The sequence below is a fragment of the Gordonia soli NBRC 108243 genome, from assembly GCF_000334455.1.
GTDB classification, from domain to species: Bacteria; Actinomycetota; Actinomycetes; order Mycobacteriales; family Mycobacteriaceae; genus Gordonia; species Gordonia soli.
Genome location: NZ_BANX01000041.1, coordinates 1 through 55,275 on the forward strand (window position 1 = coordinate 1; position 55,275 = coordinate 55,275).

Sequence of the window (55,275 nt, forward strand, 5' to 3'; positions counted from 1 at the left end):
CGGCCTCCGCGCGCGGGGACGCGCGGCGCTCGCGTCCGCGACGGCGCCGTCAGCGGCCGGCCGGGGCCGTTTCTTCCGGGTCGGTTCGTCGGCGGCGGTTCGGTCGCCGGCGGTGCGCCCAGAACCGGCTCGATCCTCGGCAGGTCGTCGGCGTGGTCCCCGCGCCGGTCCGTCGGGGTCGCGGATCGGCCGCTGTCCCGGTGCGGGTGCGTCGGCAGGACGACGACGGCGTGCGGCTCGGGGCGCGTCCCCATGGTCGCTGCCGCGACGGTTCCCTTCGGGGTCGCTGCCGCGACGGGGCTCTTCGGTGGCGCTGCCGCGACGGGTCTCGTCGATGTCGCTGCCGCGACGGCGCTGACCGGGGGCGGGTCGGGGGCGCCGGAGTTCCTCACGTGCGGGCTCGCGTGGTCCCGACCGACGTCGTTGTCCCTCGCGACCGGAGCCGTCGCGTCCCAGTCCCTCGCGTCCTAGCCCCTCGCGTCCCAGTCCTTCGTGTCCCAGTCCCTCGCGTTCGGTGTCGGCGCGGTCGGAGCCCGGGCGCGGTCGTCGCGGTGGGGCCGGTCGTCGCGAGGTCGCGTCACCGGCGTGGGGACGTCCGCCCGGACGTCGGCGCGCGCCTTCGGATCGCGGGTCCACGGTTCGGGGCCTTCGCCTTTCACTCGATCTGCCTCTGTCCACCGGTTCCGGGCGCGACGGGTCGATGAGCGTGCCGCGGTATTGAAGTGATGAATGAGGTTGTACTGACAACACGTTACTGGTGTGAACAGAGTTTCCGGCCGCGCAACGCCGAGCCGTCCGACCGAGCTGTGCCGTCGAACAGGATGGCGGGCGCCGGGCAAGATGGGTGCCATGTCCACCTCGGATCGCCCCGCATCGCCCACCGCCGACCTCGGCACGACGACCGTCGTGATCATCGGTGCCGCCGGTCAACTGGGGCGAGCGCTCGGTGCCACCGCGCCCGGTGGCGTCGTCATGCGCGGCGCCGACGCCCCTGCGTCTGCCCCACCCGACTCGGTGTCGGTATCGAAGGTCCGCGTGGTGCCTCTCACATCGGCGGACATCGACATCACCGATCAGGCGTCGGTGGACCGGGCCTTGGAGTCGCTGGCTCCCGGCGACGTCGTGATCAACTGTGCTGCCTACACCGACGTCGACGGCGCGGAAGAGCACGCCGACGACGCGGCCGCGGTGAACTCGACCGGTCCGGCGCATCTCGCGCGCACCGTGGCCACCGCGCAGGCCTGGCTGATCCATGTGTCCACCGACTATGTCTTCGCCGGGGCCGCCGCGGGCGATCACAGCGGCTCACCTGCCGGCGACCGGGCGGGATACGAACCCGACGACATCTCCTCGGCGACCCCACCGGCGACCGTCTACGGCGCGACCAAGCTCGCGGGTGAGCGCGCGGCACTCGAGGCCGACCCCTCCGCGACGGTGGTCCGGACGGCGTGGGTGTACACCGGGGGCGCCGACGATCGCGACTTCGTCGGCACGATGCGACGCCTCGAGCGGCAGCGCGACGAGATCTCGGTCGTCGACGATCAGATCGGGTCGCCGACCTACGCCCCGGATCTTGCACGCGGCCTCTGGGAGCTCGCTCTGGACACCGATCGCGCACAGGTGTCCGGCCGCATCCTGCATGCCACGAACAACGGTCGTGCCACCTGGTTCGAGGTGGCACGCGCGGTGTTCGCCGAGGTCGGGGCCGATGCCGAGCGTGTCCGCCCGTGTACGACCGCCGAGTTCCCGCGCCCGGCTCCGCGCCCGGCGTTCTCGGTGCTGTCGGGTGCGTCCTGGGCCGCGGCCGGGCTCACCCCGCTGCGCGAGTGGCGCACCGCCCTGCACGCCGCGGTGGCGGCGACACCGGGCAGTGACTGAGCGAGTACCCCGCCGGGCAGGTCGAACAGGCCGTGTCCCCATCGTCAGCTGATCCGCCGGGCCTGCGGGCAGTCGGGTTGTCGGCGACGTGCAGGCGGTTGGATACCCTGACCCCCGTGACAGCTCCCCTCGCCGTCGTGACGGTCACGTACTCGTCGGGCGCCTACCTCGAGACCTTCCTGCGCAGCCTGGCCGATGCGTCGGCGACCCTCCCGCCGGTGGTCATCGCCGACAACGGTTCGGACGACGGCGCCCCCGAGGCCGCCGAGGAGCGCTACGACAACGTCACGCTGGTCCGCACCGGCGGCAACATCGGTTACGGCGGCGCGATGAACCGGGGGGTGGCCGAACTGGACCCCGAGATCGAGTTCGTGGCCATCGCCAACCCGGATGTCGAGTGGCGGCCCGGTTCGCTGGACGCTTTGCTCGCAGCGGCACAGCGTTGGCCCGATGCCGGTGCACTCGGTCCGCTGATCTGGGAGCCCGACGGTTCGATCTACCCATCGGCGCGTCGGGTGCCCGACCTCGTGTCGGGGACCGGGCACGCCCTCCTGGGGTCGGTCTGGCCGTCCAACCCGTGGACCGCGGCCTACCGCGAGGACGACGCGGAGCCGTCCGAGCGCGTGGTCGGCTGGTTGTCCGGCTCGTGTCTGCTGGTGCGGCGCAGCGCCTTCGACGCCGTCGGGGGATTCGACGCCCGGTACTTCATGTACATGGAGGACGTCGACCTCGGTGATCGGCTGGGCCGTGCCGGGTGGCAGAACGTCTATGTCCCGCACGCGGAGATCGTGCACACGAAGGGACACGCCGCAGGGCGCAACCCGGAGAAGATGCTGCCCGCGCACCATCAGAGCGCATACCGTTTCCAGGCAGACCGGAATCCGGGTCCGTGGCGGGCGCCGATCAGACTCGCGCTGCGCGTCGGCCTCGCCGTACGTTCCCGGGTGGCGGTCCGCGCGGCACGACGCGCACTCGATCGCGATCACCGGTCCTGATGACCCGGACCGGTGCGGGGGGACGCTTTCGGCTCCGACGATCACGACCTCCGGCACCCGCCGGAGTCCAGGAAGGAATCAGCAGTGGCCTCTGAAGAACGCACCGCCGACGCGCCCCGAACCGAGGGTGCCGCGCCGAAGGTCCAGGCTGTCGTCCTGGTCGGCGGCAAGGGCACACGACTGCGCCCGTTGACGCTGTCGGCGCCCAAGCCGATGCTGCCGACCGCCGGTCTGCCGTTCCTCACCCATCTGTTGTCGCGGATCCGTGCCGCGGGGATCACCGACGTCGTCCTGGGCACCTCGTTCCAGGCGCAGGTGTTCGCCGATCATTACGGTGACGGCGCCGACCTCGGCATCTCGCTGCGTTATGTCACCGAGGAGGAGCCCCTCGGCACCGGCGGCGGTATCCGCAACGTCCTCGACCACCTCACCGCCGACACCATCGTCGTGTTCAACGGCGACGTCCTCAGCGGCGCCGACGTCGGTGACGTCGTGAACACCCACCACACCTCGGGTGCCGACGTCACCATGCACCTGGTGCGCGTCGGTGACCCCCGCGCCTTCGGCTGCGTCCCCACCGACGACGCCGGTCGGGTCACCGCGTTCCTGGAGAAGACGCAGGACCCGCCCACCGACCAGATCAACGCCGGCACGTATGTCTTCCGCCGTGAGGTCATCGAGGAGATCCCGGCGGGACGCGCGGTGTCGGTGGAGCGCGAGGTGTTCCCGCAGTTGCTCACCGACGGGCGGCACATCCAGGGCCACGTCGACTACTCCTACTGGCGTGACATGGGTACCCCCGAGGACTTCGTCCGTGGCTCGGCCGACCTCGTGCGTGGCATCGCACCCTCGCCCGCACTCACGACCACGCACGGTGAGTCGTTGGTGCACGACGGTGCCGGAGTGGCGCCCGGAGCGGTACTGGTCGGCGGTACCGTCGTCGGCCGCGGCGCGGAGATCGGTCCGCGCGCACGCCTGGACGGCGCGGTGATCTTCGACGGCGCCGTGATCGAGGCAGGTGCTGTCGTCGAGCGCAGCATCGTCGGGTTCGGCGCGCGACTCGGGCCTCGTGCGCTGGTGCGCGACACGGTCATCGGCGACGGAGCCGAGATCGGCGCGCGGTGTGAATTGTTGCGCGGCGCCCGCGTGTGGCCCGGCGTCCAGATCCCCGACAACGGGGTGCGGTTCTCCACCGACGTGTGATCCCGGCTCTCGGGGTGCGCGGAGGCCGTCCCGGCGACGGGTCGTCCTTGCGACGACCGCGCGTCCGATCGGTGGTCGACCCGTCCGGTTCTCGCGGTGTCCGGTCAGCGCGCCTTGGCGGCCGCGAGTACACCGGGGCCCAGTGGGATCACCACGGGCAGCAACCGATCGTCGTCGGCGATGGTGATGGCCGCCTCGCGGGCCGCGGTGGTCAGTGTGTCGGTGCGCGACGGGTCGCCGACGGCACCGTCGGCGGTGGCGTTGTGCACGATCAGCACGCCGCCGGCCCGGAGCAGTCGGACGGCCTCGGTGACGTGTCGCGGATGATCGATGACCGGGCCGTCGACGAACACGATGTCGTAGGCGTCGTCGGCGAGCCGGGGGAGCACCTCACGGGGGGCGCCGTTGATCAAGCGGGTCCGGCCGGCCGCGATGTCGGCAGCCGCGAACGACGCCCGCGCGGCGCGATGGTGTTCGGGTTCAGGATCGATTGTCGTGAGCACGCCGTCGGCGGCCATACCGTTCAACAGCCACAGGCCGCTCACGCCGGCACCGGTCCCGATCTCCACCACCGCGCGCGCGTCGCAGGCTCGTGCGAGCAGCGCCAGCAGGGCACCGACCGCCGGGCTGACCGTGCCCGCACCCAGCTCCTCGGCCCGTGCTCGCGCCTCCAGGACGGCGTCGTCCTCGACGATCGCGGACTCCGCATAGTCGATCAGGGAGGCCGGGCTCGATCGGTCGGGAGAGTCACTCACCCCACGAGATTAGGCCGAACGGGGTACCAACCGGTGCACGGCACGCCCGACCAGCGCACACTGTGCTCGACGGCAGGCACGAAACCTCTCCGCGGGGGTCGGCGCCGACATCCTCAGCGAAACCTCAGCACTCTCATACGGCGACCACACTCCGGTGGGAGAGGGTGATCACCAGGACGGGGTCGCAGGGACCACGAACAGCGGAATACCGTGGCGACGTCCGATGTTTACCACCGTGAACATGAGTCAACCCGACGACATGGGTTCGGCGTGGAGCGAAAGGGAATCGGCCACCGACGATGAGTGATCCGCATGGGTCTGTGAACGGCGTCTCGACCGATACCGAGTCGAAGGGTGCCGTGGTCGATACAGACGCGACCGACGCAGGCGTTCCCGAGGGCACCGCGGGCTTCGACGCCACCGGCAACGAGCTGTTGATGCCGAGCTGGGACGAGCTGGTCCGCGAGCACGCCGACCGGGTCTACCGTCTCGCCTACCGTCTGTCGGGCAATCAACATGACGCCGAGGACCTCACCCAGGAGACGTTCATCCGGGTGTTCCGCTCGCTGTCGAACTACCGGCCCGGGACCTTCGAGGGCTGGCTGCACCGCATCACCACCAACCTCTTCCTGGACATGGTGCGTCGCCGCGCCAAGATCCGTATGGAGGCGCTGCCCGAGGAGTACGACCGGGTGCCCTCCGACACCCCGGATCCCCAGCAGATCTTCGACAACGCCAACCTCGACCCGGATCTGCAACGGGCGCTCGACGCCCTTCCCCCGGAATTTCGTGCCGCGGTCGTCCTGTGTGACATCGAGGGTCTTTCCTACGAGGAGATCGCAACCACCCTCGGTGTGAAGCTCGGCACCGTCCGGAGCCGCATCCACCGCGGCCGGCAGAGCATCCGCGACCACCTCGCGGCCGCCGGACACACCGACGCCCGCTCGGTCGCAGTCGGGGCCCACCAGTCCTGATCGGCCCGCGGGGCCTGCCCGGCGCGAGCGTTGCGGACGCCTCGTCGCCGACTCTCTCGCCCCCGATCGCCGTCGAGGCGTTCGAGTACTGTCGGGAACCGCCGCGTCCCGAGCTTCGTTATTCAGTTCGGATAGGCTGGGTGGCCGACGGCAGCACGGCAGTTGCGGCACGTCGGTTGCGCAGCGATGACGCAGACGAGAGGGGTGAGGTGATGATGGAGGGCAGCGGAGGTCGACCCGCGCCAGGGGAGCACATCGGCGGCCCGCTCGACGGCCACAATCTGCGCCGTCGTCGCTCGGCTTGGAACCCGGCATCCTGGAGCGCCGGATCGTGGAGTCCCACGTCCTGGTCTCCCGCGTCGGCGTCACTGGCCCCCAACCGCGGATATCGCGCTCCGGGAACTCCCGGTGGTCGCCGGTTCGCACCCACCGAACATCTCGCACCAGAAGCAGTCGCGGCTTTCGTCGACGGCGAACTCGGCATGACCGCCCACGCGCGCGCAGCCGACCACCTCGCGATCTGCACCGAATGCATCGCCGCTGTCGACGCGCAGGTCGCCGCCAGGGCTCGTCTGCGCACCTCCGGCGGCATCTCGATGCCCGCCGGACTGCTCGGCGCGCTGAGTCAGATCCCCACGCGAGAGATCGACATCTCGGGTTCCACCGCAGCGGAGACCGACCGCATCCCGGAGCGTCGTTCGGGCCGGGGATTCCCGGTCGTCCGACCGTCCGCACCGGATCAGTCGGCACCGAACTTCTCTTCCACCCGTGACCGGATGAATCGCTGGCGAGGCCGCTGACACCGTGGAGCCGGACAACACGAACCCGCCCGAGGCCGAGCGGTGGGGGAAACCCGATGCCGGAACCCCGGAAGCCGGCGGATCGCCTGCCGCCGACGTGACGCCGACGTCGGCTCGTCACTCTCCGGTCTCTCCATCGACCGCCCAGGTGTTCGGTCGCCCCTCCGGCGTGCGCGGGTCGTTCGCGCCCACCGACCGACAGTCGTCGGATCAGCCCGCTCCTCAGGTCGGTCCGCCCGACCCGGTGCTGGCCGAGGCATTCGGGCGGCCCGCCGGTGAGTCGGAGACGTTGCAGCGCGATCCGCTGGCCCGCTACGGCGAGGAGACCGACGAACCGGCACCTGCCGATCCATGGCGGGACCCGGAGAGCATCGCTGCGCTCGACCGCCCCGCGCTGGGTACGCCCGAGGTCGCCGAACCGACCACTCCCGGACCGAAACTCGGGATTCGGCAGGTTCTGCTCGGCAACACCGTCACGTGGCACGCACTGGCCACCCTCGCCGTCATCGCGCTGCTGATCGGCGTCTTCGGCGGCCTGGTCGGACGATGGACGGCCGAGGTGGTCTCGCCGCTCAACTCCGACTCGGTGCAACTGTCCACCGGCGACGAGGGCGGCACCGCGCCGCGCTCGTCTGTGGCACGCGTCGCCCAGGCGGTGGAGAAGTCGGTGGTCGCCATCGACGTCCGCACCGGCAGCGCATTCGGCACCGGATCGGGCTTCGTCATCAACGACGACGGCTACATCGTCACCAACAACCACGTGATCGCGATGGCGGCCAACGACCGCAGCGCAAAACTCGAGGTCGTGTTCTCCGACCGCACGCGCGTGCCCGCCCGCATCGCCGGGCGCGACACCAAGACCGACATCGCGGTCGTGAAGGTCGACAACGTCGACAACCTGACGGTCTCGAACCTCGGTACGTCGGCCGACCTGCAGATCGGTGAGGAGGTCATCGCCTTCGGATCGCCGCTGGGCCTCGACCGGACCGTCACCAGCGGCATCGTCAGTGCGCTGAACCGTCCGGTGCCGCTGCGGCCCGACGCCGAGTCCGACACCGATGCGGTGATCGACGCCATCCAGACCGACGCGGCGATCAACCCGGGCAACTCCGGCGGCCCCCTGGTCAACGACGACGCGAAGGTCGTCGGGATCAACACCGCGGGTCTCGTCCCCGGTGGCGGCTCCATCGGACTGGGTTTCGCGATCCCGATCGATCAGGTCGTGCCCATCGCGCAGGCATTGATCCGCGACGGCCGGGTGAACCACCCGCAGATCGGGCTCAACGCCAGCTCCGTCCGCAACGATCGCGTCCTCGGCGCCCAGGTCCGTAACGTCGTCGCCGGTGGTCCGGCCGAAAGAGCAGGCGTGCGTGAGAACGATGTGGTCACCTCGTTCAACGGACGTGCCATCGAGAGCGCCGACGAATTGACGGTCGCGGTCCGAACGGCGAAGATCGACGGCGCGGTGAAGTTCAAGTACTGGCGTGACGGTCGGACCTTCGACGGTACGATCACGCCGACCAGCGACTGACGGTCGACAGCGAGCAGGGACGGCGAGATGTTCAGCAACATCGGATGGGGCGAACTGCTCATCCTGCTGGCCGCGGGCCTGATAATCCTCGGCCCGGAACGCCTCCCGGGTGCGGTCTCGTGGTCGATGAAGTCGCTGCGACAGGTTCGCGACTACGCCACCGGCGCCAGCAGCCAGCTCCGCGACGAGCTCGGTCCGGAGTTCGACGAACTGCGCAAACCGCTGTCGGAACTGAACGAGTTGCGGGGGATGACGCCGCGCGCGATGGTGACCAAACACCTTCTGGACGGCGACAACTCGCTGTTCGACACCTTCGGCTCGTCACCGACCGTCGACCGCTCGAGTGTCGATGCGCCGAACATCAAGCCGGTGTCCAAGCCGCTGCCGGTCGAGTCACTGCCGGTCGATGCGCCGAATCCGACCTCGACGTCGGCCGCTGCCGAGAAGGGCGGGCCGACCGAGCGTTCGCGGCACGACATCACCGACTGGGACGCGACCTAGCCGACCGGCTCCCGGTCGCTGCTGCGGCGGCGATCGAACCAGGTTGACCGCCCCGGCCAATCAGCCGTGGCGTGTGGTGTCCAGCCCCAGACTCATGCCCGCCAGCCCGCGCCGACGGACGGCGAGCTTCTCGGCGATGGCGCGCAGCGCCGACCCGGACGCCGACTCCGGGTCGGAGAGCACGACGGGCACCCCCGAATCGCCGCCCTCGCGCAGGGTCGTCTCCAGCGGCACCTGCCCGAGCAGTTCGACGTTCGAACCGACCGCCCGAGTCAGTCGCTCGGCGACCATCTCGCCACCACCGGAACCGAACGGTTCCATCCGCGTCCCGTCGGGCAGTTCCATCCACGACATGTTCTCGACGACGCCCAGGATCTTCTGACGGGTCTGCAACGCGATCGCACCGGCGCGTTCGGCAACCTCTGCCGCGGCTTGCTGTGGTGTGGTGACCACCAAGATCTCGGCGCCGGGGATGAGCTGGGCGATCGAGATCGCCACGTCACCGGTACCGGGCGGCAGGTCGAGCAGCAGGATGTCGAGGTCGCCCCAGTAGACGTCGGCGAGGAACTGCTGCAGCGCGCGGTGCAACATCGGTCCGCGCCAGGTCACCGGGGTGTTCCCGTCGGTGAACTGACCGATGGAGATGAATCGGATGTCGTGGCTGATCGGCGGCATGATCATCTTCTCGACCTGCGTCGGCTTGGCGTCGCTGCCGAGCATGCGCGGGACGGAGTGACCGTAGATGTCGGCGTCGAGCACACCGACGCTGAGGCCGCGGGCGGCGAGCGCAGCGGCGAGGTTCACCGTCACGCTGGACTTGCCGACGCCGCCCTTGCCGGAGGCGACCGCGTACACGCGGGTCAGCGAGCCCGGCTGGGCGAACGGGATGGTCGGCTCGGCGCGATCACCGCGCAGCTTCTTGCGCAGTTCGGTGCGCTGCTCGTCGGTCATGACGTCGAGTTCGACGCGGACGGTGCCGACACCGGGCACGTCCGCGGCGGCCTGCTCGACCCGATCCACGATCTGGGTGCGCATCGGACAACCGGAGGTGGTCAGGTAGACGCCGATGTCGGCGCTGGCATCGTCGTTGACGGCGATCGACTTGACCATGCCGAGGTCGGTGATGGGTTTGCCGATCTCGGGATCGTTCACCTTGCTCAGCGCGGCGCGGATCGCGGATTCGGTTGGCACAACTCCGGTAGTCATCATCGCCAGCTTACGCTGGCGCGATCAGCCCCCCTGATCAGCGGGCCATGCCCGGGGCCTGCGCCGACGGTACGGCGCGTGCCGGTGGCGCGGACGGGCCGGGAGTCGCCTTCGGCGGGACCCCGACCCGCGGCTGGGGCTGCGGTTTCGGCTGCAGCTGCGGCGGCAGCGGTGGCAGGCAGATGACGAAGCAGTTCCGTGCATCGGGCGATTGCGTGGTGGATTCGGTCGACGATGGAGCCGACGACGAGGACCCGGGTTCCGGACGGGGCTTGGAACTGGTGCTCGACGACGACGTCGCGGGCTTCTTCGGCTCACGGATGCCGTCGGTGGGCAGCACTCCGGTCGCATACGCGCCGGCCCAGCCGAGCACATTCGACACGTACTCCATCGAGCGGTTGTACCGCAGCACGGCCGACACCTTGGTCCGGTCGTTCATGATGTCGGTGATACCCGCACACAGGTAGCGGCCGGCCGAGTACGTGGCGTCGAAGACGTTGTTGGGATCGGACTTGCCGTCCCCGTTGGCATCCGATCCCCAGGCCGCCCAGGTGCTCGGGATGAACTGCATCGGACCCATCGCGCGGTCGTGGGCGGGATCGCCGTCGATCCGACCACCGTCGGTGTCCTTGATGACGGCGTTGCCTGCGAGCGACCCGTCCAGGACGGGGCCTGCGATGGGATTGATCGTGGTGCCGAACTGGTCGACCGAGCCGTTGCCCGCGTGGTTCGACTCGATACGGCCGATGCCGGCGAGCAGAAACCACGGCAGCTTGCACTGCGGACTCTCGGCACCGACCCGGTTCGCGGCCAGTTTGTACGCCTGGAGCACGATGCCGGGGATGCCAAGTGGTCCGCTGGGCAGGCCCGCGGCGATCCGGAACTGCGGAGTGGCCACCGGGGCTTGGGGTTCGGTGGGCATCGGTGGCGGCGCGAAACCCAGCAGCATCGCGGGAGAGGCAGGCAGGACCTCGGCGACCGGCAGTGCGACATCACTGGTCTGCGCGGTCGGGATTCCGCCCTGAGCGCTCGATGCGGCTCCGCCGAGCACCAACGCCGCCACCAACACACCACCGGCACCGACGGCCGCGGCGCGACGCGGGAACCGCCCGCGGCGCGGTCCATGGGCACGCCGGAAGATGCCACGACCCGCCGTCGACGTCCTCGTCACACATCCACCTCTGCTGAAACCGACCACCCCGCAGCCCGTTCACGAGCCGAGTTGTGACCCACACTACATATGGGTCGCGTGTCCCAGTGTCGGAATCGTTCAGTTCCGTGGTATGTGCAGATCGCCCGGTGAATCCGGACCAGAACTCCCGTCGCGGTCGGCATCGCCGTAGAACGGGTCGGCGTCGTCGGTGTCGCCGGCGCGTTCCACGATCCGTTCGGTGAGTTCGGTGAGCAGATCGTCGAGTTCTTTGCGCAGATAGTCGCGGGTCACCGTGTCGCCGACCGCCAGTCGTACCGCGGCCAGCTCGCGGGCCAGGAACTCGGTGTCCGCCTTGGTCTGCGCGGCCCGGATCCGGTCCTCCTCGAGGGCCACCTTGTCGCGATTCTCCTGCCGGTTCTGGGCCAACAGGATCAACGGCGCCGCATACGCCGCCTGGGTCGAGAAGGCGAGGTTGAGCAGGATGAACGGATAGGGATCCCACCGGATGGATACGGCGACCAGGTTGAGTGCGATCCAGACGAGGACGATGACCGTCTGGATCGCCAGATAGCGTCCGGTGCCCAGGAATCGGGCGACGCGCTCGCTGTAGACGCCGATGATGTCGGAGTCGAGGTTGAAGGAGAAGCCGCGCCGGGCGCGCGGGGTGTCGAGGCGGCGCCCGGGCTGTTCGCTCATCGACGATCTCCCAGTCGGCGGCCGCCGCCGGTCGGCGTGAGGCCGTCGACGATCGGGATCTCGCCGGTGTCCTCAGGTTCGGTCTCGCGCCAGTCGCGGGGCAGGAGCTCGTCGAGGAGGTCGTCGACGCTCACCGCACCGAGCAGATGCCCTTCGTCATCGACGACGGGACCGCAGACCAGGTTGTAGGTCGCGAAGTACCGGGTCATCGTCTCCAGTGAGTCCTCGGGATGGAGGTGGGCGAGGTCGGTGTCCAGGATTCCGCCGACGATGTTCGCGGGGGGCTCGCGCAGCAGGGCCTGCAGGTGCACGCATCCGAGGTACTTGCCCGTCGGCGTCGCCGTCGGCGGCCGCACGACGAACGCCAGGCTCGCCGCGGCGGGTGTGATGTCCGGGTCGCGCACGCGGGCGAGTGTCTCGGCGACGGTGGTCGACGCCGTGACGATGATCGGCTCGGAGGTCATCAGACCGCCGGCGGTGTCCGGGGAGTGCGTCAACAGCCGTCGGACCGGTTCGGATTCCAGCGGATCCATCCGCTCCAGCAGGGACTCGGCCTCGGTGTCGGGCAGTTCGCCGAGGAGGTCGGCCGCGTCGTCGGGGTCCATGGCCTCCAGCACGTCGACCGCGCGGTCCCGCGGCAGGTTCGACAGGAGGTCCTTCTGGTCGTCGGGCGGCAACTCCTGCAGCACGTCCGCCAGCCGCTCGTCGTCGAGCGCGGCGGCGATCTCGTCCCGACGTTTGGTCGGCAACTCCCGGAGTGCGTGCGCGACGTCCGCGGCGCGCATCCCTTCGAACTGTGAGAGTGCCTGTGCCACACCCTGACCGGGGAGGTTGAGTGCGGTCTGGGTCAGGCCGTGCACGCGTGCCCACTCCACCACATGTGTCTCGCCGCGGCGCCGCAGACCCTTGCGACCGGAGCGGACCGCCACCCGGGAGACCACCCAGTCGCGTGTGCGGGTGCGCTCGATGCCGAGATCGACCACGGTGACGTCCTGGTCGGCGAGATCGGCGAGATCGGGATCGTCGACACGGACCCGGCTGTCGAGCACCTGACCCACAGCCAGGGCCTCGCCTGGCCGGATGTGCAGTCGCCGCAGGCTCACCGTTCCGGTGTTGAGCGTCACCGCGTGTGACTCGACGCTCGTCACCCGCAGCATCGGCACGAAGATCCGTCGGCGCGTGGTGAGTTCGACCGCGAGGCCGAGGGCGCGTGGCTGCTGTGTCGTGATCCGGACCGAGATCACGACGTCGCGGACCCGGCCGATCGACTCGCCGTCGGGACCGAGAACGGCGAGGCCGACTAACCTGGCCACGAAGACCTTGCTCACCGACGACATGGGGACCAGCGTAGTTCCACCAGTGCCACGGACCCGGAGAGGACACGAGATGACCAACCCGTTGCGCCCAGGTCGGGAGACCCCGGGGTTGCCGACACCACCGAAAGGGTGGCCGATCGGCTCGTACGGCACCTATGCCGAGGCGCAGAAGGCCGTCGACCACCTGTCCGACCAGCAGTTCCCGGTCGAGGACGTCACCATCGTCGGGGTCGACCTGATGCAGGTCGAGCGCGTCATCGGTCGACTCACCTGGGGAAAGGTGATCGGAGGCGGGGTCGTGTCCGGTGCGTGGCTCGGCCTCTTCTTCGGCCTCCTGGTCACGCTCGTGGTCAACCAGCCCCTTGCGCTCATCTTTGGTCTGGTCGGCGGCATCATCTTCGGTGTGATCTCCACGACCATCCCGTACGCGGCCACGCGCGGACAGCGGGACTTCGCGTCCACGATGCAGTTGGTGGCCGGGCGATACGACGTGCTGTGTGATCCGCGGAGTGCGGAAAAGGCCCGCGACCTGCTGGCGAAACTGACGATCTGACCGATCTGAAAGCCGCAATCCACCCTGGCACACATCACGATCGCGTGCGGTTTGGCACGTCCATGCCGATTGTGTTGCACGTCACGAAGCGCGACATATAACGTACCCTCCAGGCTCACCGGTGCACCTCGACGTCGCTGCACCGCGTCCGACATCGAGGAGGCTGCGTGCGGAGCAAGGCTGGCGGTGCTGTCCCGGGTCATCGATCATCAAGGGGGAGAGATACTTCGATTCGGGGGTTCCGGCGAAAGCTGATCGTGGCCGCAGCCGCGATCGGTGTCGCGATCCCGCTGGTCAGTGCGTGCGGGTCGGGGTACACCCCACGGACCCTCAACATCTACCCGCCGGCCGACGGCGCATCGTTCATCGACAAGGTCGGCAAGCAGTGCACCGCCGACTCCAACGGTGAGTACAAGATCGTCACCACCCCGCTGCCCAAGGCGGCCGACGACCAGCGTCTGCAACTGGCCCGACGCCTCGCCGGCAACGACCCGGGTCTCGACCTGATGGGCATGGATGTCGTGTGGACCGCCGAGTTCGCCGATGCCGGCTGGATTCAGCCGGTCCCGGAAGCGTTGGCCGCCAAGGTCGCCGCGACCAGTCTCGGTGGTCCGCGAGAGACCGCGATGTGGAAGACGGCCGACGACACGGAGAAGCGCCTCTACGCGATCCCGACGTGGACCAACACGCAATTGCTCTGGTACCGACCGGATCTCCAGCGCAAGTACCTCAACACCAGCAAGGCGCCGACCACCTGGGACGAGCTGCTGGCGCAGACCCAGGAGATCCGCGCCAAGGGTGGCCCCAGCTACATCATGGTGCAGGGCAAGCAGTACGAGGGCCTGATGGTCTGGTTCAACTCGGTCCTTGCCAGTGCGGGCGGTTCGGTCGTCGGTGCCGACGACCCGAACCGGGTGACCCTGAACGACACCCCTGAGCATCGCGCGGCGACCGTCAAGGCGTTGCAGATCCTCAAGGCCGTCGCCACCGCGCCCGGACACGATCCCTCGTTGACGAACTCCGACGAGTCCTCCGCCCGCCTGGGCATGGAGAACGGCAGCGCGGCCTTCGAGGTGAACTGGCCCTTCGTCTTCTCGTCGATGCGGTCCAACGCAGCCGCCGGAGACGTTCCGTTCTTCCCGGAGATGCAGCAGTTCGCCGGGCTCCTCGCCGAGGATTCCGAGAACCCGCCGACCGATGCCCAACTCGGGCCCGTGAACAAGGTGGTGCGCACCAAGTTCAACTTCGCGCGGTACCCGGGCGTCAACCGCAGCCTCCCCGCGAAGACCACCCTCGGTGGTATCAACATCGCGGTCGCGAGTACGTCCAAGCAGAAGGATCTCGCCTTCAAGGCCGCCGACTGTCTGACCAACGAGGCCGCGCAGAAGGTCTACTCCGTGGAAGGCGGTACCCCGCCGACCATCGAGGCGATCTACGACGACCCCGATTTCCGAGCCGCCTACCCGATGGGCCAGGACATCCGTGCCCAGCTGGAGACGGAGAGTTCGGCCCTGCGTCCGGCTTCGCCGGTCTACCAGGCGATCTCGACGCTGCTGACCGCCAAGCTGAGCCCGGTCGGCGCCTGGGATCCGGAGACGCTGGTCGACCAGCTCGCCGATCAGGTCCGTAAGGCCATCGACGGGGAGGGACTGATCCCATGACAAGCGGTGACAACGGCGAGAACAGTTCGCGCCCGGGTCGGCACAGCCTGCCCGACGACGACACCCCACCGCGGGAGCCGTCCGTCCGTCCGCCGTCGACCGGTGACACCGGCGCCTTGCCGGTGTACTCCGACGAGTGGACACCGCCTCCCGGCGATTCTGCGCCGGTGACCTCAGGTGCAAGCACCGCTGCCGCACCCGCTTCCGGCGGGCTCGGTACAGCTGTTCGTCCCGATGCGTCGGCAGCACCGGCCGGTGGGCGCAAGAACAAGAAGCTGAGCGAGGGCAAGGCGGCCGAGCGTCGCCTGGCGTTCTGGTTGGTGGCCCCGGCCGCCATCATGATGGCGCTCGTCACCGGTTACCCGATCGTCTACGCGTTCTGGCTCTCGCTGAACAAGTCGAGTCTGTCGGCACCGGGGGAGCGCAGCTTCGTCTGGTTCGAGAACTACTCCACAGTCCTCACCGACAACTACTGGTGGACTGCCTTCTCGGTCACCCTCGGCATCACGGTGGTGTCGGTGGTCATCGAGTTGGTGCTGGGCATGGCGATCGCACTCGTCATGCATCGCACCATCTTCGGCAAGGGCACCATCCGTACCGTGGTCCTGATCCCCTACGGCATCGTCACGGTCGCAGCGGCCTTCTCCTGGTATTACGCGTGGACGCCGGAGACCGGTTACCTCGCGAACCTGCTGCCCGACGGCAGTGCGCCGTTGACGCAGCAATGGCCGTCGCTGGCGATCATCGTGTTGGCCGAGGTCTGGAAGACCACCCCGTTCATGGCGCTGCTGCTGCTCGCCGGACTTGCCCTGGTCCCCGACGATCTCCTCAAGGCCGCCCAGGTCGACGGCGCAGGTGCGTGGACTCGCCTGTGGCGCATCATCATCCCGCTGATGAAGCCGGCCATCCTGGTCGCCTTGCTGTTCCGCACACTCGACGCGTTCCGGGTGTTCGACAACATATACGTGCTCACACGTGGCTCCAACGACACGTACTCGGTGTCGATGTTGGGGTACGACAACCTGTTCAAGGCGTTCAACCTGGGCGTGGGATCGGCGATCAGCATCTTGATCTTCTTGTGCGTCGCCATCATCGCGTTCATCTTCATCAAGGGCTTCGGCACCGCGGCGCCCGGTTCCGAGAACGAGGGGAGGTAAGCCGCGATGAGATCCGGAGTCGGCAGCAAGGCCTGGTGGTCGATCGCCAACATCCTGGTGATCCTGTACGCCATCATCCCGCTGTTGTGGATCCTGAGCCTGTCCTTCAAGCCCCCGGGCAGCGTCAAGGACGGCAGCTTCATCCCCAAGGAGTGGACGCTCGACAACTACGCCGGGATCTTCGATTCCGGTGCGTTCACCAGCGCCTTGCGCAACTCGATCGGAATCGGCCTCATCACCACCCTCATCGCGGTGATCCTGGGCACGATGGCCGCATACGCGGTTGCGCGCCTTGATTTCCCAGGCAAGAAGCTGCTGATCGGTGCAGCTCTGCTCATCGCGATGTTCCCGCAGATCTCGCTGGTGACACCGCTGTTCAACATCGAGCGCACGCTCGGACTGTTCGACACCTGGCCCGGCCTGATCCTGCCCTACATCACCTTCGCGTTGCCGCTGGCGATCTACACACTGTCGGCGTTCTTCCGCGAGATCCCGTGGGAGCTGGAGAAAGCCGCGAAGATGGACGGCGCCACACCGTGGCAGGCGTTCCGCAAGGTCATCGCACCGCTGGCCGCGCCCGGTGTGGTGACCGCAGCGATCCTGGTCTTCATCTTCGCGTGGAACGACCTGCTGCTCGCCTTGTCGCTGACCTCGACCGAACGCGCCATCACCGCACCGGTGGCGATCGCCAACTTCACCGGCGACAGTCAGTTCGAGGAGCCGACGGGCTCGATCGCCGCGGCCGCGGTGGTCATCACCATTCCGATCATCATCTTCGTGTTGTTCTTCCAACGTCGAATCGTGGCCGGCTTGACCTCCGGCGCCGTGAAGGGATAACCCATGGCCGAGATCATCCTGGACAAAGTCAGCAAGCAGTACCCCGACGGTTCGACCGCCGTCCACGAGGTCGACGTGCACATCGCCGACGGCGAGTTCATCATCCTGGTGGGGCCGTCGGGTTGCGGTAAGTCGACCACGCTCAACATGATCGCGGGCCTTGAGGACATCACCTCGGGCGAGCTGCGGATCGACGGGCAGCGGGTCAACGAGCGTGCCCCCAAGGACCGTGACATCGCGATGGTGTTCCAGAGCTACGCGCTGTATCCGCACATGTCGGTGCGCGACAACATCGCGTTCCCGTTGACCCTCGCCAAGCTCTCCAAGTCGGAGATCGCGCAGAAGGTCGACGAGGCCGCCAAGATCCTCGACCTCGGTGCATATCTCGACCGCAAACCGGCCAACCTCTCGGGCGGCCAGCGGCAGCGTGTCGCGATGGGTCGCGCGATCGTCCGGCAGCCCAAGGCATTCCTGATGGACGAGCCGCTGTCGAACCTCGACGCCAAGCTGCGTGTGCAGATGCGTACCGAGATCGCGCGTCTGCAGAGCCGGCTGAACACCACCACCGTGTACGTGACCCACGACCAGACCGAGGCCATGACCCTCGGCGACCGGGTCGTCGTGCTCCGTGGTGGATACGTCCAGCAGATCGGTACCCCGCAGGAGCTCTACAACCACCCGACGAATCTGTTCGTGGCCGGCTTCATCGGGTCACCCGCGATGAACTTCCTCCCGGGCCGGCTCACCGGTGACGCCATCGAGACGCCGATCGGACGCATCGTGCTGCCCGATCACCAGCAGGTCGTGGCCAAGGCCCAGCAGACCCGCAGCAGCGGTGAGGTGCTGGTGGGCATCCGTCCCGAGCACCTCGAGGACGCGGCGCTCATCGATCCGCTCGCGCGGTCGAAGGGCGCCACCTTCTCGGCGTCGATCGAGGTCCTCGAGTCGATGGGGTCGGACAACTACGCGTACTTCAGCATCGATGCCCCCAAGGCCGCCAGCGACGCGCTCGCCGAGCTGTCGGCGGATGCGGGCGCGGAGATCGGGGGCGGGCAGATGATCGCGCGCCTGTCGCCGGAATCCCGTGTGGTGAAGGGTGCCAGCGCAGAGTTGTACTACGAGACCGCCAAAGTGTCGGTGTTCGACCAGTCGACGGGCGTCAACCTCCGCTCCTGACAGCCGGTTTCGTGGCAGTTTCGCCAGGATTGCGGGAGTTTCTGATCCGAGAACGACTTCTACGCAGATTGCGGGGTGTCGGGCATGGGTGGCCGGGCGTAGGTGTCGGCGTAGCGCTGACCCGAGGCCACGGCGATCTTGTTCATCAGGGCGTCGGTCGCCTCGCGGATGGCCGTCGGATCGTCGGTCGGTGTCGCCGACAGATCCATCGGCGGCAGAAATGTCACCTCCACCCGGTTCCACCGGGCGGTCTCGTCGCGCCGGGTGCCCCTGATCGCCACCGGTACGACCGGCGCGCCGGTGCCTGCGGCGACCCTGATGACCCCGGTGTGGCCACGATGCAGGTCGCCGTCCGGTGATCGTGTCCCCTCGGGGTGGATACCCCACGCATCGCCGCGCGCGAGGATCGCCGACGCCGCGTCCAGTGCGGCGCGGGCCGAATCGCCGCCACGACGGTCCACGGCGATCTGCCCGAGCCCGGCGAAGAAGCGCCGCGTCAGCCGGCCCCGCAGCCCTCGCCCCTCGAAATAGTCGCTCTTGGCCAGGAACGACACCGGACGACGCGCCGCGAGGGTGAGGTAGAACGAGTCCGAAACCGCCAGGTGGTTGGCCGCCAAGATCACCGCTCCGCGGCGCGGGACATGCTCGCGCCCAATGATTCTCGGCCTGCCACGGAATCGCAGCCACGGTCCGATGACAACATGCCGGCAGATCAGGTAGAGCGTCGGTCGGCGACTCATAGACAGTGTCTACCAAACGGTGGTGGACACTGTCTACATGACGACGGACTCGGTGCGCGACACCCTGGTGCAGGCCGGGGTCGAGCTGATCGAAGAGTCGGAGACGACCGACATCTCGCTCCGGGCGATCGCGCGGCGCGCGGGGGTGTCGCACGGTGCACCCCGGCACTGGTTCCCCACGCATCAGCGGCTGCTCGCCGCGATAGCGGCGGAGGGGCTTCACGACCTGGCAGCGGCGGTACGTCGGGGCGCCGAGCAGGGCGCGGACGATCGGATCGCGAGGGCGGTGGGCGCCGCTCGCGCGTATGTCGACTTCGCCGTCGACCGACCGGCGATGTTCGCGTTGGTCTTCCGGCACGACCTGCTCGAAGGGTCCGGCGCGCGGTTACGCGACACGTCGCAGCCGCTGTTCCGATGGTGGCGCGACACGATCGTCGCACCGGGCGGCGCGTCGCCGACCATGCCCGACATTGACGCCGGTGCTCTCCGATTGTGGACGGCGGTGCACGGTATCGCGACGCTCTCCTCCACGACGGCCCTCGCGCTCATCGCACCGACCGCCGACGTCGGCGATCTCGTCGACTCGACGGTCCGCGCCCTGATGGTCGAGACACCGATGGTCGACACGCGACCCCGACCCGAATGAGGGCCGTGTCGCGACGGGAGCTCACCGCCGCCGGCGTCGTGCCGACTCCCGCAACTCCTCGATGATGTCATCGTCCCAGATGTGCTTGCGCACCAACCGATATCGTTCACAGGCCAACCACATGTAGAGTTCTGCGTCGCTGGTGACCTCCGGCAGGATCTCTGCCCGGCGTCCCATCCGGACAACTGGGAGGAACTCCTCGCCGAACCATCGGCGAGCGACCTCCGGGCGGCTCAGGAATTCGCCGACCTCCTGGCTGAGGCGGAAGCCCCAGGCCTCGATGGCCTCGGCGAGTTCGGCGTAGTCGAAGGGATCGGACACCCGGATGGCCTCGGCCTGGGCGCCGACCAACGGCACCCGCGACAGGAAGAGCCGGCGATGGTCTTTGAGAACCAGGTCAGAGGGTGCGTTGATGCCCTCCGGTGAGATGCGGGTGTGGATCTCGGTCACATACGCGTCGATGATCTTGAGGTGCCGGGCGATCGCGATGGACACCCGGTGATGCCCGTCGATGACGAAGTGCATCGAGCCGACCCGATACAGCTGCACCGGCGGCATCGACTCACCGCGTCGCTGAGCGGCTGCCAACCGCTGCCAGCGTTCCCGGATACGGGAGGAGGTGGGCCGGAAGTAGCGGTCGAAGTCCTTGGTCCGATCGACACTGCCGACGATCGAGCTCACCTCGACCTGTTGCAACCCCAGCGCGGTCTCGCCGATCCGGCCGAGCGCGGCGACCACCTCGTCGAAGGGGAGGATCGTGTTGACGTCGGCGGGTTGTCGGGTGAACCAGTGTGCGAGGCGGGACAGTTCGGCGGCCCGTCGCATCCGGGCGAAGTCGCTCTCGGCGTCGACACTGGGGAATCCGGTATCACGCGCCATGATGCCGCCTGACCACCTGGAACTCCCTGCTGCGCGGTTCGATGTCGAACTGACAGTAACCGACCACGTTCATCGAGACCGTGTCTTCCCCGATCACCTTGTCGATGGGGATGGTGCCGTACGGGTGCACGTGACCGTGGACCAGGACCGTCGGGTGCAGAGATCCGACCACCTTGTGGAGGCACTCGAAGCCGCGGTGGACCTCGTCGTCCTCGAGATCGCCGACGCCGCGTGCCGGGCTGTGGGTCAGCAGGATGTCGGTGGAGCGGGTGGTCGCGCGGACCTTCGCGGCCCGGACCCGCTGCTGGAACTCGGTGTACTGGTTGGGGCCGTTGTTGTAGCGCCGACACCCGCCCAGGCCGGTGATCCGTACGCCGGCGACGGTGACCGTCCGGGCATCGGCGTTCACCGCACCCCCCGGACCGGGATCGGCGACCGGGAGCCCGGCCCGCGTCCAGCCGGCCCGGCCGCGACGGTAACCGCTCAGATCCCTGTCGTGGTTGCCCGGTACGAACACGCACGGGGCATCGCAGAGGGTGGCGAGCACCTCGAGGTAGTCGAACGGCAGGTCGCCCGCACCAATGATGAGGTCGGGCCGTGCCTCGATACCGACTCCGAAGGTCAGCGACTCGACCACCTCGTCGGCGACCGCCAGGATGCGCACCACCCGATCAGGCTAGGTCATGTCTCGCGGTCGGGCGCGCGGCGATATGGGCCTGCGGCGATCTGTGCGTGCGGCGATATGGGCGTGCGGGGCCGTTCTCGCCCATGCGGATAAGTTGGAGCCGTGAGCGAGCCCCCAGCCAACGAGTCCGCAGCCGACGAGTCCGGAGCCGACGATTCGGTGACCGGCATCGTCACCCGCCACCTCGAAGGTCATCTGTCCGGGACCCCGCAACGGGCCTCGGTGACGTTCCTGGGCGTCGAGCCGATCGATGTCCTGCGCTACGCGGACGGCGCTCCCGACGGTCCCGGGGAGGTCGTCTACGCGACCGTCGGGTGTGCGCGCCATCCGATGACCGACCCCAACGACCTGCATGCCGACCCCGTCCGCGGCCCGCGAGCCGAACTGGTGGTCCGGATGTTCGCGGATCGTCCGCTGCCCGGCCTCCACCGCCGAATGGCCACCCTCGCCGCGGCGCCCGCGGTCGAAGGCCTGATCCTCGCCGCCGACGCACTGGTCGATCTCGGCGAGCCGCTGTGGGACGGCTCGGTGTGCACCGCGGCGCTCCTGGAAGCCGACGCCATCGGGGAGGTCGAACTCCCCGAGCCGATGGAGGCGGTCCAGTTCCTACGGGCGATCCCGATCACCGCGAACGAAGCGGCCTGGGTCCGGCTCAAGGGCGCCGACCAGCTCCGGGACGCCTGGCGCGAGGCGGACATCGACACCCGGCAGGCCGGGCGGACCATCGCGTCGATGTGAGCGGCGTACGAGCGTCGGGACGTCGGGGTGGGCGTCAGAGCCAGTGGTGCCTGCGGAAGTTGAAGAACAGCACGGTGCACGCGACCACCAGGCCGATCAGCACCGTCGGATACGCCCACGGCTGACTGAGTTCGGGCATGTGCTCGAAGTTCATCCCGTAGATGCCGGCCACCATCGTCGGGACCGCGGCGATGGCCACCCACGCCGAGATCTTGCGCATGTCGGTGTTCTGTTGGATGCCGACCTTGGCCGCCGCGGCCTCCAGCAACGAGGTCAGTACCTCGTCGTACTCCACGACTCGGTCGATGACGGTGGTGAGATGGTCGGCGACGTCGCGTAGGTGTCGGCGGATCTCCTTGGGCACCAACGGGTTGTCGGCCGACAACCGTGCGAGCGGACCCGTCAGTGGGGTCACCGCACGCCGCAGCTCCAGGACCTCGCGCTTAAGGAGATAGACCGGATCGATGTCGAGGCGGCTCTGGGTCCCGAAGACCGTCTCCTCGATGGTGTCGAGGTCGGCCTCCATCCGATCGGTGACCGCGAGGTAGCTGTCGACCACCTTGTCGGCGATTGCGTGCAGCACCGCGGTGGGGCCCAGGGCAAGGCGTTCGGGCACCTCCTCGAGGCGCCGCCGCACCCCCGACAGGTGGGTATGGTCACCGTGCCGGACGGTGATGACGAAGTCACGCCCGACGAACACCATGATCTCGCCGGTCTCGACGACCTCGCTCGCCTGGCTCATCGACTCGTGCTCGACGTACTTCACGGTGCGCAACACCAGGAAGTGCGTGTCGTCGTACACCTCGAGCTTGGGTCGCTGGTGCGCGTGTACGGCATCCTCGACCACGAGCTCGTGCAGTCCGAAGACCTCGGCGACCCCGGTCATCTGCTCGTCGTCGGGTGCGTGCAGACCCAACCACACGAATCCTCGTCCTGTCCGGCGCACGGTGGCCAAGGCCTCGGAGTAACTGGTGCGACCCGACTGTCGGACTCCGTCGACGTAGATGGCGCAGTCGACCACCGCGCGGGCGACGGGCACGGGGATCCGCGGCAGTACACGCTCGCGCCGGGCAGGAAACCCCCGTCCGGTGGGACGCAGGTGAGGCATCGACGGCACGTGCTGGATGCTACTCGGAGGTCCTGCCGTCGACGGTCCGCGACGGATGAACGAACGGTGTCGCAGCCGGGTGGATGTCGGTGATGTCGGGTATGGGCCGATTCCGCTGTCAGCGCGTCCCGGTGATGCCCGACGTGCGGTCGCTCGCTACCGTGAAGGCGTGATCAGGCGGCTGGTGGCGACGATGTTCCCGATCGTGATGGTGCTCGCGGTGGTGTCCGGATGCGGCAGTGCGGGGACGGCGCCCGCACGTGAACTCGTCCTCGGCGCGCCGGACGATCCGGCACTGCGTGTGGTCGCGCAGATCTATGGCGGCGCACTCCGTGGCGCGGGGGCGCAGGTCGCCGAACGTCTCCGTCTGGCCGACGACCGGGCTCTGCTCTCCGACATGGATCGCCTCGAGGTGGATCTGTTCCCGGCTTTCAGTGGGGAACTCCTGGGCCTGCTGGCGCCGGAGGTGACGCCGATTTTCGGTGTCGACGTCTACGACGAGCTGAATCGGTCGTTGCCGCAAGGGGTCTCGGTCGGCGATGCCACCACGGTGAGTGCGGTCCCGCAGGTGTTCGTCGCGGCCGACCTCGCACGGACGTCCGGCGTCACCGAACTCGCGCAGTGCGGACAGTTGCCCGCCGGACTCCCTGTCGCTGTGGTCGGCCAGCCGGACGAGCGCGTACTCCGGTCCTTCGTCGACGCCGGATGCCGTTTCGGTCCGGTCGAGCGGCTGGCGTCGTCGGCACAGGTGCTGTCCCGGGTGTCCGGCGGCTCGGCGGTCGGCGTCGTGACGCCGCTGGATGCCGCTGCGGGCGACGCGGGTGCGGTGCAGGCGTTGTCGGTGCCGCAACCCAGCGCCGATGCCCCGACCTCGACTGCGACGGAGAAGACCGACCGGCCGGTCATCGGTCCGCGCGCGCAGGATCTCGTGCCGGTCTATCGGACCGCCGCACTCACCGCCGATCAGGTGAAGGCGATCAACAAGGTGGCCGGCGAGCTGACCACCGCCGACCTGGCCACGATGGCCGGACAGGCCCGCGACGGGACCGATCCGACGGTCATCGCGGGCGGGTGGCTCAGCGAGCACGAACTCCGCAACTGACCACCGCGCCGACGATCGCGGGGCCGACGATCTGGTACCGATGATCCGGCGCCGCAATGGAAACGAGCCGCACAGGGCACGTGGTGTGCGCCTGCGCGGCTCGTGGTCTGTGGTGTCGTGTGACGGTCAGCGGGTCTTGGAGAGCAGGTAACCGGTGACCCGGGCGGACACGCCCTGGTACTTCGATGCGACGAGTCGCACCCAGATGTCGAGGAACTTGGCGTCGGCGCCGACGAGGATGCGGGCGCGGTTCTTCTGGACGCCGTTGATGATGACGTCGGCTGCCTTCTCCGAGGACATCCGGGCCAGATACTTGTCGAACAGCTCGGCCGTCTTCTTCTGCTCATGGGCGCCGGAGGTGGTCGCATTGCGTGCGATGGCGGTCTTGATGCCGCCGGGGTGCACCGAGGTGACCTTCACCGGGTGCTTGGCGATGATCATCTCCTGGTTCAAGGCCTCGGTGAACCCGCGCACCGCGAACTTCGCGGAGTTGTAGGCGGCCTGACCGGGCTCGGCGAGGAGACCGAACAGCGACGAGGTGTTGACGATGTGGCCGTCGCCCGAAGCGATCACGTACGGCAGGAAAGCCTTGGTGCCGTTGACGACTCCCCAGTAGTCGACGTCCATGACCCGCTCGAACGTCTTGAAGTCGGTCTGCTCGATCTCGCCGTGGTGGGCGATACCGGCGTTGTTGAAGACGACGTTGACGGTGCCGAAATGCGTTGCGACGGTGTCGGCGTATTCGAGAACGGCCTCGCGCTCGGCCACGTTCAGGATCTGCGCGTGCACCTCGCCGCCGGCTGCGCGGACGAGATCCTCGGTGGTCTTGAGTCCCTCCGGATCGACGTCGGAGATGGCGATCTTGGCGCCGCGCGCACCGAGCTTGACGGCCAGGTCGCGGCCCATGCCCGAACCGGCACCGGTGATCACGACGACCTTGTTGCGGAAGTCTTTCATTGGTTCTCCTTGCTTACCCGCGGATGCCGCGGAGCGGTCAGGCGGTGACGGTGGACGACGGAGCGGACGGAGCGGGCGTCACGGACGTGCCGTTGCCGCGCACGACGTCGTAGGCGCCGATGTCGAACTTCTTGGTCGCGCGACGGAAGTTGAACGTGAAGCCGGGCCACAGGGTGGTGATGTTGCCGTTGGCGTCCTTGTACCAGGAGGCGCATCCGCCGTTGACCCACACGCTGTTGCGCAGGTCGTGCTGGATTCCGTTGTTGTACTGGCGCTGGGAGTCGAGCTTGACCTCGGTGCGGGTGATGCGCTGTGCCCGAACGGTCTTGAGGTAGTCGACGAGATAGTTGAGCTGCGACTCGATCATGTACACCATCGAGGTGTGGCCGAGGCCGGTCGACGGTCCGATCATCAGCATCATGTTGGGGAAACCGTTGATGAACGAGCCCTTGTAGCCCTGCATGCCGATCTCGCTCCACACGCCGGCCATGCTGCGGCCGTCGACGCCGATGATCTTCTCGAAGACGGGGGAGTCGGTGACGTGGAAGCCGGTGGCCACCACGATCACGTCGACGTCGCGCTGGGTGCCGTCGCGGGAGACGATGCCCGCCTCGCCGACATGGTCGATGCCGTCGGTGACGAGGTCGACGTTGCGACGGTCCAGGGCCGGGTACCAGTCGTTGGATCGCAGGATGCGCTTGCAACCGACCTGGAAGGTGGGCGTCGCCTTGCGACGCAGTTCCGGGTCTCCGATGCCCTTGCGGATGTTGGCGCGGCACAGCAACTCGACCGGCTTGAGCGCCTTGGGGGAATAGGTGAGACCGAAGGCGACGAACTCGTTGCCCGCGTAGATCGACCCGCGGACGGCCGACTGGTAGCCGGGCACCTTCTTGGCGGCCCACTTCTCGGCTGCGGTGTACGGCCGCTCGGTGCGGGGCACGATCCACGGTGCGGTGCGCTGGTAGACGTCGAGCCGGCCGGCGACCTTCGCGAGCTTGGGCACCAGCTGGATGGCCGACGCACCGGTACCGATCACGGCGACGCGCTTGCCGGCGAAGTCGTAGTCGTCGTCCCAACGCGCCGAGTGGATGATTTCGCCCTGGAACGAATCGATGCCCTTGATGTCGGGCAGGTTGGGCTCACACAGGGGTCCGACGGCGCCCAGGAGGAACTCCGCGCGCAGTTCCGAACGCTCGCCGGCGTGCTCGATCGTCAGGACCCAGCGGCCGAGGTCCTCCTGCCACCGTGCCGAGAGCACCTCGGTGCGAAAGCGGGTCTTGGACGCGATGTCGTGCTCCGCGGCCACCGAGTTGATGTACCGGTGGATCTCCGGCTGATGAGAGTAGGTGCGCGACCAGTCGGGGTTCTGCGCGAACGAGAACGAGTACAGACGCGAGGGCACGTCGCAGGCGGCGCCGGGGTAGGTGTTGTCCCGCCAGGTCCCGCCGAAGTCCTCACCGCGGTCGAGCACGACATAGTCGTCGAAGCCGTTCTGCGTGAGTTTGATGGCTGCACCGAGGCCGGAGAACCCGGCGCCGATGATCGCGATCTGGACATCGTTCGTTGTCATGGTCACACCATAGAGGTTGTACTGAACAGTCGTCAATAGCTTGTTGAATCTCGATCAATAACGCTCTACCGTTGGAGACGACGGGCCCGGCCACGGTCCCGCGACGTGCCCGGGAGGACCAGCACAGTGACACCACGAGCAGCGACCCCACGAGCAGTGACCCGCAGTGCAGTGACTTGCACGGCACCGACCCGCAGTGCACCGACACCGGGGCGACGTCGGTGACACAGACCCGACGTACGCGGATGAGCCCCGAGGCCCGTCGCGACCAACTCATCGACCTCGGCCTGGCCATGTTGGCAGATCGGCCGCTCGAGCAGGTGTCGATCGACGCGATTGCCGAGGCGGCCGGCGTGTCGCGCGCTCTGCTGTTCCACTACTTCGAGTCCAAACAGGACTTCCACGTCGCGATCGCGCGGGCGCAGGCCGAGCAGATGCTGGAGCGCACCGCGCCCGATGCCACGCTCGGTGACCCGCTGGTCATACTCGCCGCCTCGATGTCGGAGTTCATCGACTACGTGGTCGCCCACAGCACGGCCTACACGACCCTGATGCGCGGGGCCTCGAGTGCCGATCCCGCGATGCGGGAGGTCGTCGACAACACGCGCCAGGTGATGGCCCGGCGCATCCTCGACCACGCGCCCGCTCTCGGAGTCGAGGTCACGCCGTTGACCGAGATGACCGTGCACGGTTGGATCGCCTTCGTCGAGGAGACCACCATCAGCTGGCTCACCGAACCGCGGGTCAGTCGCGACGAATTGCTCGGTCTGATCTCCGCATCCCTGCCTGCGCTCGCCGGAGCTGTCGCCCCGGTCTGAGATCGCCGTCTGCTCGCGACGACCTCGGCAGCTCTCCGTTCTTCCGCTCCGAACTGCTTCTTCCGCCACCTGCAGCCGGCGGAAGAAGGAGTTCGGAGCGGAAGAAGCGCTGCGGGGTTGCACGCGCGACCCGGGAGACGACGGAGCCGCGACACCCGGGTGGGTGTCGCGGCTCGATGCCACGATCTCAGGTGGTGATCAGCCGAACGCGGTGTCGATGATCTCCTGCTGCTCGACCGCGTGGACCTTGCTCGATCCCGACGACGGCGCCGACATCGGGCGTCGCGACACCCGGCGCAGTCCCTTCAACACCGACAGCATCTCCGGCAGCCAGAGGCCCAGGAACGGCCACGGACCCTGGTTGGCCGGCTCCTCCTGAACCCACACGAAATCGTCCGCGTTCGAGTACTGCTCGAGGGTGTTGCTCAAGCGGCGGTGCGGCACCGGGTAGAGCTGCTCGACGCGCACGACCGCCACGTCGTCGCGGTTGTCCTTCGCAGCCCGGGCGGCCAACTCGTAGTAGAGCTTTCCGCTGACCAGCAGCACGCGTTTGACCGTGGAACGGTCGGCGCCCTCTTTCTCGAATCGGGGATCGTCGATCACCGAACGGAACTTGTCCTCGGTGAAGTCCTCGATCGGGCTGACCGCACTCTTGTTGCGCAGCATCGACTTCGGCGTGAACACCACCAGCGGGCGGCTGATGCCGTCGAGCACGTGGCGACGCAGCAGGTGGAAGTAGCTCGCCGGCGTGGATGGCAGCGCGACGGTCATCGATCCCTCGGCGCACAGCTGCAGGAACCGTTCGATGCGTCCCGACGTGTGGTCGGGACCCTGTCCCTCGTGGCCGTGGGGGAGCAGCAGCACGACGTCGGACAACTGCCCCCACTTCGCCTCACCGGACGAGATGAACTCGTCGATGATCGACTGGGCGCCGTTGACGAAGTCGCCGAACTGCCCCTCCCAGAGGACGAGTGCCTCGGGGTTGCCCACCGAGTAGCCGTACTCGAAACCGACCACCGCGAACTCCGAGAGCGGGGAGTCGTAGACCATGAAGCGGCCCACGTCGGTGCGGTCGGCGTCGTCGGGCACCAGGTGGTTGAGCGGGGTGTACTCCGACCCGTTGTCGCGGTCGATGAGCACCGAGTGACGCTGGGTGAACGTGCCGCGACGGGAGTCCTGGCCCGACAGGCGCACCGTGCGTCCTTCGAGGACCAGCGAGCCCAGAGCCAACAGCTCGGCGAAAGCCCAGTCCACACCGCCTTCGCGGGACATCTCGTGGCGCCGCTTCAGCACCGGTGTCACACGCGGGTGGGGGCTGAAGCCCTCCGGCGTGTTGTAGAAGGCGTCACCGATCTGCTCCAGCACCGACGAGTCGACCGCCGTGACCAGCTTGGTCGGCAGGGTCTGGTCGGACTCGACCGACGGGCTGGGCTCGATCCGGTACTTCTCGAGTTCCTTGACCTCGTTGAACACCCGCTCGAGTTGGCCCTGGTAGTCGCGCAGGGCGTCCTCGGCCTCCTTGGTCGAGATGTCACCACGACCGATCAGGGCCTCGGTGTAGCTCTTGCGGACGCCGCGCTTGGTGTCGATCACGTCGTACATCGCGGGCTGGGTCATCGACGGGTCGTCACCCTCGTTGTGGCCGCGGCGGCGGAAGCACACGAGGTCGATGACGACGTCCTTGTGGAACGCCTGGCGGTAATCGACGGCCAACTTGGCGGCCCATACGCAGGCCTCCGGGTCGTCGCCGTTGACGTGCAGGATCGGTGCGCCGATCATCTTGGCGACGTCGGTGCAGTACTCGGTGGAACGCGAGTGCTCGGGTGCGGTGGTGAAGCCGACCTGGTTGTTCACCACGATGTGGATCGTGCCGCCGGTGCGGTAACCGGGCAGCATCGCCAGGTTGAGCGTCTCGGCGACCACACCCTGTCCGGCGAATGCGGCATCGCCGTGCAGCATCAGCGGCAGGATGGCGAACGACTCGTCGTCCTCGAGCTGATCCTGCTTGGCGCGCACCAGGCCCTCCAGGACCGGGTCGACGGCCTCGAGGTGGCTGGGGTTGGCGGTCAGCGACACGTTGATCTCGTTGTCGCCGAACATCTGGTAGTACTTGCCCTCGGCGCCGAGGTGGTATTTCACGTCGCCCGAACCGTGCGCCTGCGACGGGTTCAGGTTGCCCTCGAACTCGGTGAAGATCTTCGAGTAGGGCTTGCCGACGATGTTGGCGAGGACGTTGAGGCGGCCACGGTGCGGCATGCCGACGACGACCTCGTGTAGTCCGTGCTCGGCGCTCTGGTCGATCACGCCGTCCATCATCGGGATCACCGACTCCGCGCCCTCCAGCGAGAAGCGCTTCTGCCCGACGTACTTGGTCTGCAGGAACGTCTCGAAGGCCTCGGCGGCGTTGAGCTTCGACAGGATGTACTTCTGCTCGGCGACCGGCGGCTTGACGTGCTTGATCTCCACCCGGTCCTGCACCCAGCGCTGCTGCTCGGGCTCGAGGATGTGGGTGTACTCCACACCGACGTGGCGGCAGTAGGCGTCGCGCAGGATGGACAGGACGTCGCGCAGCTTCATCTTGTCCTGGCCGTGGAATCCGCCGACGTTGAACGTCCGGTCGAGATCCCACAGGGTCAGGCCGTAGGTCAGGACGTCGAGATCCGGATGTGCCGTTCGGGCGTCACTGTCGAGCTGCAGCGGGTCGATGTCGGCCATCAGGTGACCGCGGTTGCGGTAGGCGGCGATCAGTTCGAGTACGCGCGTGCTCTTGTTGACCAACCCGGCCGGGATGTCCCGACGCCAGCGGACCGGCTCGTACGGGATGTGGAAGGCGGTGAAGATCTCGTCGTAGAACGCGTCGTCGAGCAGCAGTTGGTGCACGGTGCGCAGGAAGTCGCCCGACTCCGCGCCCTGGATGACCCGGTGGTCGTAGGTCGAGGTGAGCGTCATCAGCTTGCCGACACCCAACTCGGCGATCTGCTCGTCGCTCGCGCCCTGGAACTCGGCGGGATACTCCATCGCGCCGGCACCGATGATGGCGCCCTGCCCCTTCATCAGGCGGGGTACGGAATGGACGGTGCCGATGGTGCCCGGGTTGGTCAGCGAGATGGTGACCCCGGCGAAGTCCTCCGCGGTCAGCTTCCCGTCGCGGGCCCGGCGGACGATGTCCTGATACGCGGTGTAGAACTCCGCGAAGCCCATCGTCTCGCAGTTCTTGATGGCCGCGACGACCAGAGTGCGGTTGCCGTCCTTGCCGACGAGGTCGATCGCCAGACCCAGGTTGGTGTGCGCCGGGGTGACGAGGTTCGGCTTCCCGTCGATCTCGGCGAAGTGCCGGTTCATGTTGGGGAACGACTTGATGGCCTGGACGATCGCGTACCCGAGGATGTGGGTGAAGCTGATCTTGCCGCCGCGGGTGCGGGCGAGGTGGTTGTTGACGACGACGCGGTTGTCGATCATCAGCTTGGCCGGCACGGCGCGCACGCTGGTCGCGGTCGGGACCTCGAGCGACGCCGACATGTTCTTCGCGACCGCGGCAGCCGCGCCGCGCAGCACCTTGGTGCCGTCTTCGGATGCGGACTCACCCGCGGCGGGACGCGCGGGGGCCTTGTTGGTGGAACGGTTGGAACCGTCACGGCTGGCGTCGCTGTGTCCCGACGCCGCCTTGGTGGCGGGAGATTCCTTGGCGGGCACGCCCTTCCGGCTGCCGGAACTCCGCGGCGGATCCTGGTCGAGGGTCACCTGCTTGGTGGCCGACCGCGCGTTGTCGGACGTCGCCGTCGTCGAGGCGGTCTTCGGCGCGGCGGCGCCAGAGCCGTTCGACGAGCCGGACCCGTTGGAACCCGACGAGCTGGTCGGGGCGGACGAGGTGCTGCCGTTCGACGTCGAGGACGAGCGGGCGGAGGCGTTGTCACCCGCTTCGGTGTCCGGTGAACCGTTGCTGCCCGGCTCGTAGTTCCGCAGGAATTCGTGCCAACTGGGGTCGACCGAATCCGGGTCCTTCTTGTACTGCTGGTACATTTCCTCGACCAGCCACGTGTTCTGTCCGAAATCCGAAATCGAACTGCTCACAGCGCTATCTCGCCTCTATTCCCTCTGGTGTCGGGTCGCCTCGTCCACGCTGGTCGTCTCTTGTGAAGACTATCGGTGAACCACCTGACGATGCTACGCGTCCGGGGTGGCGGCGCGTTCAACGGCCGACCCCACTTTGTGAGGGCACTCACATCGATGAGCAGGTCATTCTCCCGAAGCCTCCGACCGTGGGTGCGAACCCACGGCAGCGACCGCGATACCGTCCGCATCCGGGGCGACACCGGCATCCCAGAACGCGCGGTACCGACCTCCCAACGACAGCAGCTCGTCGTGAGTTCCCGACTCCACGATGCGACCGTCGTCGACGACCAGGATGCGGTCGGCGCGGGCGGCGGTGGCGAGCCGATGCGCGACGATCACCGACGTCCGCCGGCTCGCGACGGCCTCACCCGCCGCGAGGACGAGCGCCTCGGTGGCCTGATCGAGCGTGGCGGTCGCCTCGTCGAGCAATAGCAGGTCGGGTTCGACGAGCTCGGCGCGCGCCAGGGCGACCAGCTGTCGCTGACCCGACGACAGTCCCTGACCCCGCTCACCGATGGGGTGCGTCATCCCGCCGGGGAGCGCCGCGATCATCCGGTCGGCGCCCACCGCACGTGCAGCCGCGGCGATCTCTTCGCGGCCGGCGTCGGGTCGGCCGTAGGCGATGTTGCTGGACACGGTCCCGGTGAACAGGTGCGACTCCTGCGGCACCACCCCGATGCGGTGCCGGTAGCTCTCCAGTGTGAAGTCGCGCAGGTCGCTGCCATCGATGCGGACCGAGCCCGTGGTCGGGTCGTAGAAGCGCGCGAGCAGTTTGACGATGGTCGACTTGCCCGCCCCGGTGCGACCGACCAGCGCGAGCGAGCCGCCCGCCGGCACGGTGAGGTCGACGTCGGTGAGCGCGTCCCGGGCCGCCGAGTTATAGCGGAACCCGACCTCGCGCAGTTCGACCTCGCCGTCGAACCCGTCGGGACCGGGCGTCCGACCGTCCGGATTCGCCGACAGCGAGCTCGGGGTCGACAGCAGATCGCCGATCCGGCGCAGCCCGACCACCGCCTGCTGGTATCCGTCGAAGACCTGCGACAGCTGTTGGACCGGCCCGAACAGCATCGACAGATAGAGCACGAAGGCCACCAGTGTCCCCGCCGACAGCGACCCCGTCGCGATCTGGTGGGCGCCGACGGCCACCGCGACCGCGGTGGCGATGTCGGACATGAAGGTGATGAAGGGGAAGTAGACCGAGATGGCCGTCTGCGAGACCATCCGCGCTCGGACCCACTCCATGGTCCGTCCGGTGAACCGCTCGGTCGCGGCGTCGGTGTGCCGGTAGGTCTGGGTCGTCCGGATGCCGGCGATGTTCTCCTGGAAATCGGCGTTGACGACGCTGACCAGCTCGCGTGATCGCGTGTAGGCCCGCGACGCGATCCGCCGGAAGATCACCGTCGCGACGATGAGCACCGGGAAGACCGGCAGGATCACCGCGCCGAGCAACGGATCGGTGAGCAGCAACGCGATGCTCACGCCGACGAGCGTCAACGCCGCGATCACCGCCGATGCCAGGCCCGTCTGCAGGAACGTCGACAGGGCGTCGACATCCGTGGTCATCCGGGTCATGATCCGGCCGGACAACTCTCGCTCGTAATAGTCCAGGCCGAGCCGCTGCAGGTGCGCGTAACTGCGGACGCGGAGGCCGTAGAGGACACGCTCGCCGGCTCGCGTGGTGGTCAGCACCATGGTCGACGACGCGACCCATCCGACCCCGACGAGCCCGACGCCGATGAGGGTCGCCCACCACAGGGTCGACTGGTCGGAGTGTCCGGCGGCGTCGATGACGGTGCGCGCCAGGGACGGGAACGCCAACCCGACCAGGGTGTCGATGCCGATGCAGACGATTGCCAGCGTGAGCAGGCCGACGACCGGGTTCAGCAGTCCGCGCAGGGTGAAGTGCGGGTTCTCCCGTCTGGCGGTGGCGATGTCGACGCGCGGGTCCTCGTCGGCCGGCGGTAGCGCGGCAACGGCCGCCTCCAGCTCCGGGGTGGCCGCCATCGAACCCAGCGCGCCGGCGACGCCGGGGCCCCCGCGTCCCGCTCCACCGCCCGGGAGCGGCGCCGCGCGGCGAGTCGTCGCGGTTGCGCGGTCGGCGTCGACATCCGCCGACGGCCAGAGGTCATCGATGCCGGTGGGCAGACGAGTGGCATCGGCACCTACGGGATCGCAGTCGTCGGGGTCGTCGGTGCGGCCGCCGCTGGTCATCAGCGCGCGGAAGACGGGCGATCGGGCCTCGAGATCGGTGACCGTGCCGATGTCGACGATGCGTCCGGAGTCCAGCACCGCCACCCGGTCGGCGAGCATCAGTGTGGACCGGCGGTGTGCGAGGACCAGCATCGTGTGCCGACGCTCGCGCAGTCGGCTCAGGATGTGCGACTCGGTGGTGGCGTCGACCGCCGACGTCGCGTCGTCGAGGACGAGTATCCGCGGCTGCTGGAAGAGCGCACGGGCCAACGCGACTCGTTGTCGTTGCCCGCCGGAGAGGGTGAGACCGCGTTCGCCGACGACGGTGTCGAAACCGTCGGGGAGTGCCTCGGCGAACTCGCGCGCGTCCGCTTCCTCGGCGGCGAGCAGGACCCGTCGCTCGAGATCCGCGGCATCGCCGCCCGGGCGGGTCGCGAGATCGGTCCGATGCCCCAGCGCGATGTTCGCCGTGATCGAGTCTGAATAGAGGAACGGCTCGTCGAAGACCACGGACACCGCGGCATGCAGCTGGTCTGGGGCGATGTCTGCCAACGGGTGGATCCCGCCGCGGTCGTCGACGAGGTCGACCGTGCCGGTGTCCGGCCGTCGGAACCGACTGGCCAGATCGGCCAGCGTGGACTTGCCCGACCCCGGCGGTCCGATCACCGCCACACATTCGCCGGGTGCGATGTCGAGATCGACGTCGTCGAGGACCGGCCGGTCCGGATAGGCGAACGAGACGTCGGCGAAACGCAACCCGAGCGGGCCGTCGGGCACCGCGCCGGTTGCCGCGTCCCCCGGATCGCGGGGATGGTCGATGACGTCGTAGACCCGTTCCACCGCGGCGCGGGCCAGCTGAGCGCTCACGATGAGATTGGTGAGGAGACGGGCCAGCGCAGTCATGGTCGCCACGTAGGTGGCGAACGCGAGGAAGGTGCCGGCGGTGATCTGACCGCTCATCGTCAGGTAGCCGCCGACCGCGATGACCGCGACCATGCCCAGCTGCGGGATGGCCTCCATCGTCGGTGCGAACCGGGAGTTGATCCGACCGGCCCGCATGCGCAGCGAGTAGAGCCGCCCGCCGAGACCCACCAGTTCGTCGACCGCTCGACGCTCCTGACCGAATCCCTTGACGACGCGCACCCCGGTGACCGTCTCCTCGACGTGCTGGGCGACGTCCGCCGCGGCCTGTTGTGCCGACCAGGTCGCCGCGAACAGATCCCGTCTGCTGCGGTACACGACCAGGCCGACGAGCGGGATGATGCTGAGCGTCACCAGCGTCAGGATCGGCGACAGGTACGCCATGATGCCGATCGCGATGACCACCTGCACGGCCGCGCCGACCGACAACGGGGTCATCGACAGCAGGCCCTGCAGGATCTGCAGATCGGAGATCGATCGCGAGACGATCTGGCCGGTCCGGATACGGTCCTGTGACTCGCCGTCGAGGTGCAGGACCGTGTCCAGCAGCCGTAGCCGCAGGCCGTTCTGGACCGAGATGGACAGCTTGCCTGCCGTCCACCGGCGACCGAATTGGGAGCCGTACCGGACCGCGGCCAGCACGAGTAGGGCCGTCACGATGGTGCTCAGTGCGAGCCCGTCGTCGATGACACCGGTGGCGTGATCGATGGCGGCCTTCGCCAGCAGCGGCAGCACGAGGTCGACCGCGACCCCGATGCCGGTGACCACGAGCACGACGCCGATCAGAACGGGGTGGCGGCCGCACTCACGCGCGAGTCGACGAATCCATCCGCCGGAGCGGCCGTCCGTCGGAAGAGCCGAAGTGCCTACGTCATGTGCGGTGGGCGATTCGTCGACCGGTCGATGAGGTGCCGTGTGGTCGCGCCGCGCGCTCTCTGAGTGCGTCGGCGTCACCGATCACTACGGGGCAGCGGGATGTCGCCGAGGACTTCGCCGTCGATGGTCCACGCCGGCGGTGGGGGCCCGAAAGCCGCACGTGCGTTGGTGATCACACGCTTGCCGAGCGCGCGGTTGCCGGCGCCGCCGATGACCGCACCGATGCCGGCGGGCATCAGTTTCCCGAAGATCAGCGGTGCCCGCTTGATGGCGAACTTGCGCGTCAGTTTCGTGATCAGCTTCTTGTTCAGACCCGACAGACCACCGCCGGGGATGGCCGCCCCGCCGAGTCGTCTGAGTGCGCCGCCGCGCCCGCCGACGAGCTTGCCGAGCGCGAGCACGCCCTCCTCGCCCAACGCCACCGCCAGGACCAAGGTCTTGCGTCGCTCGGAGTCGTGCACCGAGATCCCGTGCACCTCGGCGATCGACAACGCGAGCAGCGCCGACGCCTCGAGGAAGAACGCGGTCTCCCCGGTCATCGCGCCGACCGCCGTGAACGTTCCCACGCCGGGGATCGCCGCGGTGGCGCCGACAGCGCTGCCGGAGCCGGTGACGGCGGTCAGGTACAGCTTCTCCAGCCGCGCGATGATCTGCGCGGGTGTCTCGTCCGGGTGCTTGGTGCGGAGGCCGTCGACGTACTTCTTGACCGCGGGCGCCTGGAGGCGTTGGGCGCGATCGATCAGCGAGCCGGTCGCGTCGACCGCGACGGTCGGCGGCGTGGGAGCCGACGTGCCTGATGCCTTGGCGGTGTCTCCGTTGTCGCTCATGCGGTGGGTACCCAGTTCTGTGCGGGCACGACCTCGTCGGGTCGTGGTGGTGGGGGCGGGGTGCCGTCGCCGAAGGGACGGCCGCCGAGTTCTTCGCGGTGATGCGGGGTGAGCCAGTTCGTCAGGTCGGGACCGACCGGGACGATGCCGGTGGGGTTCACGTCGGTGTGCACGATGTAGTAGTGCTGCTTGATCTGCACGAAGTCGGTGGTGTCGCCGAATCCTGGTGTCTGGAACAGATCTCGCGCGTACGCCCACAGCACCGGCATCTCGCTGAGTTTGCTGCGATTGGTCTTGAAGTGGCCGTGATAGACCGCGTCGAAGCGGGCGAGCGTGGTGAACAGACGGACGTCGGCCTCGGTGATGGTGTCGCCCACCAGGTATCGCCGAGTGCTCAGCCGCGCTGACAATTCGTCCAACTTGGTGAACAACCGCGCGTAGGCCTTTTCGTACGCATCCTGGCTCCCGGCGAAACCACAGCGGTAGACGCCGTTGTTGACCTCGGTGTAGACCCCGCGGTTCACCTCGTCGATCTCGTCACGCAGATGCTCGGGGTAGAGCTGCGGTGCGCCGTCGCGATGGAAGGCCGTCCACTCGAGCTCGAAATCGATGGTGATCTGGGGGAAGTCGTTGGTGACCACCGCTCCGGAAGGGATGTCGACGATCGCGGGCACGGTGATCCCCTTGGGATAGCCGGGGATCCGCTTCTCGTAGGCATCCTTGATGCGGGGGATGCCCAGGACCGGGTCCACGCCGCCGGGATCGAGGTCGAAGGTCCACGAATCCGCGTCGTGGGTCGGTCCGCAGAGTCCGAGGGAGATGGCGTCCTCGAGGCCCAGCAGTCGGCGCACGATCAGCGTCCGGTTGGCCCACGGGCATGCGCGGGCCGCCACGAGACGGTATCGACCGGCCTCCACCGGGTAGCCGTCGCGGCCGTCGGCGGTGATCCGTGTGTCGATGTACTTGGTGTCCCGGACGAACTCCTGACCGCCGGTGACGTAGCTCCCGGGGTTGTTCTTCGCGGCCGTGTCGGACCCCTCGGTCACGCTGGGGTCGGGTCGGGCAGGGCTGGTGCTCATGGCGTCCAGAGTAGTGATCCGAACGGACAGTTGGCACCGGATGGTCAGAGCGGTATATTCCACCTGGAATATTCACCGCTGAGCATGAGAGGAGGTCCCATGGGTCTGGACCGAGACGGCGCGCCGCCACCTGTCGCCATCCTCGTCCTCGGGTTGCTCGCCGAGCGCCCCATGCATCCGTACGAGATGTTCCAGACGACGATCGAACGACGCGAGGACCGACTCGCCAAGTTCCGCGCGGGGACGATGTACCACACCGTCGATCGCCTGGAGAGCAAGGGACTCATCGAGATCCACGAGGTGACCCGAGACGGCAATCGCCCCGAACGGACCATCTACGCGATCACCGACACCGGGCGCGCTGTTCTCGACCGGAGCCTCGAGATCATCCTCGCGCGACATCCGCAGGAGTACCCGGAGCTGTACCTCGCACTGTCGGAGGCCCACGGTCTGCCCCGACAGCGGGTCGTCGAACTGCTCACCGACCGGCTCGATCTCATGCGCGCCGATCTCGAAGATCAGACGACAGCGGTCGACGACGCCCGCGCCCGCGGGACCCCGGAGATGTTCTACCTCGACGCCGGGTGTCGTATCGCCACACTGCAGACCCAGATCGACTGGATCGTCGACCTCCTCGACCGCATCCGCGGGTCGGAGATCGAATGGCTCGACGATCCCGACTCCACCTACCTCGAAGCCGCTCCACAGAAAGCAGGAGACCGATGACCACCTCCACCGGGGCGGGGTCCACGACCCCGATCACCACGCGGCCCTGGGCCGCGCTGCTGGCGCTCTGCGTCGGCTTCTTCATGATCCTTGTCGACATGACGATCGTCGCCGTCGCGCAGCCTGCGATCCAGTCGGATCTCGACACCGATGTCAACGGCATCGTGTGGGTGACCAGCGCCTACCTGCTCACCTACGCCGTCCCGCTGCTGATCACCGGCCGGCTCGGTGACCGCTTCGGACCCAAGAACGTCTACCAGGTCGGTCTGGTCGTGTTCACCGCCGCCAGCGTGTGGTGTGGATTCGCCGGCTCGATCGGTGAGCTCGTCGCCGCCCGCGGCCTACAGGGCATCGGCGCCGCGCTGATCACCCCGCAGACCATGGCTCTCATCACCCGGATCTTCCCGGCGGAGAAGCGCGGCGCCGCGATGGGCGTGTGGGGAACGGTCGCCGGTGTGGCCACCCTCGTCGGCCCGCTGCTCGGCGGCATCCTGACCGACGGACTCGGCTGGGAGTGGATCTTCTTCGTCAACCTGCCGGTCGGCATCATCGGCCTGGTGCTCGCCGCGACGCTGGTGCCCGACGTCGAGACCCATCGCCATCACTTCGACTGGATCGGCGTCGTGCTCTCTGCGGTCGGTCTGTCGGCTCTGGTCTTCGGTATCCAGGACGGCGAGAAGTACAACTGGAACGGTTGGATCTGGTCGCTGATCATCGGCGGCCTGGCAGTGATGGGCCTGTTCGTGTTCTGGCAGTCCAGGATTCGTACGGAGCCGCTGGTGCCGCTGTCGTTGTTCAAGGACCGCAACTTCACCCTGTCGAACATCGGCATCGCCTCGATGGGTTTCGCGATCTCCGGCCTGATGCTCCCGACCATGCTGTTCCTACAGCTCGTCGGCGGCATGTCGCCGACCGAGTCCGCGGTGATGATGGTCCCGATGGCAGTGCTGACCGGCGTCCTCGCGCCGATCGTCGGACGCATCCTCGACCGGGTGCACCCGCGCACGATCATCGCGAGTGCGCTGCTGCTCAATGCGATCGCGATCGGCACCCTGGCCATGGTCACGCATCCCGACACCCCGGTGTGGGTACTGATCATCCCGATGGCACTGATGGGTATCGCCTCGTCGGGCATCTGGGCCCCGCTCGCGGCCACCGCGACGCGCAACCTGCCGTGGCATCAGGCCGGTGCGGGAGCCGGCGTCTACAACACGACCCGGATGATCGGGTCGGTGTTGGGCAGTGCGGCCATCGGCGCGCTGATGCAGACGCGATTGGCGGCGGAGCTGCCCGGTGTCAGCACGACCGGCCACCACGAGGGCGGCACACAGTTGCCCGAGATGGTGCGTGACGGGTTCGCATCGGCGATGGGCCAGTCGCTCTACCTGGGTGCGGGTGTCCTGTTGGTCGGCGTCGTCGCGGCCCTGTTCTTCACCGCCCCCAAGCGTTCCGCAGCACCGGGAGCACCCGGCGGACCGGCCGGTGGCGCGCCCGTCGCAACCGACGAGGGTCTGTCGGCCGAGGCCGGCGCCCCGACGGCGACCGGTGAGGGAGTGCGTACGGCGAACTGAGCCCCAACTCGGAGAACCGACCACGGGAGGCGATGCCGCGTCAGCGGTGTCGCCTCCCGTGCTCTGTGAGTCTGTGCTCTGTGTGCGTGGTCGGTGTCTGCTCGGTCGGGCGCGGACCGACGCCGCGGTCCGGCCGCGCCGACGGACGTGCGTCGGATTCGTGACACGTGAGCGCGCCGTGCTGTGAGCTGTCCACGGCACGCGGCGGTGGGGTGTCAGGAATCTCGGTGGTGGCGCGCTGGCCCGTGGGTCGGATTTTTGACGTGTGAGCGGGCCGTGGTGTGCGCTGTCCACGGCGCGCGGCTGTGGGGTGTCAGGAATCCGGGAGGTGGCGCGCTAGTCCGTGGGTCGGATTTTTGACGTGTGAGCGGGCCGTGGTGTGCGCTGTCCACGGCGCGCGGCTGTGGGGTGTCAGGAATCCGACAATGTCCCGGGCCGAGGGGCCAACTGTCGCCGCACTACGGGGCCGGCGTCGTCGACGGGCGCTCCGACAGCATGTCCCGGCACCCGTGTCGCCTCCCGCAGTCTGTCGGGAGGCACTGCGCGACGGGTGTCCCGGCACCCGTGTCGCCTCCCGCAGTCTGTCGGGGGTCACTCGTAGGGTGATGGTCATGCGGTTCGTGCACACCTCCGACTGGCACCTGGGACGGACGTTCCACGGTGTCGAGCTGCTGGATGACCAGCGTCGGGCGCTGTCGCATCTGGCCGCGGTGGTCGCCGAGGAGTCCGCAGATGTGGTGATCGTGGCCGGTGACGTCTACGACCGTTCGGTACCGTCCGCCGACGCGGTGCGCGTCTACGACGAGGGGCTGGCCGAGATCGCCGAAGCCGGTGCGCAGATCGTCATCACCTCGGGTAACCACGATTCGGCCACGCGTCTCGGTGCGGGCTCCGGATTCGCCGCCGCAGGCGGCCTGCACCTGCGGACCTCCGTGGCCACCATCGCCGACCCCGTGGTGTTCACCGACGACCACGGCGAGATCGCCGTGTACGGCATCCCGTATCTCGAACCCGACACGGCCCGCCGCGAACTCGGCGTCGAGGACTCTCGCGGCCATGCGGGGGTGCTGACCGCGGCGATGGACCGCATCCGCACCGACCTAGCGGGTAGGTCGAGCCGGTCGGTGGTGGTGGCGCATGCGTTCGTGGTCGGCGGTGTCGCCACCGGGTCGGAACGATCGATCAGCGTCGGCGGAGTGGAAACCGTTGCTGCCGAGACATTCTCCGGTGTGGACTACGTCGCGCTCGGCCACCTGCACTCACCGCAGCAACTCACGCCGTCGGTCCGCTACAGCGGGTCGTTGCTGCCGTACTCCTTCGGCGAGCGGTCGCATTCCAAGTCCATCTGGATCGTCGACCTCGACGCCGACGGCATCGCCGAAGTCCGTGCACGCGACCTCCCGATCGTCCGCGGGCTGACGTCGCTGACCGGCACGCTGGGCGACCTTCTCGCCGACGCCGACCTCGCCGCCGCCGAGGACCACTACGTCGAGGCGTCCCTGACCGATCCCATCCGGCCGGTCGATGCCATGCGTCGGCTGCGCGAGCGGTTCCCGTTTGCCGTTCACGTGCAGTGGGAACGACCCCACGTGGGCGACGGGGTCGACTATCGATCTCGGGTGCACGGGCGCACCGACGCCCAGATCGTCGCCTCGTTCGTCGCCGACGTCCGGAATGCGGCGAACGCCACGGAGCGCGACCTCATCGATCGCGGCCTGCGCGCCGTCGTCGGCGAACCCGAGGCGGACGGCGATGACGGTGGCGAGCTCGTGCTGTTCGAGATCGAGCCCGACGTCGCGGCATCGGCGTGAGGAACCGACCATGAGGGTGCATCACCTGCGGATGAAGGCGTTCGGCCCGTTCGCAGACGAAGCGGTGATCGACGTCGACAGGCTCTCCGAAGACGGACTCTTCCTGCTGCACGGTCCCACGGGCGCCGGCAAGACGACAGTCCTCGATGCGATCGCCTTCGCGTTGTTCGGACGGGTCCCGGGAGCGCGTGGCATCAAGCGCCTGCACTCCGATCACGCACGCCCCGAGGACGTCCCCGAGGTGGTGCTCGAGGCCACCATCGCCGGCAGGCGACTGCGGATCACGCGGTCACCGGAGCATCTGCGGCCGAAACGCCGGGCCGCGGGTACCACCAAGGTCCAGGCGAAGGCCACGCTCGTCTGGGTCGACGGGTCCGGGCCCGACTTGACGCGACTGCCCGAGATCGGCGACGCAGTCGTCCGACTGCTGGGGATGAGCGCCGAACAGTTCTTCCAGGTCGTCCTGTTGCCGCAGGGTGAGTTCGCACGTTTTCTGCGCGCGAATCCGGATGAGCGAGAAGAACTATTGGAGCGCCTCTTCGACACCGAGCGATTCGGCGACCTGGAGGACTGGCTCCGCGATCAGTCACGTGCGAGTGCGGCCGCGCTGGCCGAGCGGATGGCGACACTCGACCGCTTGGCCGGGCAGATCGCCGCGGTCGGCGGGGTCGAGTTGCCCACCGATCCCGCGATGGAGTGGGCGGAGGCGGCTCTCGACGCCGCACGGGAGACGGCGCAGCGTACTGCCGAGTCGGCGGACGTGGCGCAGCGCGAACTCGATCGCGTCCATCGCACGCACGACGAGGCGAGCCGTCTCGCCGCTCACCGACGACGTGGCGTCGACGCCACCGCCCGCCTGACCGCGCTCGACGCGCGTGCCGGACAACTCGAGTCCGCGGCGCTCGCCCTGGCGGCGGCGCGACGAACCGCGACCATCGCCGGAGTGGCAGAGGGGCATGACCACGCGACGGCGGCCGCAGACGACGCCGAGCGAGACCACCGTGCAGCGGTCGATGCCCTCGCCGACCTGCCCGAGGGCGCGACGGTCGCAACGCAGGACGTCGATGCCGTCGAAGCTGCGATAACCCGGTGGAACGAGGAGTCCGGGCGCTGGGAACCGCTGGCGCGCCGAGTCTCCGATCGGAGTCGGTTGGTCGACGAGATCGCCCGGATCGACGCGCAGCGGAACGCCGACGATCGACAGCTCGGCGAACTCCAGGCCGACCTCGACGCAGCCCCGGCCAGACGTTCGGCCATCGTCGCGTCGATCGACGCCGCGTCAGCGGCGGGCAACGAGCTGCACCGACTCGAGGTAGAGCATGCGCGCCTCGGGTCGATCACCACCGCGCTGACCGACCACGCCACCGCGCTCCGCGCCCGGGCGGTGGCCGATGTCGAGGTGCTCGATGCACGCGAGTCGCACAGTCGCGCACGCGAACACCTGCTCGACCTGCGTGAGCGACGGGTGGCCGGGATGGCCGCGGAGCTGGCCGCGACGCTCGCCGAGGGCGAGGCATGCGTGGTCTGCGGATCGACCGAACATCCTGCGCCTGCCACGGACACAGCCGCGCCGACCGGCGTCGACGCGGCCGCCGAACGGGCTGCCGAGAGGGAGGTGACGGCCGCCGAGGAGCGTCGCACCGAAGCTGTCTCGGTTACGGCCGCGCTCGCCGAACGCATCGCCAACCTGGAGATCGTGATCGACGGCGCATCCGCCGATGCGGTGGCCGCCGACGTCGAACGGACGGCCTCGGCGGTTGCCGTGGCGCGCGCAACCGCTGCGGAGCTGCCCCGGCTGCAGGACTCCCTCCTCGATCTGGACGGTCGGGTGACGCTGCGCCGCAACGAGATCAGCGAGATGGCCGCGGCGGCCGCCGGCCGAGAGGAGCGTCTGCGATCGCTGACGGCCGAGCGGGACCGGCTCGACGCCGAGGTGGCCGAGGCGACAGGTGGGCGGATCGGGGTGGCCGAACGTCGGCGTGAGCTGGCGGAGCTCGCGACCCGGGCAGCGCGCGTGCGCGACACGCTGCACTCCCTGGTGCGTGCCCGCGATCGACACACGGAGTCCGCGGAGCGGCTGCGCAAGGCCTGCGCGGCAGCCGGATTCGACGATGTCGGTGCCGCACGCGCGGCCGTCGCGACGCCGACACAGGTGGCAGAGTGGGAGCGGGACCTCGCCGACGCGGCCACCGCGCGCGCAGCGGCCGAGGAGACGTTGACGGACCCGGATGTGCGAGCCGCTGTCGACTCGGCACCCGCTGATCTCGAGGCACTCGGGGACGAGCTCGCCGCGGCGCGCAGCCGCCGTGACGTCACCGCCAACGATGCGGCCGTGGCACGCCATCGCGTGGCCGAGCTGGAAGTCCAGGTGTCGCAGTTCTGGGCTGCCGCAGATGGGCTGGAGCCCGTGCGCGCACGCCACGCCGAGCTCGCCGGTCTGGCTGAGCTGGTGAGTGGTCGTGGGCAGAACGCACGAAGGATGTCGCTGCGGTCGTATGTGCTCGCCGCGCGACTCGAAGAGGTGCTCATCGCCGCCAGCGCGCGACTCCGTCAGATGTCCTCGGGTCGTTACGAATTCGTCCACTCCGACGCCGCAGGTCCCCGCAACCGACGCGGAGGCCTCGGGATCGAGGTGCGTGACGAGTACACGGGGATGGTGCGGGCCGCGACAACGCTCTCCGGTGGTGAGACGTTCATCGGCTCGTTGGCGCTCGCGCTGGGATTGGCTGATGTGGTGTCGGCGGAATCCGGTGGCCGGGTGCTCGACACGATCTTCATCGACGAAGGGTTCGGCACCCTCGACCCCGAGGCCCTCGACCTCGTCATGGCCGTGCTCGACGAACTTCGTTCCGGCGGTCGCGTGGTCGGGGTGGTGAGCCATGTCGAGGGTCTGCGGGCTCGCATCCCGGTCCAGTTGCATGTCCAGCGCACCGAACTCGGCTCGCGGGTCCGCGTCGAAGGGGCTGTCGGGGTGTCGTGACCTGCCGGATTGGGAACCGGCGGTCAGGGTGCGCTACGCTGATGCCCGCCCGATGAGCCCCCGTAGCTCAGGGGATAGAGCGTCTGCCTCCGGAGCAGAAGGCCGCAGGTTCGATTCCTGCCGGGGGCACCACATTTCCGTCGTCGGGATCTTCCGGCCCCACCGGATCTTCAGCACCCAGGATCGCCAGTAGCGGCTCATTCAGGATGACCGTGAGGGCGTACAGCTCCCCAATCGTCCATGGCCGATCGCCCCGCAACTTGCGGCTGAGCGCTGGCTGTCCGATACCTAGTTGCTCTGCGACGTGCGACTGAGTCAGTCGCTGTCGCCACATGAACGTGTGAACCCGCTCGCCGATCGCAGCATCATGATCGGGGCTCTGCGCGATCTCAATGGCCGATGTCGTCATAGGTGTCACGCTACGACACGAAACGACAATCTCGCAACACCAACAGTCATGTGTTGACATCTCATGTCGCAGCGGCATACGGTCCGAATTATGCCGAACCGACATGCATCGCACGATCCGGAGGAACTTCTCACGTTTCCGGAGGTGGCCCAGCTGCTCAAGGTGAGCCTCCGGACGGTCCAACGGTACGCCAAGAGTGAGGCGATCGAGGTCGTTCGCCTACCGGGCGCGGGGGTGCGAATTCGCAGGTCGGCCGTCGACGCAGCGCTGTCCGGGACGAAGGCGAGCGCGTGATGCTCGGCGATCTGCCGGCTCTGATGGCCGAGAAGATCGCAGTTCTGCCGACCGGTTGCTGGCAGTGGACGGGCGCGATCCAATCCAAGGGCTACGGCTCGTTCCAGTTCCGAGGACGTACGCGTTCGACTCACCGACTGGCCTACGAGTTGCTCGTCGCCCCAATTCCCGCGGGTCTCCAGATCGATCACCTCTGCCGTAATCGAGCCTGCTGCAACCCTGCCCACCTCGAACCGGTGACCGCTGGAGAGAACCATCGCCGCGCACCTCACACGCAGGTGACACGTTGCCCCGCCGGTCACCCGTACGCGGGCGACAACCTCATCGTGAAGCACCGCCCAGGGCGCGGGGTCAATCGGAACTGCCGGACGTGCGCGAACACGTCACGCCGAGCAAAGCGTCGCGCCGCGTCGCGCGACTTGGTCGCGTCATGAAGCCCGCGCGCCCCGCACTGCACGCCTCTGCGCCGATGTGCGTGCAGCGGATGAGCGCGCGCCGCGCCCCGTCGCCTACCCCCAATCGGGCGACGGGGCGCACCTAAGCCCCCCGCGCCCGGTCGGGGTTGGCCGGGCGCGGGGTCTCCATCACCGCTACTCACACCAGGGAGAACCGTCAGATGTACGAGTTCATCGTCAACAACCTCGGGTGGTGCATTCTTCTCGCCGCCGCCCTCGTCCTCGCGATCTATCTGATCGTCGACTTGCTGCGCATCCCTGCGCCGGATCCGGAACCGTGGGAGCCCGTCCTGGTCGATCGCGGCGAGATCGTCGAGTCCACCGGCGGCCAGCGATGAGCGCCGTCCGGGCCGCGATCGTCCCGACGCCCGCGACGCCGCGCCTCACCGAGTCGCTGATCCGCCAGTACAAGCTGTGCCGAGGCGACAAGTGCTCACGGCCACGGTGCCGTCGGTGCCGCCGCGGTCGTGACTTTTGGGCGCAGCGGAACGGGGCAGTCCGATGACCGCCGCCTCCGCATACGACTCCGCGAACATCGCGCCCAATGTCGTCATCGCCGCCACCTCGACCGCCGTTCGTGACGCCCGCGAGGCGCTGGGGACCGCGTACGACGCCCTGAGCAAGCGGTGCGCACAGCTCGGCTACGACCTGTCGACGATGCAGGAGTCGAAGGTCCAGAAGACGACTCACCGCGTCGCCGTCACAGACCCGCGCGGTGGCCGACGCTTCGCCGTCTACGGCGACTCCCTTACCGAGGCCCTCGACATGGCAGCCGATCGGCTCAACCGAGGGGAGTGGGGCCGATGAGCGGCGTCCGCCACCACCTCGAAGCGATGGAACAGGCATACGACGAGGGCTACGCCGAGGGCGCCGACGACACCGGCTACCCCAACCCGTACCGCAAGCTGCTCGACGACCGCCGCGAGTTTGTCCGTGAGCAGGTCGAGAACGGGTACGGGGCGCTCGTTGACGAGGACGGCGACAACGTGCTCGGCGACGACAACGCCGAGTGGTTCGACGCGGTCCTCGACGCGCACGACGAGTGGCTGGCGCTGCCCCGTCCGTACACCCGGGACGAGGCTGGCCTTGACGGCAATCGCCGAGATCCCGTCGCCGAGCACCTCGGTCGTGCCAGCCGCTCCGGTGACATTGCAGACCTTGCCGATGCTCGCGCCGCGATCGACGACTTCGCGCGTCGAATCTTCGAGCACACGCCCAGCGAGGACCCTCACGCGGAACCGCGGTCCTGGAACGAGATCGACGAACGCGAGCGGGATGTCTATCGGCTCAACCTTCGCACCTTCGCGTTCGTCTTCCCGGGCCGGGCACCGGCCCTCGACGCCGCGATCCAGGCTCTCGATGCCGCGATCCGGAAGGTCGATGGCCGATGAGCACCACATCAATTCTGCCCACCAACCGCGAATGGCTGCGGCGTCTCATCTCCGGTCGCCCGCATCAGGTAATCGGCGGCACTGACAACCCGTACCTGCGGCGCTGGTACCTGATCCCGCGTAACCCGGTGCTCAACGTCTACCTGCACCAGTTCCTTCGCTCCGACGACGACCGCGCGCTCCATGATCACCCGTGGCCGTTCGTGTCGCTGATCCTGTCGGGCGAGTACGACGAGATCACCGAGCAGGGAACGATCCACCGCGGTCGCGGGTCGATCGCGTTCCGTCGCGCTGAGTGGCGTCACCGCGTCCAGCTCACCGAGGAACTGACCACAGGCGACCTAGGCAACGGTGGTGGTCCGGTCGTTCGTCTGTTGCCCTGCTGGACGCTGATCGTGACCGGACGTCGCTCGCGTGAGTGGGGATTCTGGTGTCCAGCGAGGGGTGGATTCCTCACGCGCGCTATCGGCCCGAAGCGGTTCGTCCCGTGGCGCGACTTCGGTGACGCCGGATGCGGCGAGGTGGCCTCATGACCGCCGTCCAGCAGCCGATCGACGAAATGGCGATCTGGCGCGCCACCCACAACGACCGGTCGGTCACCCTCCGGCCGCACGAGTACGTCGTGGCGGTGCACCAGATGGCCGCGGCGGGCCGGTCGAGCACCTACATCGCGGACATCCTGGGCCTCACGCCCCGCCACGTGGAGCGCCTGCGGCGTCGACCGTCACCCGAGCTGCCCACTGCGACGCCGCCCCGGCTCCCGACGCCCGACGAGCACGCGAGCCTCGTCGACGGGCTCGGAAAGGCGGCTCTCCGGTTCGTCGACCACGTCAACGACATCGACCCCGTCGACGTGTGGGCCGAACTCGACGAGCTGTCACACGACCAGCTGAAGGCCCTCGCGGTCGCGTCAGCCGCGATCGTCAGCGGCCTGCCGTCCGCCCGCGCACGCCTCGCGTACTGGGACCGCCTGGTGGACGCGTCATGACCGCCCCAGCGCGGACTCTACGTCCGCCTCTCCACCTGGATCTGCACCTTCTGCGAACACCGCGCCCGCGCCGAACGGAGGAAGCGCCGATGAGTTTCGGAACCGTCTGGTACCGCGGCACTCACGCGCCAGAGCACGCGCCCGCCGCCCGCTCGGACTATCCCCGGTCTGTCACCGGCGAGGTGTCGACCGAAGGGGCGAAGTACGCGGTCGTGCACCACGACGGCGGCATCCGCGAGATCCCGCACACGAACGTCCTGTTCATCGACTACCCCAACACCGAGGAGAACCCCGATGCGTGAAGTACTCCAACCCGAGAGCCCCGCCGAGCAGATCCTCCGAGGTCTCCTGAAGAAGCCGCTACGCACCCGTCCGGGCGGGGATCGAATCCTGCCCTCGCGAGATCCCAGTCACCCCGACCTCCCGTCGACCGCTCTGCCGATCCGGATCGCATCCGACCCGAAGATGGGGCAGACCGACCAGCGGCGAGCCCGCAACCGTGCCGCTCGCAAGTCGCGGCGGATCAACCGACGGCGTGGTGCCTGATGATGACCGCCGAGCAGACGACCATCACAGCCCGCGAGATCGCCGAGTGGGTATCGAAGTTCGCCACCCTCGACGAGGATCACCGACCTGATCGTCCCGACAGCTGGGAGCGCCAGGCGGTCTACATCGCCCACGGGCTGCCCAACTCGGTCATCGGATTCGCGCTCTGGTCGCTGAGGCTCATCGGCACGGGCATCGAACGGCACTGGTCGCGCAACATCTCCACCCCGGCGGAGCTACTGCGCTCTCTCGGTGTCGATCTGACCGACGGGTGGGCCACATGGTTCGACACGATCGCGCAGGCCGAGGACTCCGGCAAGACCTGGGGCGAGGCGCTCGAGATGGCGGGGGAGGCCCCGGAATGATGACTGCCGTTCACCCAGCGGCGATCGACGCGGCCCTACCGAGTCTCGACGCCGAGGTTGCCTGCGAGGCGATCGCTTGCAGCCATCCAGAGCACCAATGCCAGACGCCGGCCCGGTGGCGAATCCGGATGCACGGCGCGCGAGATGAAGCCGACCACCGCGCGGCGCGGTGCAGCACCTTCGCTCTTCCGGTCTGCGACCCACACCTGGGGGACCTGAAGCGAGTGGTCGCCGACGACCTTGCCCGGCATAACCATCCGCTGCGCTGCACGGGCTGCGGCGCGGAATTCGCTCAGGTCTCCGACGTGATCCTGGAGGTGCATCCGCTGTGACCGTCACCCAGATCGCCAAGCCCCCCGCGCCCGGTACGCCCGAGTGGCTACGCCAGGTCTCGCCGTCGAAGATCCCCGCCCTCCTGGGCGTCTCGCGGTTCAAGTCGCAATACACCGTGTGGCACGAGATGGCCGGCCTGGTCGAGCCCGCCCCGATCAACGAGGTGCGTCAAGACGACTTCGACTACGGGCACGCCGCCGAACTCGCCGCCCGCGAGTACTGGCTGTACAAGAACCCCGGGTGGCGACTCTCACGCGGCGAGGTCGCCTACAGCAACGACGCGGTCCCGTTTCCGAACCTCGCGACCCTCGACCTCCGGGCCTCGCGCGGATCGCTGCGCAAGGTCGTCGAGGTCAAGACAGCCCGCGATAAGGAGGAGTGGGGCGACGATGGGTCCGGCGATGTGCCGAACGACTATGCGGCGCAGGTGATCGCGCAGCAGCACATCACCGAGTGGACCGACGAGCCGGCCGACATCGTGGTGTGGTTCCAGTACGGCAAGCCGAAGATCTACCACGTCGAGTACTCGGCCCAGCTGGCCCGCGCGATGTTCGACCGCGTGGCCGACATGTGGCCCACGATCGTCGCCCGCACACCTCCGCCCGCCCTGGATGACACGGTCTCGACCTACGAGACCGTGCGGGCGCAGCACCCCGACATCGACGGGACCACCGCTGTCCTCGATCCGATCCTCGCCCGCGACTTCCTCACCGCCGACGCCGATCTGAAGGACCTGACGAAGCAACACCGCGGACTCAAGACGCGGGTCTTGAACTCGATGGGCAACGCGCAACACGCGGTCGCGGGGACACCCGAGTTGCCCATCGCTCGCCGACAGCCCGGAGCGCGTGGGGCTGTCTCACTCTTCTCGATCACCAAGACCGATCCCGACGCCATCACGATGAAGGAGACCAGCGCCGCATGAGCAGCACCGAGATTGCCACCACGACAGGGGCCGTCGCGACACAGCCCACCTCGGACCTCGCGATCCAGCCGAACCAGACCGAGTTCACGTCGGTCCAGCGCGCCGCGCTGGCGCAGCTAGGCATCGAGGAGGCCACCGACGAGGACGTCCAGGTCTTCTTCCACCAGGCCAAGCGCACCGGCCTCGACCCGTTCGCGCGCCAGATCTACATGATCGGCCGACGGACGAAGGTGAAGGAATGGGATCCGAACCAGCGTAAGCAAATCGAGAAGTGGGTGATGAAGCAGACGATCCAGATCGGGATCGACGGGTACCGTCTCGGCGGTCGTCGGATCGCCAGCGCCCTGGGGATCAAGCTCGAGAAGGATGGCCCCCACTGGCACGACGGCAACGGCTGGGTCGACGTGTGGCTCGACCCGGCCCGACCACCAGCCGCCGCGCGGTACTCGATCACCCGCGACGGCGAGACCTTCACCGCCACAGCGATGTACAGCGAGTACGTCCAGACCTACAACACGCAGCAAGGGCCACAGCCCAATTCGATGTGGTCCAAGATGCCCGCCAACCAGCTGGCGAAGTGCGCCGAGGCCGCAGCCTGGCGGCAGGCGTTCCCCGACCAGTTCTCCGGCGTGATCTTCGAGGATGCGGCCCAGCACACCGTCATCGACGCGGACGTGATCGAGGAGGAGCCGAAGACCAAGCAGGGCAGCCGCGGGACCGCGGGTCTCGCCGCCGCCCTCGGGGTCGACGAGTCGACCGCCGACGAGCCCGAACCGCAGGACGGCCCCGTCGGCACGATCGAGTCGGGCCTCATCTCGGCTGAGCCCAGCGAGACCCCCGAGGACGAAGCCGACTCGTCGCACGAGCCCAGGCCCGAACCGAAGAAGCCGACGCAGAAGCAGATCCACGCGCTCAACGCTCTGCTGTCCCAGGCGGGGCTCACCAAGGCGGAGAAGAAGGGGCGCCAGATCGTCGTCTCGTCGTTCCTGCCGAACCGCGAGGACCCGGCGGCGGCCCTGACGGCCGACGAGACCGAGCACGTCACGACCCAACTGTCTGCGCTGGTCGAGAACCAGGGGGAGCAGGCGCTCATCGACACCGTCGAGGCCCTGATCCAGCAGCACGACCAGCAGGGGGCCGAGTGATGGCCGACGACGACCAGGGATTCGACGACATCGAGCTGGCGCGCAGCGCGGTCGCCGCCGCGTCTGGCCTGGAGCCCGTGCCCGCCACCATCCAGCTCGCCACCGCCCAGGTGCACGCGACCCTCGCGGTCGCCAAGGCCGTCCAGGCGCTCGCCGCGCAGAGCGCCCCCATGGTGATCGACCAGTCGGCGCCGAAAGTCACCAGCCACCTCCACACCCCAGCCTCAAATCAGAAGGAGAGCCTCCGCTATGGCACTCGCTAAGAACCCGCCGGCCGACCTGCCTTCCACCGAGACGAAGCCGCTGATCGAAGAGGCCTACATCTCGATCGCGACTGGCGGCCTCAAACTCGAGAACCCCCCAGCGAAGAACAAGTCGATCGTCCTCATCGTCAAGGGCACCTGCAAGGGCATCAACGACGAGACGATGAAGGACGGCGAGGACAAGGTCACCCATAAGATCGTCGCCGACTCGATCTACGAGCGCGGCAAGGTCCCGATCGTCGATGAGGGAAAGCCGAAGGGGCTCTTCGACTTCGTCTCCGACGAGAAGCTGTGGGAGCTGGCGAAGGACGCGGCCACCGAGCGCGGCGAGCTGATCGACGACGTCGTGACGGCGTTCCTCCGCAAGTACGTCGACGAGACGAACACGAAGCACCGCGCGGACGCCGAACCCGAGGCGCCGGCCACGTCGGCCCCCGACACGAAGGCCGACAGGAGCAAGGTCGAGCGCCCCGCATTCTCCGACGACGGGAAGAAGTCGTGATGCGCGCGCGGGTCACCGTCGATGACCTACCCGCAGGCATCGACCAACACGACGTCGAGAACGAGATCATCATCGCCCTCGGTCTCCACTTCAGCGACCACCAGATCACCGTCGAGTTCGAGGCGGCGGCGTGATGCGACCGACCTACGACGAACTCCTGGCGCAGAGGCGGGAACTGGAGACCGATCTCGCCGAGACCGAGAATGCCAGGGCCGCAGCCGTACGGCGCGAAACCAACACGGCGCGCGACCTGGAGACGACCGCGACCGAGCGTGGGCAGTTCGGGCAGCACCTCAGCGATGTCGGCCGCGCGCTGGGGCTGTCCAGGACGGGGTTCACCTACGCCGACCTCGCGCGTGAGGCCGGGCGGCTCAAGACTCGGGCCGACGATCTCACGCGGGTGGCGGACGTGCTGGCGGAGGACGGCGTACTCGATCACCCAACCCCCGGCCACCTCGTCCGGGCGGCTCAGCGACTCATCCTCGACCGGGACTACTGGAGGTCGAGGGCCGAGAACGAGACGCTCGAACTGCCCGCGCCGGATCCCACCAACGCTGAGCATCTGCGTTGGGCGGCCCACATCGTCGCTGGCAACCGAGCGTCGTCGCCCGATGTCGTCGCTGGCAACCCAGTCGAGCGTGAACCGGTCAGCGCCTACACCCTGCGCATGTACGCCAGCAGGGTCGAGCAGGCCGAACGCCGGGAGCGCGAGAAGGCCGTCCATCGCGGCGAGCTGATCGACGACGTCGCCCAGCTCATCGAGGCGTCGGTCATCTCGGTCCTCGCGATGGTCGGGGCCAAGCCGACGCCGGGATTCGATTACCGCACGATCGCGCGCGAGTCGCTGGAGGCCGTCGGGCTACTGAAGGCGGACGCGTCATGACGTTCTGGACCGTGAACCTCACTCGCGCGCAGGCCAACATCTTCGCCCGCACCGGCGGGATGGTCCTCCTCACCCTTGACGGCGACTACCAGAAGGGCGACACGCTCGCGATCTACGAAGGCGTGCGGCACATCAACCAGTTCTCGTGGTCGCCGAGCACCGTCGAGCACGTGTTGAAGCACGCACCCGGTCTCGAGTCCGGCTACGTCGTCCTCACGCTCAACAACCGGAAGGCCGAACGCGCCGAACGGGAGGCCGAAACGTCCAGGGGACTCGCACTGCGCCGTGAGCGCTCGAACGTCGCCCTCCGCGGCCAGATCACGAAGCTACGCCGCCAGCTGGCGGGCGGGGGTGCGTGATGTTGCAGGTCATCCACGACAATCCCGAGCTGATCATCATCGTTCTGCTCGTCGCCGCGTTCGTCATCGCGTGGGTCGTGTGGACCGTCGAGGTCGTCTGGATCGCGATCGTGATGATCCGGTCGGCCATCGCGCGGAGGAGGTCACGGCGATGCCCCTGACCCTCTTCTCCGTCTGCCCGTGCTGCAAGAGCTACGAGCCGAACGAGCACCTACTGAGGACCAACCATGGCATCGAGGCCGACGGCAGCCTCTGCGGCTATCAGGTCGGCGCGCACCCGAGTTTCGGGTCCGAGTGTGTCGCACAGAATCTCGTCCGGAACCACATCGTCTACGCGCTCCGCGGCGGGCGTGATCCGTCGCGCGACATCGCTCGCGGTCGCGAGTTGGGGCTGGACATCGACGCGATCGTGCGGGCCGAGAGCCTGGGGGCCGCGTGATGGACCCGTACTACTCCGACGACCAAGTCACGCTCTACCTCGGCGACTGCCTCCAGGTCGACGCGTGGACCTCTGCTGACGTACTCGTCACCGACCCGCCCTACGGGTTGGCATTCCAGTCGAACCGTCGACTTGGCGCCAAGCTCACCCGGATCGTCGGCGACGAGGGCACCGCCGCGCGAGATCGCATGCTCGAGCTGTGGGGTAGCGGTCCCGGTCTCATCTTTGGCCGCTGGAGCGTCGCCGCGCCGAAAGGTGAACGGCAACGCCTTATCTGGTGGAAGCAGGGAACACCCGGCATGGGTGACCTTTCGATCCCCTGGGGCCCGGCGCACGAAGACATTCACCTGCTCGGCAACGGGTGGGATCGCGAGAAGACCGGGCATGTGCGCGTCGGATCAGTCATCACAACCCAAGGTGCGCGCGGTGGCGCGGCAGGCGAGGAGAACGCAACCGGTCACCCGACGCCGAAACCGGTTGGGCTGATGGAGAAGCTGCTGGACCGATGCCCGCCCGGTGTCGTTGCCGATCCCTTCGCTGGATCCGGATCGACTCTCATCGCTGCACGCAACCAGGGCCGCCGCGCGATCGGGGTCGAGCTCGAGGAGCGCTACTGCGAGATCATCGCGCGCCGACTCGACCAGATGGCCCTCGACTTCGGCAGCGCCTCATGAACACCGCGAGCCGCGACCGTGCAGCCCGCCGACAGATCCTCGTCGGCGAGGCGGCGGCTCGGGGACTGTCGGCGCCGGCCATCGCGCGCGAGGTCGGGACGACCGTCGCGACGGTCCGGAAAGACCTGGAGGCCATGGGGTTCTGCGTCCCGTCGGCCCGCCGGGGCCGCCCGCCCAAGTGCCCACACGGCCGCCAGAGCGGCACCGACCGGTGGGGCCGTAGCCGTTGCCGAACATGCGAGAAGGAGGCCCAGTGATGGAGAACGACACCAAGCGCAGGCCGAAGACCGTCGGCGACACGATCGGCCGCCAGGAGGACGACGGGAAGGTCACGTTCCGGCGGATCGACGGCGTCCGACGTGACCGGTACGGCCTCGTGGTCTTCTCGACGGCGGTGCGCTGATGGCCACGAAGATCGAATGGACCGACGAGACATGGAATCCCGTCACCGGCTGCACGAAGCTGAGTCCGGCGAGTCCGGGGTGTGAGAACTGCTACGCGTCGACCTTTGCCGAGCGGTTCCGCGGGACCCCGGGCCACTACTTCGAGAACGGGTTCGACGTCCAACTCCGACC

Annotated in this window: 60 protein-coding genes and 1 tRNA gene (1 of these 61 only partly in view); 46 read left to right on the forward strand and 15 right to left on the reverse strand. The window is 68.3% G+C overall.

Annotated elements, in window-relative coordinates:
• Positions 1-252: 252 nt before the first annotated feature.
• The 4 genes from GS4_RS22860 to manB all read left to right on the forward strand — a co-directional run bounded on the left by GS4_RS22860 (position 253) and on the right by manB (position 4,076).
• Positions 253-471 (forward strand): hypothetical protein, encoded by a 219-nt coding sequence (locus tag GS4_RS22860; RefSeq protein ID WP_007625069.1) that lies wholly within the window; start codon positions 253-255, stop codon positions 469-471.
• Between the two features lie 378 nt (positions 472-849).
• Complete coding sequence (gene rfbD, locus GS4_RS22865) at positions 850-1,878, forward strand: dTDP-4-dehydrorhamnose reductase (RefSeq protein ID WP_007625072.1); 1,029 nt, start codon at positions 850-852, stop codon at positions 1,876-1,878.
• A 116-nt stretch (positions 1,879-1,994) separates the two neighbouring features.
• Positions 1,995-2,873: a glycosyltransferase family 2 protein gene (locus tag GS4_RS22870; RefSeq protein ID WP_040511604.1), complete on the forward strand. Its 879-nt coding sequence runs from the start codon at positions 1,995-1,997 to the stop codon at positions 2,871-2,873.
• Positions 2,874-2,957: 84 nt separating this feature from the next.
• The gene (gene manB / locus GS4_RS22875; RefSeq protein ID WP_007625075.1) at positions 2,958-4,076 is read left to right on the forward strand and encodes a mannose-1-phosphate guanylyltransferase; all 1,119 of its coding nucleotides are present in this window, start codon (positions 2,958-2,960) and stop codon (positions 4,074-4,076) included.
• A 104-nt stretch (positions 4,077-4,180) separates the two neighbouring features.
• Here the strand turns inward: manB and GS4_RS22880 are convergent, their stop codons facing one another.
• On the reverse strand, positions 4,181-4,831 hold the full coding sequence (locus GS4_RS22880; RefSeq protein ID WP_007625076.1) for an O-methyltransferase: 651 nt from the start codon (positions 4,829-4,831) through the stop codon (positions 4,181-4,183).
• Between the two features lie 299 nt (positions 4,832-5,130).
• Between GS4_RS22880 and sigE the strand changes: the two genes are divergently transcribed.
• The 4 genes from sigE to tatB all read left to right on the forward strand — a co-directional run bounded on the left by sigE (position 5,131) and on the right by tatB (position 8,637).
• Entirely contained in the window at positions 5,131-5,805 is a 675-nt protein-coding gene (sigE, locus tag GS4_RS22885) for an RNA polymerase sigma factor SigE (RefSeq protein WP_174344040.1), read from the forward strand.
• A 212-nt stretch (positions 5,806-6,017) separates the two neighbouring features.
• Entirely contained in the window at positions 6,018-6,605 is a 588-nt protein-coding gene (locus GS4_RS22890) for a hypothetical protein (protein ID WP_040511625.1), read from the forward strand.
• Positions 6,606-6,609: 4 nt separating this feature from the next.
• Positions 6,610-8,136: a S1C family serine protease gene (locus tag GS4_RS22895; RefSeq protein ID WP_007625080.1), complete on the forward strand. Its 1,527-nt coding sequence runs from the start codon at positions 6,610-6,612 to the stop codon at positions 8,134-8,136.
• Positions 8,137-8,163: 27 nt separating this feature from the next.
• The gene (gene tatB, locus GS4_RS22900) at positions 8,164-8,637 is read left to right on the forward strand and encodes a Sec-independent protein translocase protein TatB (protein WP_007625082.1); all 474 of its coding nucleotides are present in this window, start codon (positions 8,164-8,166) and stop codon (positions 8,635-8,637) included.
• A gap of 60 nt (positions 8,638-8,697) precedes the next feature.
• Here tatB and GS4_RS22905 read toward each other — a convergent pair whose 3' ends face one another.
• From GS4_RS22905 to GS4_RS22920, 4 genes are all read right to left on the reverse strand, one after another.
• Positions 8,698-9,843, reverse strand: a complete 1,146-nt coding sequence (locus tag GS4_RS22905) for an Mrp/NBP35 family ATP-binding protein (protein WP_040511627.1) — start codon at positions 9,841-9,843, stop codon at positions 8,698-8,700.
• 37 nt (positions 9,844-9,880) lie between these two features.
• Positions 9,881-11,014 carry a lytic transglycosylase domain-containing protein gene (locus GS4_RS22910; protein WP_174344041.1) on the reverse strand — a complete coding sequence of 378 codons (1,134 nt, stop codon included), beginning with the start codon at positions 11,012-11,014 and terminating at the stop codon, positions 9,881-9,883.
• Between the two features lie 99 nt (positions 11,015-11,113).
• Positions 11,114-11,692, reverse strand: coding sequence for a DUF1003 domain-containing protein (locus GS4_RS22915; protein ID WP_007625093.1), 579 nt, complete (start codon positions 11,690-11,692; stop codon positions 11,114-11,116).
• Positions 11,689-13,029 (reverse strand): magnesium transporter MgtE N-terminal domain-containing protein, encoded by a 1,341-nt coding sequence (locus GS4_RS22920; RefSeq protein WP_007625096.1) that lies wholly within the window; start codon positions 13,027-13,029, stop codon positions 11,689-11,691. Before GS4_RS22920 ends, GS4_RS22915 begins: the two co-directional genes overlap by 4 nt.
• A gap of 49 nt (positions 13,030-13,078) precedes the next feature.
• Between GS4_RS22920 and GS4_RS22925 the strand changes: the two genes are divergently transcribed.
• From GS4_RS22925 to GS4_RS22945, 5 genes are all read left to right on the forward strand, one after another.
• A complete protein-coding gene (locus GS4_RS22925) occupies positions 13,079-13,561 on the forward strand; it encodes a YflT domain-containing protein (RefSeq protein ID WP_007625098.1) in 483 nt (160 codons plus the stop codon).
• A gap of 254 nt (positions 13,562-13,815) precedes the next feature.
• A complete protein-coding gene (locus GS4_RS22930; protein ID WP_245555807.1) occupies positions 13,816-15,222 on the forward strand; it encodes an extracellular solute-binding protein in 1,407 nt (468 codons plus the stop codon).
• A complete protein-coding gene (locus GS4_RS22935) occupies positions 15,219-16,379 on the forward strand; it encodes a carbohydrate ABC transporter permease (RefSeq protein ID WP_083862829.1) in 1,161 nt (386 codons plus the stop codon). Before GS4_RS22930 ends, GS4_RS22935 begins: the two co-directional genes overlap by 4 nt.
• Positions 16,380-16,385: 6 nt before the next feature.
• Complete coding sequence (locus GS4_RS22940) at positions 16,386-17,216, forward strand: carbohydrate ABC transporter permease (protein ID WP_007625104.1); 831 nt, start codon at positions 16,386-16,388, stop codon at positions 17,214-17,216.
• 3 nt (positions 17,217-17,219) lie between these two features.
• A complete protein-coding gene (locus GS4_RS22945; protein ID WP_007625106.1) occupies positions 17,220-18,392 on the forward strand; it encodes an ABC transporter ATP-binding protein in 1,173 nt (390 codons plus the stop codon).
• A 59-nt stretch (positions 18,393-18,451) separates the two neighbouring features.
• On the opposite strand, the gene GS4_RS22950 is transcribed toward GS4_RS22945, so the two are convergent.
• Positions 18,452-19,132, reverse strand: a complete 681-nt coding sequence (locus GS4_RS22950; RefSeq protein WP_007625108.1) for a lysophospholipid acyltransferase family protein — start codon at positions 19,130-19,132, stop codon at positions 18,452-18,454.
• Positions 19,133-19,169: 37 nt separating this feature from the next.
• Here GS4_RS22950 and GS4_RS22955 point away from each other — a divergent pair, with 37 nt between their 5' ends.
• Positions 19,170-19,778, forward strand: a complete 609-nt coding sequence (locus tag GS4_RS22955) for a TetR/AcrR family transcriptional regulator (protein WP_040511637.1) — start codon at positions 19,170-19,172, stop codon at positions 19,776-19,778.
• Between the two features lie 21 nt (positions 19,779-19,799).
• On the opposite strand, the gene GS4_RS22960 is transcribed toward GS4_RS22955, so the two are convergent.
• The gene (locus tag GS4_RS22960; RefSeq protein ID WP_007625110.1) at positions 19,800-20,657 is read right to left on the reverse strand and encodes a hypothetical protein; all 858 of its coding nucleotides are present in this window, start codon (positions 20,655-20,657) and stop codon (positions 19,800-19,802) included.
• The gene (locus GS4_RS22965) at positions 20,647-21,324 is read right to left on the reverse strand and encodes a metallophosphoesterase family protein (protein WP_007625111.1); all 678 of its coding nucleotides are present in this window, start codon (positions 21,322-21,324) and stop codon (positions 20,647-20,649) included. Before GS4_RS22965 ends, GS4_RS22960 begins: the two co-directional genes overlap by 11 nt.
• Before the next feature lie 120 nt (positions 21,325-21,444).
• Here GS4_RS22965 and GS4_RS22970 point away from each other — a divergent pair, with 120 nt between their 5' ends.
• Positions 21,445-22,080, forward strand: a complete 636-nt coding sequence (locus tag GS4_RS22970; protein WP_007625112.1) for a suppressor of fused domain protein — start codon at positions 21,445-21,447, stop codon at positions 22,078-22,080.
• Between the two features lie 34 nt (positions 22,081-22,114).
• Here the strand turns inward: GS4_RS22970 and GS4_RS22975 are convergent, their stop codons facing one another.
• A complete protein-coding gene (locus tag GS4_RS22975) occupies positions 22,115-23,188 on the reverse strand; it encodes a magnesium and cobalt transport protein CorA (RefSeq protein WP_007625114.1) in 1,074 nt (357 codons plus the stop codon).
• Positions 23,189-23,357: 169 nt separating this feature from the next.
• Between GS4_RS22975 and GS4_RS22980 the strand changes: the two genes are divergently transcribed.
• Positions 23,358-24,290, forward strand: a complete 933-nt coding sequence (locus GS4_RS22980; protein WP_040511640.1) for a type 2 periplasmic-binding domain-containing protein — start codon at positions 23,358-23,360, stop codon at positions 24,288-24,290.
• Positions 24,291-24,416: 126 nt separating this feature from the next.
• Here the strand turns inward: GS4_RS22980 and GS4_RS22985 are convergent, their stop codons facing one another.
• Positions 24,417-25,247, reverse strand: coding sequence for an SDR family NAD(P)-dependent oxidoreductase (locus GS4_RS22985; RefSeq protein ID WP_007625120.1), 831 nt, complete (start codon positions 25,245-25,247; stop codon positions 24,417-24,419).
• 37 nt (positions 25,248-25,284) lie between these two features.
• A complete protein-coding gene (locus tag GS4_RS22990; RefSeq protein WP_040511608.1) occupies positions 25,285-26,817 on the reverse strand; it encodes a flavin-containing monooxygenase in 1,533 nt (510 codons plus the stop codon).
• A 245-nt stretch (positions 26,818-27,062) separates the two neighbouring features.
• On the opposite strand from GS4_RS22990, the gene GS4_RS22995 reads away from it, so the two are divergent.
• Entirely contained in the window at positions 27,063-27,635 is a 573-nt protein-coding gene (locus GS4_RS22995; RefSeq protein ID WP_083862831.1) for a TetR/AcrR family transcriptional regulator, read from the forward strand.
• A gap of 198 nt (positions 27,636-27,833) precedes the next feature.
• On the opposite strand, the gene GS4_RS23000 is transcribed toward GS4_RS22995, so the two are convergent.
• From GS4_RS23000 to GS4_RS23020, 4 genes are all read right to left on the reverse strand, one after another.
• Positions 27,834-31,706 (reverse strand): multifunctional oxoglutarate decarboxylase/oxoglutarate dehydrogenase thiamine pyrophosphate-binding subunit/dihydrolipoyllysine-residue succinyltransferase subunit, encoded by a 3,873-nt coding sequence (locus tag GS4_RS23000; RefSeq protein ID WP_007625123.1) that lies wholly within the window; start codon positions 31,704-31,706, stop codon positions 27,834-27,836.
• 165 nt (positions 31,707-31,871) lie between these two features.
• Entirely contained in the window at positions 31,872-35,684 is a 3,813-nt protein-coding gene (locus GS4_RS23005) for an ABC transporter ATP-binding protein (protein WP_245555808.1), read from the reverse strand.
• Positions 35,685-35,809: 125 nt separating this feature from the next.
• A complete protein-coding gene (locus GS4_RS23015; RefSeq protein WP_007625127.1) occupies positions 35,810-36,562 on the reverse strand; it encodes a hypothetical protein in 753 nt (250 codons plus the stop codon).
• Positions 36,559-37,641, reverse strand: coding sequence for a glutathione S-transferase family protein (locus GS4_RS23020; protein ID WP_040511612.1), 1,083 nt, complete (start codon positions 37,639-37,641; stop codon positions 36,559-36,561). Before GS4_RS23020 ends, GS4_RS23015 begins: the two co-directional genes overlap by 4 nt.
• A gap of 99 nt (positions 37,642-37,740) precedes the next feature.
• On the opposite strand from GS4_RS23020, the gene GS4_RS23025 reads away from it, so the two are divergent.
• The 29 genes from GS4_RS23025 to GS4_RS23145 form a co-directional block, all read left to right on the forward strand.
• Positions 37,741-38,367 carry a PadR family transcriptional regulator gene (locus GS4_RS23025; RefSeq protein WP_007625131.1) on the forward strand — a complete coding sequence of 209 codons (627 nt, stop codon included), beginning with the start codon at positions 37,741-37,743 and terminating at the stop codon, positions 38,365-38,367.
• Entirely contained in the window at positions 38,364-39,938 is a 1,575-nt protein-coding gene (locus GS4_RS23030) for an MFS transporter (RefSeq protein ID WP_007625133.1), read from the forward strand. The genes GS4_RS23025 and GS4_RS23030 overlap by 4 nt, the downstream gene beginning before the upstream one ends.
• A 611-nt stretch (positions 39,939-40,549) precedes the next feature.
• Entirely contained in the window at positions 40,550-41,749 is a 1,200-nt protein-coding gene (locus GS4_RS23035; RefSeq protein WP_007625135.1) for a metallophosphoesterase family protein, read from the forward strand.
• A 10-nt stretch (positions 41,750-41,759) separates the two neighbouring features.
• Complete coding sequence (locus GS4_RS23040) at positions 41,760-44,729, forward strand: AAA family ATPase (RefSeq protein ID WP_007625137.1); 2,970 nt, start codon at positions 41,760-41,762, stop codon at positions 44,727-44,729.
• Positions 44,730-44,785: 56 nt separating this feature from the next.
• Positions 44,786-44,861: transfer RNA gene (locus GS4_RS23045), tRNA-Arg, on the forward strand.
• Between the two features lie 367 nt (positions 44,862-45,228).
• A complete protein-coding gene (locus tag GS4_RS23050; protein ID WP_007625139.1) occupies positions 45,229-45,432 on the forward strand; it encodes a helix-turn-helix domain-containing protein in 204 nt (67 codons plus the stop codon).
• A gap of 23 nt (positions 45,433-45,455) precedes the next feature.
• Positions 45,456-45,866 (forward strand): HNH endonuclease signature motif containing protein, encoded by a 411-nt coding sequence (locus GS4_RS24980; protein WP_085947074.1) that lies wholly within the window; start codon positions 45,456-45,458, stop codon positions 45,864-45,866.
• A 182-nt stretch (positions 45,867-46,048) separates the two neighbouring features.
• Positions 46,049-46,225, forward strand: coding sequence for a hypothetical protein (locus GS4_RS25715; RefSeq protein ID WP_007625143.1), 177 nt, complete (start codon positions 46,049-46,051; stop codon positions 46,223-46,225).
• Positions 46,226-46,388: 163 nt separating this feature from the next.
• Positions 46,389-46,694 (forward strand): hypothetical protein, encoded by a 306-nt coding sequence (locus GS4_RS23060; RefSeq protein WP_007625144.1) that lies wholly within the window; start codon positions 46,389-46,391, stop codon positions 46,692-46,694.
• On the forward strand, positions 46,691-47,278 hold the full coding sequence (locus GS4_RS23065) for a hypothetical protein (protein ID WP_007625145.1): 588 nt from the start codon (positions 46,691-46,693) through the stop codon (positions 47,276-47,278). Before GS4_RS23060 ends, GS4_RS23065 begins: the two co-directional genes overlap by 4 nt.
• Complete coding sequence (locus GS4_RS23070) at positions 47,275-47,811, forward strand: hypothetical protein (RefSeq protein WP_007625146.1); 537 nt, start codon at positions 47,275-47,277, stop codon at positions 47,809-47,811. The genes GS4_RS23065 and GS4_RS23070 overlap by 4 nt, the downstream gene beginning before the upstream one ends.
• A complete protein-coding gene (locus GS4_RS23075; protein ID WP_007625147.1) occupies positions 47,808-48,266 on the forward strand; it encodes a hypothetical protein in 459 nt (152 codons plus the stop codon). The genes GS4_RS23070 and GS4_RS23075 overlap by 4 nt, the downstream gene beginning before the upstream one ends.
• 89 nt (positions 48,267-48,355) lie before the next feature.
• Positions 48,356-48,568, forward strand: coding sequence for a hypothetical protein (locus GS4_RS23080; RefSeq protein WP_007625148.1), 213 nt, complete (start codon positions 48,356-48,358; stop codon positions 48,566-48,568).
• Positions 48,561-48,812, forward strand: coding sequence for a hypothetical protein (locus GS4_RS23085; RefSeq protein ID WP_007625149.1), 252 nt, complete (start codon positions 48,561-48,563; stop codon positions 48,810-48,812). The genes GS4_RS23080 and GS4_RS23085 overlap by 8 nt, the downstream gene beginning before the upstream one ends.
• A gap of 2 nt (positions 48,813-48,814) precedes the next feature.
• Positions 48,815-49,177, forward strand: a complete 363-nt coding sequence (locus GS4_RS23090; protein WP_157226736.1) for a hypothetical protein — start codon at positions 48,815-48,817, stop codon at positions 49,175-49,177.
• Complete coding sequence (locus tag GS4_RS25720) at positions 49,174-49,509, forward strand: hypothetical protein (RefSeq protein ID WP_007625152.1); 336 nt, start codon at positions 49,174-49,176, stop codon at positions 49,507-49,509. The genes GS4_RS23090 and GS4_RS25720 overlap by 4 nt, the downstream gene beginning before the upstream one ends.
• Positions 49,506-50,435 carry a YqaJ viral recombinase family protein gene (locus GS4_RS23100; protein ID WP_007625154.1) on the forward strand — a complete coding sequence of 310 codons (930 nt, stop codon included), beginning with the start codon at positions 49,506-49,508 and terminating at the stop codon, positions 50,433-50,435. The genes GS4_RS25720 and GS4_RS23100 overlap by 4 nt, the downstream gene beginning before the upstream one ends.
• Positions 50,432-51,580 carry a recombinase RecT gene (locus tag GS4_RS23105; RefSeq protein ID WP_007625156.1) on the forward strand — a complete coding sequence of 383 codons (1,149 nt, stop codon included), beginning with the start codon at positions 50,432-50,434 and terminating at the stop codon, positions 51,578-51,580. The genes GS4_RS23100 and GS4_RS23105 overlap by 4 nt, the downstream gene beginning before the upstream one ends.
• A complete protein-coding gene (locus GS4_RS23110) occupies positions 51,580-51,843 on the forward strand; it encodes a hypothetical protein (RefSeq protein WP_007625158.1) in 264 nt (87 codons plus the stop codon). Before GS4_RS23105 ends, GS4_RS23110 begins: the two co-directional genes overlap by 1 nt.
• Entirely contained in the window at positions 51,830-52,345 is a 516-nt protein-coding gene (locus GS4_RS23115) for a hypothetical protein (RefSeq protein WP_007625160.1), read from the forward strand. The genes GS4_RS23110 and GS4_RS23115 overlap by 14 nt, the downstream gene beginning before the upstream one ends.
• Positions 52,345-52,479 carry a hypothetical protein gene (locus GS4_RS26350; RefSeq protein ID WP_281169234.1) on the forward strand — a complete coding sequence of 45 codons (135 nt, stop codon included), beginning with the start codon at positions 52,345-52,347 and terminating at the stop codon, positions 52,477-52,479. The genes GS4_RS23115 and GS4_RS26350 overlap by 1 nt, the downstream gene beginning before the upstream one ends.
• Entirely contained in the window at positions 52,476-53,228 is a 753-nt protein-coding gene (locus GS4_RS23120) for a hypothetical protein (protein ID WP_157226737.1), read from the forward strand. The genes GS4_RS26350 and GS4_RS23120 overlap by 4 nt, the downstream gene beginning before the upstream one ends.
• A complete protein-coding gene (locus GS4_RS23125) occupies positions 53,225-53,587 on the forward strand; it encodes an ASCH domain-containing protein (protein WP_007625163.1) in 363 nt (120 codons plus the stop codon). The genes GS4_RS23120 and GS4_RS23125 overlap by 4 nt, the downstream gene beginning before the upstream one ends.
• Positions 53,587-53,748 carry a hypothetical protein gene (locus GS4_RS25725; RefSeq protein WP_007625164.1) on the forward strand — a complete coding sequence of 54 codons (162 nt, stop codon included), beginning with the start codon at positions 53,587-53,589 and terminating at the stop codon, positions 53,746-53,748. The genes GS4_RS23125 and GS4_RS25725 overlap by 1 nt, the downstream gene beginning before the upstream one ends.
• Positions 53,739-54,026 carry a hypothetical protein gene (locus tag GS4_RS23130; RefSeq protein WP_007625165.1) on the forward strand — a complete coding sequence of 96 codons (288 nt, stop codon included), beginning with the start codon at positions 53,739-53,741 and terminating at the stop codon, positions 54,024-54,026. The genes GS4_RS25725 and GS4_RS23130 overlap by 10 nt, the downstream gene beginning before the upstream one ends.
• Positions 54,026-54,700: a DNA-methyltransferase gene (locus tag GS4_RS23135; protein ID WP_007625166.1), complete on the forward strand. Its 675-nt coding sequence runs from the start codon at positions 54,026-54,028 to the stop codon at positions 54,698-54,700. Before GS4_RS23130 ends, GS4_RS23135 begins: the two co-directional genes overlap by 1 nt.
• On the forward strand, positions 54,697-54,957 hold the full coding sequence (locus GS4_RS23140; RefSeq protein WP_007625167.1) for a helix-turn-helix domain-containing protein: 261 nt from the start codon (positions 54,697-54,699) through the stop codon (positions 54,955-54,957). Before GS4_RS23135 ends, GS4_RS23140 begins: the two co-directional genes overlap by 4 nt.
• Entirely contained in the window at positions 54,957-55,103 is a 147-nt protein-coding gene (locus tag GS4_RS25730) for a hypothetical protein (RefSeq protein WP_157226738.1), read from the forward strand. Before GS4_RS23140 ends, GS4_RS25730 begins: the two co-directional genes overlap by 1 nt.
• A protein-coding gene (locus tag GS4_RS23145) for a DUF5131 family protein (protein WP_007625168.1) crosses the window boundary here: on the forward strand, positions 55,103-55,275 show its 5' end (the start). Its footprint extends 817 nt past the window's final position; the window shows 173 of its 990 coding nt (coding positions 1-173); it begins with the start codon at positions 55,103-55,105; its stop codon lies off the right edge, out of view. The genes GS4_RS25730 and GS4_RS23145 overlap by 1 nt, the downstream gene beginning before the upstream one ends.

Excerpts from the sequence above, each read along its gene's own strand:
- GS4_RS22860 (WP_007625069.1), top strand. The coding sequence starts at position 253 with ATGGTCGCTGCCGCGACGGTTCCCTTCGGGGTCGCTGCCGCGACGGGG.
- rfbD (WP_007625072.1), top strand. The coding sequence starts at position 850 with ATGTCCACCTCGGATCGCCCCGCATCGCCCACCGCCGACCTCGGCACG.
- sigE (WP_174344040.1), top strand. The coding sequence starts at position 5,131 with ATGAGTGATCCGCATGGGTCTGTGAACGGCGTCTCGACCGATACCGAG.
- GS4_RS22890 (WP_040511625.1), top strand. The coding sequence starts at position 6,018 with ATGATGGAGGGCAGCGGAGGTCGACCCGCGCCAGGGGAGCACATCGGC.
- tatB (WP_007625082.1), top strand. The coding sequence starts at position 8,164 with ATGTTCAGCAACATCGGATGGGGCGAACTGCTCATCCTGCTGGCCGCG.
- GS4_RS22905 (WP_040511627.1), bottom strand. The coding sequence starts at position 9,843 with ATGACTACCGGAGTTGTGCCAACCGAATCCGCGATCCGCGCCGCGCTG.
- GS4_RS22915 (WP_007625093.1), bottom strand. The coding sequence starts at position 11,692 with ATGAGCGAACAGCCCGGGCGCCGCCTCGACACCCCGCGCGCCCGGCGC.
- GS4_RS22920 (WP_007625096.1), bottom strand. The coding sequence starts at position 13,029 with ATGTCGTCGGTGAGCAAGGTCTTCGTGGCCAGGTTAGTCGGCCTCGCC.
- GS4_RS22925 (WP_007625098.1), top strand. The coding sequence starts at position 13,079 with ATGACCAACCCGTTGCGCCCAGGTCGGGAGACCCCGGGGTTGCCGACA.
- GS4_RS22935 (WP_083862829.1), top strand. The coding sequence starts at position 15,219 with ATGACAAGCGGTGACAACGGCGAGAACAGTTCGCGCCCGGGTCGGCAC.
- GS4_RS22940 (WP_007625104.1), top strand. The coding sequence starts at position 16,386 with ATGAGATCCGGAGTCGGCAGCAAGGCCTGGTGGTCGATCGCCAACATC.
- GS4_RS22945 (WP_007625106.1), top strand. The coding sequence starts at position 17,220 with ATGGCCGAGATCATCCTGGACAAAGTCAGCAAGCAGTACCCCGACGGT.
- GS4_RS22950 (WP_007625108.1), bottom strand. The coding sequence starts at position 19,132 with ATGAGTCGCCGACCGACGCTCTACCTGATCTGCCGGCATGTTGTCATC.
- GS4_RS22955 (WP_040511637.1), top strand. The coding sequence starts at position 19,170 with ATGACGACGGACTCGGTGCGCGACACCCTGGTGCAGGCCGGGGTCGAG.
- GS4_RS22960 (WP_007625110.1), bottom strand. The coding sequence starts at position 20,657 with ATGGCGCGTGATACCGGATTCCCCAGTGTCGACGCCGAGAGCGACTTC.
- GS4_RS22975 (WP_007625114.1), bottom strand. The coding sequence starts at position 23,188 with ATGCCTCACCTGCGTCCCACCGGACGGGGGTTTCCTGCCCGGCGCGAG.
- GS4_RS22985 (WP_007625120.1), bottom strand. The coding sequence starts at position 25,247 with ATGAAAGACTTCCGCAACAAGGTCGTCGTGATCACCGGTGCCGGTTCG.
- GS4_RS22990 (WP_040511608.1), bottom strand. The coding sequence starts at position 26,817 with ATGACAACGAACGATGTCCAGATCGCGATCATCGGCGCCGGGTTCTCC.
- GS4_RS22995 (WP_083862831.1), top strand. The coding sequence starts at position 27,063 with ATGAGCCCCGAGGCCCGTCGCGACCAACTCATCGACCTCGGCCTGGCC.
- GS4_RS23015 (WP_007625127.1), bottom strand. The coding sequence starts at position 36,562 with ATGAGCGACAACGGAGACACCGCCAAGGCATCAGGCACGTCGGCTCCC.
- GS4_RS23020 (WP_040511612.1), bottom strand. The coding sequence starts at position 37,641 with ATGAGCACCAGCCCTGCCCGACCCGACCCCAGCGTGACCGAGGGGTCC.
- GS4_RS23025 (WP_007625131.1), top strand. The coding sequence starts at position 37,741 with ATGGGTCTGGACCGAGACGGCGCGCCGCCACCTGTCGCCATCCTCGTC.
- GS4_RS23030 (WP_007625133.1), top strand. The coding sequence starts at position 38,364 with ATGACCACCTCCACCGGGGCGGGGTCCACGACCCCGATCACCACGCGG.
- GS4_RS23035 (WP_007625135.1), top strand. The coding sequence starts at position 40,550 with ATGCGGTTCGTGCACACCTCCGACTGGCACCTGGGACGGACGTTCCAC.
- GS4_RS23040 (WP_007625137.1), top strand. The coding sequence starts at position 41,760 with ATGAGGGTGCATCACCTGCGGATGAAGGCGTTCGGCCCGTTCGCAGAC.
- GS4_RS23050 (WP_007625139.1), top strand. The coding sequence starts at position 45,229 with ATGCCGAACCGACATGCATCGCACGATCCGGAGGAACTTCTCACGTTT.
- GS4_RS24980 (WP_085947074.1), top strand. The coding sequence starts at position 45,456 with ATGGCCGAGAAGATCGCAGTTCTGCCGACCGGTTGCTGGCAGTGGACG.
- GS4_RS25715 (WP_007625143.1), top strand. The coding sequence starts at position 46,049 with ATGTACGAGTTCATCGTCAACAACCTCGGGTGGTGCATTCTTCTCGCC.
- GS4_RS23060 (WP_007625144.1), top strand. The coding sequence starts at position 46,389 with ATGACCGCCGCCTCCGCATACGACTCCGCGAACATCGCGCCCAATGTC.
- GS4_RS23065 (WP_007625145.1), top strand. The coding sequence starts at position 46,691 with ATGAGCGGCGTCCGCCACCACCTCGAAGCGATGGAACAGGCATACGAC.
- GS4_RS23070 (WP_007625146.1), top strand. The coding sequence starts at position 47,275 with ATGAGCACCACATCAATTCTGCCCACCAACCGCGAATGGCTGCGGCGT.
- GS4_RS23075 (WP_007625147.1), top strand. The coding sequence starts at position 47,808 with ATGACCGCCGTCCAGCAGCCGATCGACGAAATGGCGATCTGGCGCGCC.
- GS4_RS23080 (WP_007625148.1), top strand. The coding sequence starts at position 48,356 with ATGAGTTTCGGAACCGTCTGGTACCGCGGCACTCACGCGCCAGAGCAC.
- GS4_RS23085 (WP_007625149.1), top strand. The coding sequence starts at position 48,561 with ATGCGTGAAGTACTCCAACCCGAGAGCCCCGCCGAGCAGATCCTCCGA.
- GS4_RS23090 (WP_157226736.1), top strand. The coding sequence starts at position 48,815 with ATGACCGCCGAGCAGACGACCATCACAGCCCGCGAGATCGCCGAGTGG.
- GS4_RS25720 (WP_007625152.1), top strand. The coding sequence starts at position 49,174 with ATGATGACTGCCGTTCACCCAGCGGCGATCGACGCGGCCCTACCGAGT.
- GS4_RS23105 (WP_007625156.1), top strand. The coding sequence starts at position 50,432 with ATGAGCAGCACCGAGATTGCCACCACGACAGGGGCCGTCGCGACACAG.
- GS4_RS23110 (WP_007625158.1), top strand. The coding sequence starts at position 51,580 with ATGGCCGACGACGACCAGGGATTCGACGACATCGAGCTGGCGCGCAGC.
- GS4_RS23115 (WP_007625160.1), top strand. The coding sequence starts at position 51,830 with ATGGCACTCGCTAAGAACCCGCCGGCCGACCTGCCTTCCACCGAGACG.
- GS4_RS26350 (WP_281169234.1), top strand. The coding sequence starts at position 52,345 with ATGCGCGCGCGGGTCACCGTCGATGACCTACCCGCAGGCATCGACCAA.
- GS4_RS23125 (WP_007625163.1), top strand. The coding sequence starts at position 53,225 with ATGACGTTCTGGACCGTGAACCTCACTCGCGCGCAGGCCAACATCTTC.
- GS4_RS25725 (WP_007625164.1), top strand. The coding sequence starts at position 53,587 with ATGTTGCAGGTCATCCACGACAATCCCGAGCTGATCATCATCGTTCTG.
- GS4_RS23130 (WP_007625165.1), top strand. The coding sequence starts at position 53,739 with ATGCCCCTGACCCTCTTCTCCGTCTGCCCGTGCTGCAAGAGCTACGAG.
- GS4_RS23135 (WP_007625166.1), top strand. The coding sequence starts at position 54,026 with ATGGACCCGTACTACTCCGACGACCAAGTCACGCTCTACCTCGGCGAC.
- GS4_RS23140 (WP_007625167.1), top strand. The coding sequence starts at position 54,697 with ATGAACACCGCGAGCCGCGACCGTGCAGCCCGCCGACAGATCCTCGTC.
- GS4_RS25730 (WP_157226738.1), top strand. The coding sequence starts at position 54,957 with ATGGAGAACGACACCAAGCGCAGGCCGAAGACCGTCGGCGACACGATC.